This window comes from Streptomyces sp. NPDC002156, from assembly GCF_053593675.1.
Genome location: NZ_JBSFDA010000088.1, coordinates 1 through 43,324, shown reverse-complemented (window position 1 = coordinate 43,324; position 43,324 = coordinate 1). Strand labels below are relative to the sequence as shown.

General features: G+C 67.6%; 31 protein-coding genes. 11 read left to right on the top strand and 20 right to left on the bottom strand.

What is annotated here, in order from left to right; genetic code table 11:
* Nucleotides 1-261: 261 nt before the first annotated feature.
* Nucleotides 262-1,539: a helix-turn-helix domain-containing protein gene (locus ACWCRB_RS30150; protein WP_405537278.1), complete on the bottom strand. Its 1,278-nt coding sequence runs from the start codon at nucleotides 1,537-1,539 to the stop codon at nucleotides 262-264.
* A gap of 377 nt (nucleotides 1,540-1,916) precedes the next feature.
* Nucleotides 1,917-2,213: a hypothetical protein gene (locus ACWCRB_RS30145; RefSeq protein WP_405537280.1), complete on the bottom strand. Its 297-nt coding sequence runs from the start codon at nucleotides 2,211-2,213 to the stop codon at nucleotides 1,917-1,919.
* A 351-nt stretch (nucleotides 2,214-2,564) separates the two neighbouring features.
* Here ACWCRB_RS30145 and ACWCRB_RS30140 point away from each other — a divergent pair, with 351 nt between their 5' ends.
* Nucleotides 2,565-3,092 carry a universal stress protein gene (locus ACWCRB_RS30140; protein ID WP_105974383.1) on the top strand — a complete coding sequence of 176 codons (528 nt, stop codon included), beginning with the start codon at nucleotides 2,565-2,567 and terminating at the stop codon, nucleotides 3,090-3,092.
* Between the two features lie 330 nt (nucleotides 3,093-3,422).
* Here ACWCRB_RS30140 and glmS read toward each other — a convergent pair whose 3' ends face one another.
* Together glmS and ACWCRB_RS30130 are read right to left on the bottom strand one after the other, a co-directional pair.
* Complete coding sequence (glmS, locus tag ACWCRB_RS30135; RefSeq protein WP_450999049.1) at nucleotides 3,423-5,240, bottom strand: glutamine--fructose-6-phosphate transaminase (isomerizing); 1,818 nt, start codon at nucleotides 5,238-5,240, stop codon at nucleotides 3,423-3,425.
* A gap of 17 nt (nucleotides 5,241-5,257) precedes the next feature.
* Nucleotides 5,258-5,515, bottom strand: coding sequence for a hypothetical protein (locus tag ACWCRB_RS30130; RefSeq protein ID WP_164313127.1), 258 nt, complete (start codon nucleotides 5,513-5,515; stop codon nucleotides 5,258-5,260).
* A 164-nt stretch (nucleotides 5,516-5,679) separates the two neighbouring features.
* Between ACWCRB_RS30130 and ACWCRB_RS30125 the strand changes: the two genes are divergently transcribed.
* Nucleotides 5,680-7,251 carry a purple acid phosphatase family protein gene (locus ACWCRB_RS30125; RefSeq protein ID WP_450999051.1) on the top strand — a complete coding sequence of 524 codons (1,572 nt, stop codon included), beginning with the start codon at nucleotides 5,680-5,682 and terminating at the stop codon, nucleotides 7,249-7,251.
* A 107-nt stretch (nucleotides 7,252-7,358) separates the two neighbouring features.
* Here ACWCRB_RS30125 and ACWCRB_RS30120 read toward each other — a convergent pair whose 3' ends face one another.
* From ACWCRB_RS30120 to ACWCRB_RS30085, 8 genes are all read right to left on the bottom strand, one after another.
* Nucleotides 7,359-8,243 (bottom strand): DUF4429 domain-containing protein, encoded by an 885-nt coding sequence (locus ACWCRB_RS30120; protein ID WP_450999048.1) that lies wholly within the window; start codon nucleotides 8,241-8,243, stop codon nucleotides 7,359-7,361.
* 115 nt (nucleotides 8,244-8,358) lie between these two features.
* Nucleotides 8,359-10,134: an IucA/IucC family protein gene (locus tag ACWCRB_RS30115; protein ID WP_450999047.1), complete on the bottom strand. Its 1,776-nt coding sequence runs from the start codon at nucleotides 10,132-10,134 to the stop codon at nucleotides 8,359-8,361.
* Nucleotides 10,131-10,691, bottom strand: coding sequence for a GNAT family N-acetyltransferase (locus ACWCRB_RS30110; protein ID WP_450999050.1), 561 nt, complete (start codon nucleotides 10,689-10,691; stop codon nucleotides 10,131-10,133). Before ACWCRB_RS30110 ends, ACWCRB_RS30115 begins: the two co-directional genes overlap by 4 nt.
* A 5-nt stretch (nucleotides 10,692-10,696) precedes the next feature.
* Nucleotides 10,697-11,998 (bottom strand): lysine N(6)-hydroxylase/L-ornithine N(5)-oxygenase family protein, encoded by a 1,302-nt coding sequence (locus tag ACWCRB_RS30105; RefSeq protein ID WP_450999046.1) that lies wholly within the window; start codon nucleotides 11,996-11,998, stop codon nucleotides 10,697-10,699.
* 10 nt (nucleotides 11,999-12,008) lie between these two features.
* Complete coding sequence (gene desA / locus ACWCRB_RS30100; protein ID WP_450999045.1) at nucleotides 12,009-13,472, bottom strand: lysine decarboxylase DesA; 1,464 nt, start codon at nucleotides 13,470-13,472, stop codon at nucleotides 12,009-12,011.
* 149 nt (nucleotides 13,473-13,621) lie between these two features.
* Complete coding sequence (locus ACWCRB_RS30095; protein WP_450999044.1) at nucleotides 13,622-14,491, bottom strand: siderophore-interacting protein; 870 nt, start codon at nucleotides 14,489-14,491, stop codon at nucleotides 13,622-13,624.
* A 136-nt stretch (nucleotides 14,492-14,627) separates the two neighbouring features.
* Nucleotides 14,628-15,689: an ABC transporter substrate-binding protein gene (locus ACWCRB_RS30090; protein WP_450999043.1), complete on the bottom strand. Its 1,062-nt coding sequence runs from the start codon at nucleotides 15,687-15,689 to the stop codon at nucleotides 14,628-14,630.
* Nucleotides 15,690-16,055: 366 nt separating this feature from the next.
* Nucleotides 16,056-17,312 carry a glycosyl hydrolase family 28-related protein gene (locus ACWCRB_RS30085; protein ID WP_450999042.1) on the bottom strand — a complete coding sequence of 419 codons (1,257 nt, stop codon included), beginning with the start codon at nucleotides 17,310-17,312 and terminating at the stop codon, nucleotides 16,056-16,058.
* Nucleotides 17,313-17,433: 121 nt separating this feature from the next.
* On the opposite strand from ACWCRB_RS30085, the gene ACWCRB_RS30080 reads away from it, so the two are divergent.
* The 5 genes from ACWCRB_RS30080 (at nucleotide 17,434) to ACWCRB_RS30060 (ending at nucleotide 29,832) form a co-directional block, all read left to right on the top strand.
* On the top strand, nucleotides 17,434-17,781 hold the full coding sequence (locus ACWCRB_RS30080; RefSeq protein WP_450999041.1) for an SCO4225 family membrane protein: 348 nt from the start codon (nucleotides 17,434-17,436) through the stop codon (nucleotides 17,779-17,781).
* Between the two features lie 390 nt (nucleotides 17,782-18,171).
* Entirely contained in the window at nucleotides 18,172-21,819 is a 3,648-nt protein-coding gene (locus ACWCRB_RS30075) for a LamG domain-containing protein (RefSeq protein WP_450999040.1), read from the top strand.
* 174 nt (nucleotides 21,820-21,993) lie between these two features.
* Nucleotides 21,994-28,941: a polymorphic toxin-type HINT domain-containing protein gene (locus ACWCRB_RS30070; protein WP_450999039.1), complete on the top strand. Its 6,948-nt coding sequence runs from the start codon at nucleotides 21,994-21,996 to the stop codon at nucleotides 28,939-28,941.
* Entirely contained in the window at nucleotides 28,910-29,398 is a 489-nt protein-coding gene (locus ACWCRB_RS30065) for a hypothetical protein (RefSeq protein WP_450999038.1), read from the top strand. Before ACWCRB_RS30070 ends, ACWCRB_RS30065 begins: the two co-directional genes overlap by 32 nt.
* A 272-nt stretch (nucleotides 29,399-29,670) precedes the next feature.
* Complete coding sequence (locus tag ACWCRB_RS30060) at nucleotides 29,671-29,832, top strand: hypothetical protein (RefSeq protein ID WP_450999037.1); 162 nt, start codon at nucleotides 29,671-29,673, stop codon at nucleotides 29,830-29,832.
* A gap of 390 nt (nucleotides 29,833-30,222) precedes the next feature.
* On the opposite strand, the gene ACWCRB_RS30055 is transcribed toward ACWCRB_RS30060, so the two are convergent.
* Both ACWCRB_RS30055 and ACWCRB_RS30050 read right to left on the bottom strand, forming a co-directional pair.
* A complete protein-coding gene (locus ACWCRB_RS30055) occupies nucleotides 30,223-30,447 on the bottom strand; it encodes a DUF397 domain-containing protein (protein ID WP_450999036.1) in 225 nt (74 codons plus the stop codon).
* Complete coding sequence (locus ACWCRB_RS30050; protein ID WP_450999035.1) at nucleotides 30,444-31,304, bottom strand: helix-turn-helix domain-containing protein; 861 nt, start codon at nucleotides 31,302-31,304, stop codon at nucleotides 30,444-30,446. Before ACWCRB_RS30050 ends, ACWCRB_RS30055 begins: the two co-directional genes overlap by 4 nt.
* A 270-nt stretch (nucleotides 31,305-31,574) precedes the next feature.
* On the opposite strand from ACWCRB_RS30050, the gene ACWCRB_RS30045 reads away from it, so the two are divergent.
* Nucleotides 31,575-33,332 (top strand): hypothetical protein, encoded by a 1,758-nt coding sequence (locus ACWCRB_RS30045; RefSeq protein ID WP_450999034.1) that lies wholly within the window; start codon nucleotides 31,575-31,577, stop codon nucleotides 33,330-33,332.
* Between the two features lie 133 nt (nucleotides 33,333-33,465).
* On the opposite strand, the gene ACWCRB_RS30040 is transcribed toward ACWCRB_RS30045, so the two are convergent.
* Complete coding sequence (locus ACWCRB_RS30040; protein ID WP_450999033.1) at nucleotides 33,466-33,693, bottom strand: hypothetical protein; 228 nt, start codon at nucleotides 33,691-33,693, stop codon at nucleotides 33,466-33,468.
* Nucleotides 33,694-33,760: 67 nt separating this feature from the next.
* Nucleotides 33,761-34,645, bottom strand: a complete 885-nt coding sequence (locus ACWCRB_RS30035; protein WP_450999032.1) for a hypothetical protein — start codon at nucleotides 34,643-34,645, stop codon at nucleotides 33,761-33,763.
* A gap of 243 nt (nucleotides 34,646-34,888) precedes the next feature.
* Here ACWCRB_RS30035 and ACWCRB_RS30030 point away from each other — a divergent pair, with 243 nt between their 5' ends.
* Both ACWCRB_RS30030 and ACWCRB_RS30025 read left to right on the top strand, forming a co-directional pair.
* Nucleotides 34,889-36,064 (top strand): polyprenyl synthetase family protein, encoded by a 1,176-nt coding sequence (locus ACWCRB_RS30030; protein WP_450999031.1) that lies wholly within the window; start codon nucleotides 34,889-34,891, stop codon nucleotides 36,062-36,064.
* Entirely contained in the window at nucleotides 36,064-36,750 is a 687-nt protein-coding gene (locus ACWCRB_RS30025) for a biliverdin-producing heme oxygenase (RefSeq protein WP_450999030.1), read from the top strand. Before ACWCRB_RS30030 ends, ACWCRB_RS30025 begins: the two co-directional genes overlap by 1 nt.
* On the opposite strand, the gene ACWCRB_RS30020 is transcribed toward ACWCRB_RS30025, so the two are convergent.
* From ACWCRB_RS30020 to ACWCRB_RS30005, 4 genes are read right to left on the bottom strand one after another with little or no spacing between them, the layout of a single operon-like run.
* Nucleotides 36,707-37,879, bottom strand: a complete 1,173-nt coding sequence (locus tag ACWCRB_RS30020) for an acyl-CoA dehydrogenase family protein (protein ID WP_450999029.1) — start codon at nucleotides 37,877-37,879, stop codon at nucleotides 36,707-36,709. The two genes, ACWCRB_RS30025 and ACWCRB_RS30020, sit on opposite strands and share 44 nt — an antisense overlap.
* Nucleotides 37,880-37,885: 6 nt before the next feature.
* Entirely contained in the window at nucleotides 37,886-38,881 is a 996-nt protein-coding gene (locus ACWCRB_RS30015; protein WP_450999028.1) for a hydroxymethylglutaryl-CoA lyase, read from the bottom strand.
* Nucleotides 38,878-40,866 carry an acetyl/propionyl/methylcrotonyl-CoA carboxylase subunit alpha gene (locus ACWCRB_RS30010; RefSeq protein WP_450999027.1) on the bottom strand — a complete coding sequence of 663 codons (1,989 nt, stop codon included), beginning with the start codon at nucleotides 40,864-40,866 and terminating at the stop codon, nucleotides 38,878-38,880. Before ACWCRB_RS30010 ends, ACWCRB_RS30015 begins: the two co-directional genes overlap by 4 nt.
* A gap of 6 nt (nucleotides 40,867-40,872) precedes the next feature.
* Nucleotides 40,873-42,489, bottom strand: coding sequence for a carboxyl transferase domain-containing protein (locus ACWCRB_RS30005; protein ID WP_450999026.1), 1,617 nt, complete (start codon nucleotides 42,487-42,489; stop codon nucleotides 40,873-40,875).
* Between the two features lie 97 nt (nucleotides 42,490-42,586).
* Between ACWCRB_RS30005 and ACWCRB_RS30000 the strand changes: the two genes are divergently transcribed.
* The gene (locus ACWCRB_RS30000) at nucleotides 42,587-43,195 is read left to right on the top strand and encodes an SACE_7040 family transcriptional regulator (protein ID WP_450999025.1); all 609 of its coding nucleotides are present in this window, start codon (nucleotides 42,587-42,589) and stop codon (nucleotides 43,193-43,195) included.
* The last annotated feature ends 129 nt before the right edge of the window (nucleotides 43,196-43,324 follow it).

The window sequence follows — 43,324 nt, the reverse complement described above, 5'->3', positions numbered from 1 at the left end:
TCGCCCCCGCCGCCCCTACCCGTTCCCATCCCTGGGGGCTGCGCCCCCAGACCCCCGCTCCGGCCCTGAACGGGCCTTGTCCTCAAACGCCGGACGGGCTGAATACCCAAGCGCCGGCCGGCACCATCCAGCCCGTCCGGCGTTTGAGAACGAGGCCGTTCAGGCCGACAGCGGGGGTCTGGGGGCGCAGCCCCCAGGGGATGGGAAGGGCCGGGGTAGATACCCCGGCCCACCCCACGTTCACAACACGTCACGCACCCTCTACGTACCGCTCCGCTGCCCCGGCAGACTCGCCCGGCTTCCGACATACGGGTCCCGCGCATGCTCCGCCGACAGGCCGACCGCGCTGGCCGCAGCCGCCGTACGACGTGCCTGGATCGGGACCGGGCTCTCCGAGTGCGGGGCGCGGTCGTGGCCGTGACCCGGGCCGTGCCCGTGTCCCTGGCCGGCCGTGGTCGGCGTACCCATACCGCCGCCGGGGCCACCCACCGCACCGTCCGGATCCTGCACCCGCTCACCCTGCGGCCTGCGCGCCCGGTACGCCGCGCGGTACGCGGCCGGGGACGAGCCCAGCTGGCGGCGGAAGTGCCCGCGCAGAGCCACCGGCGAACGGAAGCCGCAGCGGCCCGCGACCTCGTCCACCGAGTAGTCCGACGTCTCCAGCAGGCGCTGCGCCTGGAGCACGCGCTGCGTGATCAGCCACTGCAGCGGAGCGCTCCCCGTGAGTGAGCGGAACCGGCGGTCGAACGTACGACGGCTCATGTACGCCCGCGCAGCCAGCGTCTCCACGTCGAACTGTTCGTGGAGGTGCTCCAGCGCCCAGGCGACGACCTCGGCGAGCGGGTCGGCGCCGATCTCCTCTGGTAAAGACCGATCGAGGTAGCGCTCCTGGCCGCCCGATCGGCGCGGGGGGACCACCAGTCGGCGGGCCAGTGCGCCGGCCGCCTCGTTGCCGTGGTCCGTCCGTACGATGTGCAGGCACAGGTCGATGCCTGCCGCCGTGCCGGCGCTCGTCAGTACGTCGCCGTCGTCCACGAAGAGTTCCCGTGGATCGACGTGCACGGACGGGTAGCGCTTCGCCAGCGTCGGCGCGTACATCCAGTGTGTCGTCGCCGGGCGGCCGTCCAGCAGGCCCGCCGCCGCGAGGACGAACGCGCCTGTGCACAGGCCTACGATCCGCGCACCCTCTTCGTGCGCCCGGCGCAGTGCGTCGAGCGCCTCCTCCGGTGGCGGCGCGGTGATCGAACGCCAGGCGGGCACGACGACCGTGCCTGCCCGTGCGATCGCCTCCAGGCCGTTCGGCGCGGTCAGTTCAAGCCCGCCGGTCGTCCGCAGCGGGCCCTCTTCTCCGGCGCACACCAGCAGTCGGTAGCGCGGCACTCCGGCATCCTGGCGGTCGATCCCGAACACCGAAAGTGGTATGGAACTCTCGAAGATGGGGCCGCCGCTGAACAGCAGCACCGCGACGATCTCCTTGCGGCGTCGCCCGGAAAGTTTCCGGGCCGCGGCTTCCGGCGCGGCAGTGGAGTCGTGGCTCATACTGCTAAGCCCCCCTCGGTGGTCGCGGCTCCTCGGTTGTGTCGCTCCTGCACGTTTCCCCTCGGTCCTGCACGAGTCCCCCGCCGTAGACAGTCAAGATCGAATCTACTGTGTCGCATGATGCCGAGGTGACCAGTTCGGTACCCGGCGGATTGTCGACTTGGCAACTTGGCGTAAAGCATTCGATCACGAAGCGTTGCACTCGTGGGCCGTGCAGGGAAGTGCGCCTCGTCGTAGTGGCCAATCCGCGTAGGGTGCGCGGGCCCGTCTGGACCCTTTCAGTGCAGGTGGAACAGGGGTTTGGGGGTTGTTCGGCCAAGGGATGTACGGTGGCCGGAAGTTGGCTGAAAAGCATCGGGCGCGTGCGCGAAAACAGGTCAGTCGACCGGTGTAGTTCCGCCGGAGTGGCGGCCGCCGCGCGGGGTACCTGAATGGGTTCGGCTGTGCCGCCCCCGATGCGCGGCGCTCTCCTCGGCCGGCATGCGGGCCGCGCCGCGCTCGGACTGCCGCAGCAGCACCCGGCACACCCCTGTCACGGCCGCCAGCCCCAGCGCCGTACCGGCCGCGCCGCCCAGCGAGGTGCCGTAGAGGACGAGCACCACGGGGACCAGGACGCAGCTGAAGGCGGCCCAGCGGACGAGGTCGCTCGCGGATTCCTGCGTCGGTGAGGTCATGACTGCTCTCCCTGTGACGGTGGGTCACCGGGTTCAACGCTTGTTCGAGCGGTCGGTCACTGGTCGATCGTGTCCGGAAGACGTGTGCGGACGTGATCGACGTAGGCGAGATGTACGCGAACCCTGTGGAAACAGCCTGTACGTGGCAGCAACCATTGCGTTACGGGCGCCCCCTCGTGCATGCTCCCTGGAACCCCGACCGGGGCCTGTGCGGGCTATGGGCTAAGGAGGCGTGCCGCCGTACCCTTGGGGGTATGGGGTTGGGAAGATGATTCCCGGACACAGCTCCGCCGCACCCTGTCGTCCCACATCACGTCGTCCCATCACGAGGATCAAAACGCCGAGACACCCATGGCCGGTCACGAATTCCTGGATCCCGCGGACCGCAAGCGCCCCGTCGCCGATCACACGGCGGCCGAGCCCTTGGCGGCGGAAGAATCACGTCAGTCCTGCGACCCCGCGTTCAAGCACGGTGTCGTCGTCGGTTTCGACGGCTCGACGTCGAGTGAGCGCGCCCTCGCGTACTCCATCGGTATGGCCCACCGCTCCGGTTCGGGCCTGATCATCGTGCACGTCGCCAACCGGCTGCCCACTACGGTGTGGGCCGGCTGCGAGCCACCCGTCTTCGTCGACGTCCCGGACCACCGGACCGAGGTCCTCGGGCTCGAACTGGCCTGCGCCGACTATCTGGCCGAAGTGCCCTGGATCCTGGTCGAGCGCGGCGGCGACATCTGCCACGAACTCGAAGAGGTGGGGCGGGAGTACGAGGCCGACGCGATCGTCGTCGGCTCGACCCACGGCATCGTCGGCCGCATCTTCGGGTCGGTGGCGGGGCGGTTGGCCAAGCGGGCCCAGCGCCCGGTCGTCGTCATCCCGTGACTTCCTGTCCGTAACTCCACGTTCTCCCAGGTGAGATGGGCAAATCTACTCGTGCGTAGATGTGTTCGTGCGCTTGTGAAGGGCATATACCGGTCACCGTGCGAGCTGGTCCTTCCAGGACGTGCTGCGGCCGGGGTGTGACGGCCACCGGTTTGCTGCGCAGGCTGGGGGTTTGGGCGGCCCCCGGCTATATGGCGAACCCCCCGTGGTTGGTGGCAACACGGGGGGTTCGTTCTGGTTGTTTGGCCTCTGCGGGCCGGTGGGGGCTGGTCGCGGAGTTCCCCGCGCCCCCTTGGGCTGCGCCCCAAAGGGGCGCAGCCCTCTTGCCGTCTATTCCACCGTTACCGACTTTGCGAGGTTCCTCGGCTTGTCGATGTCTCGGCCGAGGGCCAAGGCCGTGTGGTACGCCAGGAGTTGGAGGGGGATGCCCATCAGGATGGGGTCCAGTTCGTCCTCGTTCTTCGGGACGACGATCGTCTGGTCGGCCTTCTCCTGGTGCTGGTGGGCCACCGCGAGGATGGGGCCGCTGCGGGCCTTGATCTCCTCCAGGGCGGCGCGGTTCTTCTCCAGGAGGTCGTCGTTCGGGACGATCGCGACCGTGGGGAGGGCCGGCTCGATGAGGGCCAGCGGGCCGTGCTTCAACTCCGAGGCGGGGTAGGCCTCGGCGTGGATGTACGAGACCTCCTTGAGCTTCAGGGAGGCCTCGCGGGCCACCGGATAGCCCCGTACGCGGCCGATGAAGAGCATCGAGCGGGCCTCGGCGTACTGCTCGGCCAGCTTCTTGATCTCGTCCTCCTGGTCGAGGATCTCGGAGATCTGCGCGGGCAGTTTGCGCAGGCCCTCGATGATCCGCTTGCCGTCGCGGACCGAGAGGTCGCGGGTGCGGCCGAGGTGGAGGGCCAACAGGGCGAAGGCGACCGTCGTGTTCGTGAAGCACTTCGTCGAGACGACGCAGACCTCGGGGCCCGCGTGCACGTACATGCCGCCGTCCGCCTCGCGGGCGATGGCCGAACCGACCACGTTCACGATGCCCAGCACCCGAGCGCCCTTGCGCTTCAGCTCCTGCACGGCGGCCAGCACGTCGTACGTCTCACCGGACTGGGAGACGGCGACGTACAGGGTGTCGGGGTCCACGACCGCGTTGCGGTACCGGAATTCGGAGGCCGGCTCGGCGTCGGCGGGGATGCGGGCCAGCTCCTCGATCATCTGGGCACCGATCATGCCCGCGTGGTACGAGGTGCCGCAGCCGAGGATCTTCACGCGGCGGATCTGGCGCGCCTCGCGGGCGTCCAGGTTCAGGCCGCCCAGATGCACCGTCGAGAAGCGGTCGTCGATGCGGCCGCGCAGGACGCGGTCGACGGCGTCGGCCTGCTCGTGGATCTCCTTGTGCATGTAGGTGTCGTGGCCGCCCATGTCGTACGAGGCGGCCTCCCACTCCACGGTGGTCGGCTCGGCCGTGGTGCTGGTGCCCTCGGTCGTGTACGTGCGGAAGTCGTCGGCCTTGAGGGTGGCCATCTCGCCGTCGTCCAACGTCACTATCTGCCGCGTGTGGGTGACCAGCGCGGCGATGTCCGAGGCGACGAACATCTCCTTCTCGCCGATGCCCAGGACGACCGGCGAGCCGTTGCGGGCGACGACGATCCGGTCGGTGAAGTCGGCGTGCATGACGGCGATGCCGTACGTGCCCTCGACGATCCGGAGGGCCTGGCGGACCTTCTCCTCCAGGGTCTCCGCCTGGGAGCGGGCGATGAGGTGGGTGAGGACCTCGGTGTCCGTCTCGGAGAGGAACTCGACACCGTCAGCTTCGAGCTTCTTGCGCAGGTCGGAGGCGTTGTCGATGATCCCGTTGTGGACGACGGCGACCTTGTTGTCGGCCGACATGTGCGGGTGGGCGTTGTGGTCGGAGGGGGCGCCGTGGGTGGCCCAGCGGGTGTGGGCGATGCCGGTGGTGCCGGCGAAGCGCTTGGGGACCTTGGCCTCCAGGTCCCGGACCCGGCCCTTGGCCTTGACCATCTTCAGGCCCGCCGCCTTCGGCGAGGTCACGACGATGCCCGCCGAGTCGTAGCCGCGGTACTCCAGGCGCTGAAGGCCTTCGAGGAGCAGCGGCGCCACGTCACGCCTGCCGATGTATCCGACAATTCCGCACATATATAGGTACCTGGTCCCTAGCCGTAGACGATGCGGCGCAGCTGGCGGAGCGTCAGCTCCGGTGGTGCCACCGCGCGGTATTTCAGGTCCGCCTCGATCCGGTCGAAGATCGTCGCGTTCACCAGGCCCTGGCCCTGGAGTTCGCGGTGGCGGCGACGGACATAATCCTCGGTCGTCTCGTCGAAGTAGGCGAGAACGTCCTGAATCACCCGTAGCGCCTCACCCCGTGAGAGGGGTGTGGTGCGCGTCAGGTGATCAACGAGTTCGTCGTGCACCCGACGATCCTGAGGTAAAGCGCTGGCAATCGCAAGAATCCTGCCCGATTTCGGGCAACGGTCTGTTGAAACTCTTATGGGACCCTGTTCGGGGCCTGTTCATCCTGTGTCCTGCGTATCGATGGCTGCCCAGAGCACCTTTTTCAGCCATGGACACTCCTCGCATGGGCGTACCGGAGCAGCTCGCCGCGCGCATGAGCATGGCCGAGCAGCACGAGTACCTTCGCGCCAAGTTCTCGCGGCGCACGATGATCAGAAGCGGCGCCGTCACCGTGGGCGCCGTCGCGGGCGGTGCGTTCGTGCCGGGCGCCGCCCAGGCCGCGACGCGGACCTCCGCATCGACGCAGACGTACAAGCAGACCGAGAAGGTGGACGGCGCGCTCGTCGCCCCCTTCGGCCGTCACCTCGCCTGGGGCAACGACCCGCGCACGGAGATCACCGTCTCCTGGCAGGTCCCGGTCGCGGTGAAGAAGCCCTTCATCCGGATCGGTGCCACTCCTTGGGACCTCTCCCGCAAGATCGAGGCCGAGGTGCGGACGCTGTACACCCCGGCGGGTGTCGGCGCCAGCGGCGACCACACCCAGTACTACCTGCACGCCAAGCTGAGCCACCTGCGTCCGGGCAGGACGTACTACTACGGCGTCGGCCACGCGGGCTTCGACCCGGCCGAGGCACACCTGCTGGGCACGCTCGGCACCTTCACCACCGCGCCCGCGCACAAGGAGCCGTTCACCTTCACGGCCTTCGGCGACGAGGGTGTCGGCTACCACGGCCTCGCCAACAACAGCCTGCTGCTCGGCCAGAACCCGGCCTTCCATCTGCACGCCGGTGACATCTGCTACGCCGACCCGTCCGGCTCCGGCCAGACCTCGGACACCGGCTTCGACTCGCGCATCTGGGACCAGTTCCTCGCGCAGACCGAGTCGGTCGCCAAGTCCGTGCCGTGGATGCCGGCCTACGGCAACCACGACATGGAGGCCTGGTACTCGCCCAACGGCTACGGCGGCGAGGACGCCCGCTGGAACCTCCCCGACAACGGCCCGGACCCCGAGAACCTCCCGGGCGTGTACTCCTTCGTCTACGGCAACACGGCGGTCATCTCGCTGGACGCCAACGACATCTCCTTCGAGATCCCGGCCAACCTCGGTATCTCGGGCGGGACTCAGACCACATGGCTGGAGGGGCAGCTCAAGAAGTTCCGTGCCTCCAAGGACGTCGACTTCGTCGTGATCTTCTTCCACCACTGCGCGTACTGCACGTCCACCGCGCACGCCTCGGAGGGGGGCGTGCGCCAGGAGTGGGTGCCGCTGTTCGAGAAGTACACGGTCGACCTGGTCATCAACGGCCACAACCACCAGTACGAGCGCACCGACGTCATCAAGGCGGGCAAGGTCACCAAGAAGCTCCCGATCGGCGGGACTTCGTACCCCGAGACCGACGGTGTCGTCTACGTGACGGCGGGCGCGGCGGGCCGCAGCCTGTACGCGTTCAGCGCCCCGCAGTCCTACGAGGGCCACGAGAACGAGGTCGACTCGGTCGCCTCCTTCATCAACACCAAGGACGGCAAGGTCAACGAGACGGTCACCTGGTCGCGCGTGCGCTACCTCGACTACTCGTTCCTGCGCGTCGACGTCACCCCCGCCTCCCGGGGCCGCCTCGCCACGCTGACGGTGCGGGGCATCGCGGAGACGGGCGAGGAGGTCGACCGCTTCACGGTCGCCCGCCGCGTACGCTGAGCGTGCGCGTATGCCCCGAAGGCAGGGCGTACGAGTGAGCAGTGAGTAGTGAATGGCTGGTCCAACAGGCGGTTCTCCGACGCGAGTTGCGTGTCCTTCATGTGGCTCTACATGCGCCTGAGGACCGCCTGTTTGGCGAGGGCGAACTCCTCGTCCGTGAGCACGCCCGTCTGGTGCAGCTCACCGAGTTCGCGGAGCCGACGTAGTTGGGCGTCGTGGTCGTGTTCGGCGGATGGTGTGCTGTCGGCCGGTGGCGCGGCAAGTTCCTTCGGCGGTACGTTCGTTGCGGGCGCCGTCGGATGCGGCAGCCGGGCCTGGACGGCCGCCGCGACCAGTGCCATCAGCGGGTCCTTCTTGAACCCCCACAGCTCGACGGAGTTGGGGTCGTACTTCGGCGGGGCCTTGGTCGGCGCGTGCCGTACGCCGAAGCGCAGATAGCCGTTCTCCAGGCCCACCGCCGGATGCCATTCGACGGCCGCGATATCGGCGACGGCGAGGGAACGGGGGCCGGCCGCGGCCTTCGCGTCCTCCGTCTTCCAGTTCCACTCCAGCCGGACGTGCTCACCGTCGAAGGTCGCGGTGCCGTCCCCGGCCGACACGGACACCGGTACGGCGGGTCCGGGCAGCAGATAGCGGTCGACGGCGCCGGAGGGCACCTCGTCGAGCAGCAGCGCGTTGCGGACCTCGTCCACGAAGTACTCGGCGACGCCGTACCGGTCGGACTCGACGTTCAGCAGATACGGGTCGTTCGGCTCCGCCAGCTTGCCGCCGGTCGCCTGGAGCAGCGGGTCGGAGCCGTCGCGCAGCCGGAGCCTCAATCGCCCCGACTTTCTGCCCTGTTCGAAGGAGACACCGGCCAACGAGTGCAGGGGGACGGCGAGTTCGCCCAGGGTCTTGCGGAGCAGGCTGACGTTCTTGTCACGTCCAGGGGTGAGCCGGAGGGCGTCGCCGTCGAAGACCCACGTGCCGTCCTTCTGGATGATTTCCGCCATGAAGGAGATTGTTCCACCGGGATTGTGCCCCGATGCGTACGACGACGGGCACCTCGGAGGACCGTACTCCGAGGTGCCCGTCTGTATGGGGGCGGGTGCTGCGGTGTCGCTACCGCTACAGGCCCGCGATCGGGTTCTTCAGGTTGCCGACGAGCTGGAGGGCGCCGGCCGGGTCCGCGAGGTCCACCATCTGCTTGTTGTTGCGCAGTTGGAGCCGGTTGAGGCAGGACAGCGAGAACTCGGGCGCGAACATGTCGTACTGCTTGAACTTGTCGGCTAGTTCGGGGGTGGCCGCCTGGTAGTCGCGGACCGTGTCGGCGACCGTCCGCCAGAAGTCGTCCTCCTCCAGGACACCCTCGGTGGCGAGGTTCGCGGCGAGGAAGCGGAAGAAGCAGTCGAAGACGTCCGTGAAGATGGACAGGAGCTTCTTCTCCTCCGGGACGTCCACGCGCAGCCGCTCGACCGTCGGCGGCAGTACCGCGTGCGGGTCCATGACGGCGATCTCCTCGGCGATGTCCTTGTAGATCGCGCGCTGCACGGTGCCGTCCTTGAGGACGAGGATGACGTTCTCGCCGTGCGGCATGTAGACGAGGTCGTAGGCGTAGAAGCTGTGCAGGAGCGGGGTGAAGTAGGCGCGGAGGTAGCCGCGCAGCCACTCCTTCGGGCTCAGGCCCGACTGCTCGATGAGCGCGGAGGCGAAGGAGCGCCCCTCGTGGTCGACATGGACGAGGGAGGCCATTGTCGCCAGCGATTCGCCCTCGTCGAGGGACGACACCGGGCTCTCGCGCCACAGCGCGGCCAGCATTTTCCGGTACGGGGAGTAGCGGTCGGTCGCGGCCTCGTACTCCAGGTGGCGGTAGCCGACGGCCGCGCGCTCGCGGATGATCGACAGGCCCGTCGACTTCAACACCGGGTCGTTGTCGATGAGTTGGGCCAGCCAGTCGTTGATGGCCGGGGTCGCCTCCATGTACGCGGCCGAAAGCCCGCGCATGAAGCCCATGTTGAGGACCGAGAGAGCCGTTTTGACGTAGTGCTTCTCGGGGTTGGACTTGTTGAAGAAGGTCCGGATGGACTGCTGGGCGAGATACTCGTCGTCGCCCTCGCCCAGGCAGACCAGGTTCTTCTGGGCGACCTCGGCGGCGAAGGTGACGGTGAGCTTGTTCCACCACTGCCAGGGGTGCACCGGGATGAAGAGGTACTGGGCGGGATCGAGGCCCTGGTCGCTGAGCTTCGTACGGAAGCGGACGACCGTCTCCTGCCCCAACTCCTCGCGCAGGAAGGCCTCGTACTCGATACCGACACCCGCCGTGAACGCGGCGCGCGAGCGGTGCGCGGCCAGCCAGACCAGCCGGACCGGGCTCGCGGTCTCGGGTGCGTACGAGAGGTACTCGTGCACGCCGAAGCCGAGCCGTCCGTTGTTGGCGACGAAGCAGGGGTGGCCCTCGGTCATCCCGGTCTCGATCGCCTGGAAGTCGCTTTTGACGAGTTCGGCGACGGGGATCTGCGGCTTGGTGAGTTTGTAGCAGGTGCCGGAGAGGGTGGAGGAGATCTCCTCCAGATAGACGGGCAGGACCTCGTCGCTCAGGCCGAGCGATTTCTTCAGCTCGATGAAGAAGTCCAGGGCGGAGAGCGGGAGTTCGGCCCCGTCGCGGTGCCGGGTGATGGAGTCGGCGTCGACCTGCCAGTGGTCGAGGGCGTGACGTACGGCGGTGAAGCGGTAGCGGGTCAGGCCGTCGTCGCCGAGTACGGCGTAACCGTCCCCGTCCTTTTCGGGTTCGGGGGTGATGAGGCGCTCGTGCGCGAACTCGGCGAGGGCTTTGCGGATCAGGAGGCGGTTGGCCTGTGCCCAGCGCTCGGGGGACAGGTGCGCCACGGCGTCGGACAGGGTCATATCGCTACTCCTCGGGAAGCCGCTCGGGCGGCCAGGTATTGCCGGCGGGTGCAGAAGCTCAACAGGGCCCGCTTCTCGGGCTTCTGGATCTCGCGCTCGGGCACGAAGCCGACGGCCTCGTTCAGCGCGTGGACGGCCTTGTTGGTCACGTCGGGCTCGACGACGACCCGGCGGGTGCGCGGGTCGGCGAACAGCTCGTCCATCACGGCGGTGATGACGGCCCGGGTGAAGCCGTGCACGGGCGTGTCGGTCGCCGGCACCAGGAAGTGCATGCCGACATCGCCGGGCTGCGGCTCGTACAGCCCGACCAACTCGCGGTGGACGGGGTCGTACTTCTCCATCAGGAAGGCGGGTACGCCGTCCTGGAGGCCGAGGAGAGCGTGGTGGTGCTCGTCGGCGGCGACCTCCATGTAGGCGCGCTCGACGTCTTCCAGCTTGGCGTCCTGCATCATCCAGAAGGCCGCCTTGGGATGCGTCACCCAGGTGTGCAGCAGCTCGGCGTCCTTGAGGGGGTCGAGCGGCCGGAGGGAGAGATTCATTGAGGTCACGGGGGTCATGGAGGTCATACGGCGAACTCCTGGAAGGCGATGGTCTTCTCGACCGGGTAGTACTCGCTGCCGAGCAGCTCGCCGATGATGAAGCTGTTGCGGTACGCGCCCATGCCCAGGTCGGGCGAGGTGATCGAGTGGGTGTGGACACCGGCGTTCTGGAGGAAGACCCCGCATCCGGTGGTGTCGATCGCGTAGTTGCGGCCGATGTCGAAGTTGCCCTGGGTGTCGTAGCGCAGCCGGTCGCGCACCGGCTTCAGGAACTCCGGCTCGGCGTACTTGTAGCCGGTGGCCAGGATCAGGCCCTGGGTGTCCAGGGTGTACTCCTTCTCCTGCTCCTCCTGGCGCAGCCCGAGCGTGTACGTACCGCTCCCGTTCTCTTTCCCGTTCTCGTAACTCACGCTGTTGAGCGCGGAGTTGGTGAGGAGCCGGGTGGGGACGGGCCCGCCGAGGTTCTTCTGGTAGAGCAGATCGAAGATCTCGTTGATCAGCTCGCCGTCGATGCCCTTGAACAGGCCCTTCTGGTCTTGCGTGAGGCGGTAACGGGTCCGCTCGGGCAGCGCGCGGAAGTAGTCGATGTACTCCGGGGAGGTCATCTCCAGCGTCAGCTTGGTGTATTCGAGCGGGAAGAAGCGCGGCGAGCGCGTCACCCAGTTGAGCCGGTAGCCGTGGACGTCGATCTCACTGAGGAGGTCGTAGTAGATCTCGGCGGCGGACTGACCACTGCCGACGAGCGTGATCGACTCCTTGGCCTGCAACTCCCGCTTGTTCTGCATGTACTGGGAGTTGTGGATGAAGTCGCCGTCCAGATCGGCGCACGCGTCCGGGATGTACGGGGGAGTGCCGGTGCCGAGGACGAGTTTGCGGGTCCGGTACAGGTCACCGGCGACCGTACGGACGACGTACAGCTCGTCCTCGTCCTGGTAAGTCACCTCGGCGACCGTGGTGTTGAAGCGGACGCTGCGGAGTTTGGCCGCGGCCCAGCGGCAGTAGTCGTCGTACTCGACGCGCAGCGGGTAGAAGTTCTCGCGGATGTAGAACGAGTACAACCGGCCCGATTCCTTCAGGTAGTTGAGGAAGGAGTACGGGGAGGTCGGGTCGGCGAGGGTGACGAGGTCCGACATGAACGGCGTCTGGAGATGGGCGCCTTCGAGGAACATCCCCGAGTGCCACTCGAAGTCGGGCTTCGACTCCAGGAAGAGGCCGTCGAGTTCGTCGATCGGCTCGGTGAGGCAGGCGAGGCCGAGGTTGAAGGGGCCGAGACCGATGCCGATGAAGTCGTAGGTCTTGTTGCTGGCTTCAGCAGTCTTCTTCATTGCTGCGGCTTCAGGAAGCGACGGAGGCGACGGAAACGGCGCGGTCAACGGTTTCTCCCAGGTACTGCTCGGCATGGCCGGCGATCAGATCGAGTACGGCGCTGATGTCGTCCGTCGTGGTCTCGGGGTTGAGCAGGGTGAACTTGAGGTAGTGGCGCCCGCCGACCTTCGTCCCCGCGACCACGGCCGCACCGGAGGCGAACAGGGCCTTGCGGGCGTACAGGTTGGCGCGGTCGATCTCCGAGGGGTCGGTGACGGCGGCGGGGATGTAGCGGAAGACGAGGGTGGAGAGGGAGGGCTCGACGACGACGTCGTAGCGCGGGTCGGCGGCGAGCAGCTCCCAGCCCTCCTGGGCCAGGTCGCAGACCTCGTCGAAGAGTTGGCCGATGCCGTCGGCGCCCATCACACGCAGGGTCATCCACAACTTGAGGGCGTCGAAGCGGCGGGTCGTCTGGAGGGACTTGTCGACCTGGTTGGGGATGCGCTCCTGCACCATGCGGCGCGGGTTGAGGTACTCCGCGTGGTAGGTGGCGTGGCGGAGCGTGGCCGAGTCGCGGACCAGCAGGGCGCTCGAACTCACCGGCTGGAAGAAGGACTTGTGGTAGTCGACGGTCACCGAGTCGGCGCGCTCGATGCCGGTGAGGAGGTCGCGGCGCTTGACCGAGGCGAGCAGTCCACAGCCGTACGCGGCGTCGACGTGCATCCAAGTCCCGTACTGGGAGCAGAGTTCGGCGATCTCGGGCAGCGGGTCGATGGACCCGAAGTCGGTCGTGCCGGCGGTGGCGACGACGGCCATGGGGACGAGCCCGGCGCGCTTGCAGCGCTCCAGCTCGTGGGCGAGGGCGACGGTCTGCATCCGCTTGTCGTGGTCGACGGGGATGGAGACGACCGAGTCGGGGCTCAGCCCGAGCAGTTTCGCGGACTTCTTCACGCTGAAGTGGCTGACGTCGGAGGCGAAGATGCGCAGTTTGGCGAAGGAGTCGCTCTTCGCCTCCTCGCGGGCCAGCAGCAGCGCCTGGAGGTTGGACTGGCTGCCGCCGCTGGTGAAGACGCCGTCGGCGGCGGGGCCGAGGCCGATGCGCTCGTTCGTCCAGTCGATCAGTTTGCGCTCGATGAGGGTGCCGCCGGCCGACTGGTCCCAGGTGTCGAGGGAGGAGTTGACGGCGGAGAGGATCGCCTCGCCGAGCACCGCCGGTATGACGACCGGGCAGTTGAGGTGGGCGAGGTAGCGCGGGTGGTGGAAGTAGATCGCGTCGCGCAGATAGACCTCTTCGAGCTCGTCGAGGGCTGCGGCCTCGTCGAGAAGGGGCCTGTCCAGGTCGATCCGGTCGATGTGGGGGGCGAGGGCGTCGACCGTGACGCCGGTGAACGGACGGTCCGTGGTGGCGAGTTTGGCCGCCACCCGCTCGACTCCTTCGGTCACGGAGCGGCGGTACCGCTCCGCGGTCGTGTCATTGAGCAGGTGCGAGCGCATCGGGGGAGCCTCCGGGGGGACAGAGAGGGCGGGTGCAGGTTCGCCATGTCGAACAGCTCCATCGTGTGGAACTTAGGTTAGCCTAACCTAAGTTGGATTCCCGTACGATCCTGCCCCACCCGTAACAGCTGTGATCTAGGCCTCTGCCGTCATTCGGACTGCTCGCGCAGCTGCTCCTCGCTGAGCCCGCGCCGCCAGTAGCCGACGAAGGTGACGGCCCGGCGGTCGATGCCGCGCTCCCGTACGAGATGCCGGCGCAGCTCCTTCACGACGGATGACTCACCCGCGATCCAGACGTACGGCCGCTCCGCAGAGGGGAGTTGGGCGCCTCGGATCGCCTCCAGGGCCGAGGGCGCACCTGTACCTCCGCCCGCACCGCGCACGAGCCAGGTGATCTCGGCGTCGGCGGCCGTCACCAGATCCTGGATGTCCCCGGCGTGCCCGGCCTCCAGCCAGACCTGCGCCCGGGTGCCGGTGGGCAGCGATTCGAGGATCGCGGAGGCGGCCGGTACGGCGGTCTCGTCGGCCCAGATGACGACGAGATCGGTGCCGGTCGGCGGCCGGAACCGGATCGCACGGTTGTCGGCGATCGCCGGCCCGAGCAGCAGGACACGGTCACCGGCGCCGGCCCGGGAGGCCCAGAGGGAGGCCGGCCCGGCGGGGACGGCGGCACCCGGTTCGACGCCGTGCAGCACGAAGTCGATGTCGATCTCCGTCGTACGCCCCTGGGCATCGGCACGCAGCGCACGGAGCGTGTACGAGCGCATCACCGCCCGCACGTCGTCCGGCAGTTCACGCCACCCCTGCCACCATCCGTCCCCCAACTCGATGGGCACGGCGGGGGCGTCCTGCCCAGGGTGCGGAAGAAACAGGGAGAGGCTTTGATCGCACCCGTCGGAGAAGAAGGCGACCAGGTCGTCCCCGGCGAAACTGACGCGGACGAGGGACGGACCGAGGCGGGTGGTCCGTACGACGTGGAGAGCGAAGAACCGGAAAGGGGCGGTGACGGCGGTCGTCATGCGAACTCCTGATGTGATGTCAGGGGACGCGGTGACGCGCCCCGAAAGGGGCGCGGGGAACTGCGCGACCAGCCACGGCGGGCCCGCAGTTCCCCACGACTTAAGACACTCACGGCGCTGATACCGGCGCCCGCTGCTAACTGACCTTCTTCGCGTTCTCAATAGCCTCGGCAAGGCTCGTGAGAAGCGGCGTGCACTTGTCGTAAGACAGAATCGGCTCGGGATTACGAGCGATCACCTGATCCGCCTTCACCGCAGGCAACTGCTTCCACGTAGCCTCGGTGATGTCAGCGGGCTGAATCGCCGACGTCCGGTTGTCCATCATGATGATGTCGGCCTTGTACTTGTCGACGTTCTCCCAGCTCAGGTTCTCGAACCAGCCACCGCTCGCCTTGAGGACATCGGCGGCGGGCTCGACGAAGTTCACGCCGAGGGCCTTGAAGTACTCCAGGTCGGTGGAGAGGTTGGAGCCGGAGACGTAGAAGATGTCCTGCGCGGCGGAACCGGCCAGCACCTTGATGTCCGGGTTGGCCTTGGTGGCCGCGCGCAGCCGGGCGGCGGCGTCCTCGAAGGCCTTCTTCGCGGCGGTCACCTTGGCGGAGGCGGTGTCCGCGCCGAGGGTCTTGGCCAGCTCCAGCATGCGCTGCAGCGGCTGGTCGAGCTGGATGTCGTACACGGAGATACCGACGGTCGGCGCGCCGACGCCGAGGATCTTCTCCTTGGACTCCTCCGGGACGTACCAGAGGGTGCCCGCGCTGTCGAACATCGTGGTGACGAGGAGGTCCGGGGCCAGGGCCGCGTACTTCTCGATGTTGAACTGGCCCCACTCGTTGCCGAGGACGGTCACCTTGGTGACGTCCAGGTCGCCGGCCTGGACATCGGCCTTGCCGTCCTTGGTCGTGGTCGGGCCGAACACGCCCTTGACGTCGACGCCGTAGTCGTGGAGCGCGGCGGCGACACCGATGAAGGCGACGATGCTGGAGGGCACCTTGTCGGCCTTGGCGGTCATGCCGCGGTCGTCCTTGAACGTCCACGGACCGGCGGCGGGAGTCGCGGCGGCCTTCGACGCGTCCGCGTCCGAGCCACCGCTTTTCGCGTCGTCGTCCCCACAGGCGGCGAGGACGGCCCCGAGGCCGAGGGCGCCGCCTGCGGCGAGCATGCCGCGGCGGGAGAGGTGGGTGGCACGGGCGTTGGACATGAGATGGCTGCTTTCGAACAGGGCGGTTCGGCCCGCCGGACAATTCGAAAGGTAGGTTAGCCTAACCTCAGCTGTTGTCCAGAGGGCGGTTCCGGGATGTGGAACGCCCTGGGTGGCGTGCGCCTGCTTCTGTGAGATGCCTGTGGATCGAAGGTGTGCTGCTTGCTCGGGTGATTATTCATGTGCGGGGATGCTGTTCGCACCGCGAAGTGAAGGAAGTGTGGGTGGCTCGGCGTCGGGGGAGCCTGGCGGCCTTGAACGGCCGCAAGGCCCGACCCGGACGGGGTCGAGCCTTGCGGGGACATGCTGGGCCGCTGTCGGCACGGCTGTTTCCGGCCATGCCCGACATGACATGGCGGACCAGGGCTACGACAGGACGACAGTGGCCCCCTTCTGGAAGACCGTGTTGCCGCCGTCGTCGTGCCAGTCGATCTCCACGCCGTCGACGAAGCCCGAACTCACGACGGTGCAGGCCGAGTTGCCGGCGGACACCCCACGGGCCGGGGATGCCCCCAGCGAACCGTCGTCGTCGTTCCCGGCGGTGACGAGCAGACCGTCGGCGAAGACCTTGGCGGTGGTGTTCCGCACCTTCAGACCGGCGTAACCGCCCCCGCCCGTACCGCCGTTGCGGCCGTCACGGGTCAGTCGGCAGCCGCTGAGCTGGAGGATGCCCTTGCTGTCGGTGTTCTGCACGTTGATGCCGTCGTAGCCGTTGCGGTCGGTGGAGCAGCCGCTGAACTGGATGACCCCCTGCCAGGTCCGCAGTACGAAGCCCTCCTTGGCCGACCACTCGGCGCGGCAACTGGTGAACGTCGAGTTGCCGGCCCCCGCGATCCACCAGCCGGAGCCGTTCCCGCCGAGCACGTACACGTCGTGCAGGACGGAGTCCGTGGAGTTGTTGAGCGCGATGCCGTAGGTTCCCGGCCAGAGGACGGAGACCCGGTCGAAGTGCAGACAGAACGGCGCCTGCGGGCCTGTGGGCACGGCCTCGTTGTACGTGGTGTTGATGCCGTGCCCGGTGACCTTCCGCACCTGCACGTCCCGCAGTTGGAGGTGCTGGACCTGCCCGACGGCCCGGATCCCGTCGACCTCGGCACCGCCCGCGGGCAACGCGCTGCCGTCGATGGTCAGCTGCAGAATGCGCACCTCGACGGACTTGGTGGCGTATCCGCCGGTGAGCTGGTCGAGCACGAGGACGACGGCCGCGCCCGTGAACCCCGGCAAGGGCTTTAGCCCGAAGGCGGGGTCGGCCGCGCCCCATTCGTTCTCGCCGCCGCCGTGGGTGCCCTGCAGCGTGACGTACGGCGGTATCCTCACCGGCGCGCTCGTACGGTACTGACCCGCCGGCAGATACACCGTGTTGCCGGGCTCGCAGGCGTCCAGGGCGGCCTGGATGGCGAGGGTGTCGTCGGTGGCACCGTCACCGACGGCGCCGTAGCCGCGTACGTCGTGCCACCCGAGGCCGTTGACCTCGGGCACGTCCCCCTCGGCGGCGGTCGCGGTCGTAGCCCCGATCCCAGTGAGGGCGGCGGTGGTGACGCCGACCGCGGCTCCGCCGAGGAACAGTCTGCGGGTGCGGGGCGCGTCGTACCCCGCACCCAGAGTGCTCTGCGTGCTTTCCATGTGGTGAATCCCCCTGAAGCTCAGTTACGGATGAGTAGGTGTACTCATGCCGAGGCGGCCGTGCGCGGGCCATCGTGAACGCACTGCATCACACGACGCACCACACGCACCGGAGGCCATCATGAACAACAACCGCCGCAACCTGCTCACCCTGGCCACGGACAACTGGCTCTCCCGCGGCTACCTGGCCGTGGTCGTCGCGGCGACGGGCTTCTTCCTCGTCGACACCTTCTTCGTCTCCCACACCGACGCCTCGATGTCCGGCGCGGTCCCGTGGCTCCTGACGGCCCCCCTGAGCCTCCTGTACACCCTCCTGCCGGAGGGCACCCTGAACGGCACGGGCGGCGGGGCGTTCCTGGTGCTCTACCTGGTGGGGATCGCGGCGGCGGCTCTGGCGAACGCGGGCTTCATGGGGTTTGCGCTGCGGAAGATCCGTCCTGCTTCGGGGCGTGCGACTGCTGGTGCGTGAGTGCTGAAACGGGGCGTGGCGGTGGAGAAAGGGCCTCACGGGGCCCTTTTCTTGTGGTCGAGGCCATGTGAAGTGCGGGCTGAATGGCGGGAGATTTCAAGCCACTCAGGCTCGTCATTTTGCTGGGGATGGCTGACGGTTCCTTATTTGACGGGTTGGTGCGCCTGACCAAACATCGATTTTGAGCCTCAATGGGCAGTGGTGGAAGGAGTGTTGGCGGTTGGCCCGCGCGCCTGTGGCGGCGATGTATTCACTTTGAAATTGCTTGACCGTGCACGATCAGCTGTGTTGGATATGGGAGCTCATAAAGATCACGTAAAGCGGGGGTGGGGAATGGGTGGGGACTCTTTGCGTTGCCCGCAGCGCGGAAGCGTCGGACGTGCGAGACAGTTGGTCTCTGGTCTGACGGTCACGGCGTTGCTGGCGGCTCTGCCTGTGCTGGGTGTCACGACACCGGTGGCGCGGGCGGATGACGCGGAGCCGACGACGTCCGAGGCAGCGGCTGCGTCGGAGCAGGCAGCGGCCTCTGGCGAAGCGGTCGAAGTCGTCGGCGCGCGCGAGGAGTACGCCACGACCCACGCCAACCCTGACGGCTACACGTTCACCCTCACGCAGTCCGCCGTACCGGTGCGCGTCGCCCAGCCGGACGGGTCCTGGGCGGAGCCGGACGCGACGCTGGAGCGCCGGGCCGACGGCTCGATCGGGCCGATGGCATCGGTGGCCGACATCTCCCTCTCCGCCGGCGGCGACGGCGGAAGCCTGGTGAAGCTGGCCGAGGACGGCCGATCGCTGAGCCTGGGCTGGCCCGGCGGCCTGCCGGAGCCGACGCTGGACGGTGCGTCCGCCACGTACGCGGAGGTACTGCCCGGGGTCGACCTGCGGATGACCGCGACAGTGGAGGGCATCCGCCAGGTGCTGGTCGTCAAGTCCGCCGAGGCGGCTGCCAATCCGGAGCTGGAGCGGATCGAGTTCTCCCTCAAGACGCAGGGCCTGACGGTGAGCACCCGGACGGGCGGTGGCCTCGCTGCCGTGGACGAGAACGGCAACACGGTGTTCCGTTCGCCGGCCGCGCGGATGTGGGACTCGGCAGGCGACGCAGCCGGGTCGGGTGCGGCGACCATGTCGCTCGCTGCCACCGATGACGAGCCCGTAGTGGACGGCCACGGCGAGACGTCCGCCGATCCGGCCGATGGGCCCGGCAGCGGTGACGCGTCCGCCGTACTGCCGGTGGAGCTGACCGACAACGCGGTGGCCGTGGTGCCGGACGCGGGTTTGCTGGGCGGGGAGAACACGGTCTATCCGTTGTACATCGACCCGGATGTGGGTCTGGAGGAGTCCGAGCGCACGGTGCTGTCCTCGGACGGGGACAGCTTCTACAACTTCTCCGGTGGCGACGACGGCGAGGGCGTCGGCTTCTGCGACACCTACGTCACCGGGGGCTATGCGTACTACTGCGGCTCGGGCTACCGGCAGCGCATGTACTTCGAGTTCGGGTCCGCCAAGTTGGCGGGCAAGAAGGTGCTGGACGCGACCTTCCGGGTGACCGAGCGTTGGTCGATGTCGTGCGAGAAGACGGTTGTCGACCTTGTCCGTACCGGCGGTATCTCCGCCGCGACCAACTGGCCCGGGCCCACGTCGAACTGGGATCTGATGGGCGACAAGACCGTTGCCGCGGGGCGTGGGACGGCGTGTACGCCGAGTCAGCCGGACGCGCATGTCGAGTTCAACGACGACCCGGCCCAGAGCTACGAGAACCTTACGCACACAGTTCAGGTCTTCGCGGCCGGCGGGTTCGACCGACTGACCTTGATGTTGAAGGCGCACAACGAGAACGACCCCAACGGCTGGAAGCGGTTCGATGACGACGCCCTGCTGTCGGTGAAGTTCGTCGGGCTGCCCGCCGTGCCGACCAGTCCCGGTATCGCGCAGGGCAAGTACGTCAAGTGCTCGACCAAGTCCGCCGATCCGGATGTCATCGCGGATCGGAATCCGGTGCTGACCGCGCGACCGCAGACCGCTGCAGGCGGCGAGGGCGGCGCACATCTGAGGGCGCACTTCTACGTTCAGGAGAAGCAGGCGGATGGCACCTGGAGTTCGACTCCGGTGACGGAACCGGTGCGCCCGCTTGCTCCTGACACCGTGATTGACAACGAGCAGGTGAAGGCTGATACGCCGATCCTGCTGACAGAGAACAAGACATACCGGCTGGCGGTGTTCACCCGGTCGCTTTACAACGACGATGACAGCTATCTGCAGTCCGCGAGCACGGTGACGACCAAGGGCTGGTGCTATTTCAAGGTCGACCTGCATTCCCCGAAGCCTCCGGTGGTGACCTTCGGTGGTCCCTACAGCGAGTGCCCCGATGTCTGTCCGGGGGCTGGGGGGCCGGGCATCAAGGGCAGGTTCACCTTTTCTCCGGCGGCTGGGGACGTGAACAACTCCTACATTTACAGGCTGTCCAAGGACGCGGACTGGTCGGCTCCGATCACCGGGAACACGGTGGGAGTGTGGATCACACCGCGGGTGGCGGGTACGGAGATTCTTGAGGTCAAGGCAGCGGACGACATCGGCCTGGGTGACTCGCAGTTCGCGGAGTTCAAGGTCGCAGAAGGAAAACCGGCAGTCGGCCGCTGGCGCTTCGACGACTCCGTGTCGGATCCAGGAGCGCCCTCCGCGACCGACACTGCCACCGAAGGTGTGCGGCATGACCTGGTCCGGAACGGCCCGGGTGCGGGCTGGTCCGCACTGGCCCGGCGGGGCGAGGGGGACCGGTCACTGTGGCTGAACGGCGACCCCAACGACACCACACGGCAGTCGGGATATGCGGCAGCCTCGGAAGCAGTGGTCGACTCCCGGTTCTCGTTCACCGTCTCGGCGTGGGTCAAACTGAGCGACGCGTCGTCCTACCGGACGGTTCTGTCCCAGACGGGCAGCGACAACTCCAGTTTCTCGCTCTACTACTCGTCAGGCGTACAGCGCTGGGTGTTCCTGCGGAGCTGGTACGAGAACGGGGTACGGGAGTCCGAGGGCGCCAACGCGAGTGCCACCGGCGTGCCACTCGATACGTGGGTTCATGTGGCGGGCTCCTACGACGCAGAGAACCGGGCGATCCGTTTGTATGTGAACGGCCGGCCGCAGGGCGGGTCTGTGGCTCTGCCCAGTGCGTCGGACGCGAAGGTCGCTGGTGGCGCCTTCCAGGTCGGCAGGGTGTCGTTCACTTCAGGCGGCACGTACCAGAACTACATGAGCGGCCATGTGGACGAAATGGCAGTCTGGCAGCGGCTGCTGACCGAGGAGGAGGTCGCCACCGAGGCCCGGTTGCTGGACGAGAACCTCAATGCCTACACGGAGTTGGTGGCCGACTGGAACCCGGCTGGGGCGACTGCCGGCTCTGATGCGGTGGCGAACACCGTCTCTGGTTACAAGCGGCCTCTCGCCCTCTCCGGCGGAGCTTCCCTCGACGGCGAGGCGATCGTGCTCGACGGCGCGAACGACGCAGCGAAGACGGCCGGCCCTGTCGTGGACGACTCGGGGTCGTTCACGGTGAGTGCGGCTGTGGAGCTGAACGCCGAGGTCATGGCAGGCAAGAGCGAGGGCTATGTCGCCCAGGTCGTCGGCCAACGCGGCACCGATGGGTCCTCCTGGGGCCTGTGGTTCGAGAGGGCAGGAACCGAACTCGATCCGGAGACGGATACAGAACTTCCCCTGGGCACGTGGTACTTCGGTCGGCTGAACGCCGGCGGAAGTTGGACAGCCGTGCCCTCCGCAACCGTGACCGTGACGCCCAACAGCGTTACGCAGCTGACCGGAGTGTTCGACGCTCCCACAGGCACTATCAGTCTGTATCTCGGCGCCAACCAGAACGGTCCCGACCTTGCTTTCACAGCAGTGGCGGGTTCGGGTGACTTCGCCATCGGCACGGGCTTCGTGGACTCCGCGTGGGGCCACTACCTCGCTGGCCGGATCACACGTGTGCGGATCTGGGCCGGGGCCATGACCGGCCCGCAGATCAAAACCGTGGGCAGCACTGGTGCCTGACCGTTCTTTCCGCCGACCGTATTCCGGCCGGTCGTCCTCTGTTCTCCGTGATCACATGGGAGTCGTGTCATGAGTGCCGGAATACGCTCGGGAAGACGTGCGGGAAGACCGGCCGGTATCCGTGTCCGGACCCGAAGGGCCGTCTTCGGCCGACGACTCCTGCCCGCTCTGGTGATGGCACTGGTCGTGCCGACCGGCGTCGTGGGTCCCGTCCAGGCCGCAAGCAGCAGCGGCGGCCTGGGCAAGCCCAAGGAGCCGAAGCAACTGGTCTCCGAGGTCCATGAGTTCACGGGGCTGGGCGCCAAGAAGTCCCGGGCCCTGGTCGCCGAGACACGGGCGGAGAACGTTGAACAGGGCAGGCGGGCCCGGGCCGAGCAGACTGCGACCTGGCCGAAAGCGGGTTTGGCGAAGGCCAGGCTCGCGGGGAAGGGCAAGGCCGCGCGGCTGGCGGCCGGCGGTCTCCCGGTGACAGTGACCGGCACACGCGACGGAGCCTCGGGCGACGCTCGTGTCGAGGTCCGCAGCCGCAAGGCCACCGAGGCGGTCGGTATCAAGGGCGTGCTGCTTACCGCGACGGCAGCCGACCCTGGCACCGCGAAAGTCAGCGTCGACTACTCGGACTTCGCCTCCGCCTACGGCGGCGGCTGGTCCGGCCGTCTTCGGATGTTCCAGCTCCCGGCCTGCGCGGTGACAACACCGGACAAGGAAGCCTGCCGCGAGCGGACACTGCTCGACTCGCACAACGACATCTCGGGCCAGACCGTCTCGGCCGAGATATCCCTCGCTGCCCCGACGGCCGAGAAGAGTGCGGTGGCCTCCAAATCCGCTTCCGCAGCCACCACTTCGGCCTCCTCTTCGGTGACGGTCCTGGCCCTCGCGGCGACCGCGGGCGCCTCCGCCTCCGGCGCTGGCGACTACACGGCGAGCCCGCTCTCGCCTGCCTCCAGTTGGGAGGCGGGTGGCTCGTCCGGCGCCTTCACCTGGTCGTACGGCATGGCTGTGCCGCCCGCCGCGGCCGGACCGTCCCCGTCCCTGTCGCTGTCGTACGACTCCGGCAGTGTCGACGGCCGTACCGCCTCGACGAACAACCAGACCAACCCGGTCGGCGAGGGCTTCGAGATCTCCTCGTCCTCGTACATCGAGCGTTCCTACGACAGCTGCGACAAAGATGGTCAGACTGACAAGTTCGACCTGTGCTGGAAGTTCGAGAACGCCTCGATCGTCCTCAACGGCAAGTCGAGCAAGCTGGTGAAGGTAGACGCCGCTGACAAGACCGATGACGTATGGCGGCTCAGCTCCGACGACGCGTCCACCGTGGTCCGCTCCACCGGCGGCGACAACGGTGATGACGACGGCGAGTACTGGACCGTCACCACCGGCGATGGCACGAAGTACGTCTTCGGCCGGCACAAGCTCCCCGGCGCGGCCACCAGTGACCTCACCAACTCCGTGTGGACGGTGCCGGTCTACGGCAACGACTCCGGCGAGCCCGGCTATGACAAGGGCTCCGCTTTCTCCGGCCGCGCGCTCACCCAGGCCTGGCGCTGGAACCTGGACTACGTCGTGGACATCCACGGCAACGCCATGACGTACTGGTACACGCCCGAGACCAACTACTACGCCCAGAACGACGCCTCCACGGCCACGGCCACGTACACCCGCGGCGGCTACCTCACCGAGATCCGCTACGGCCAGAACAAGGACACCCTGTTCTCCGGCGTGACCTCCGACAAGGTCACCTTCTCTTACGCCGAGCGCTGCACGGTCTCCGACTGCGGCGACCTGACGGAGTCGACCGCGCCCAAGTGGCCCGACGTCCCCTTCGACTCCATCTGCGCCTCCGGAGCGGACTGTGACGTGACGGGTCCCGCTTTCTTCACACGCAAGCGCCTGACCGGCGTCGGCACCCATGCTTGGTCGGCCGCCACGAGTGCGTTCACCGCCGTCGACTCCTGGGCTCTGGCCCAGAGCTACAAGGACGGCGACGACATCGGCGATACCTCTGACCAGACCCTGGTCCTGGACTCCCTCCGGCACACTGGCAGGAACGGTACGGACATCGCGCTCGACCCGGTGACCTTCACCTACGAGATGCGGCCGAACCGGGTCGACGGCGATTCCGACAACATCCTGCCGCTCAACCGTCCCCGTATCAGGACGGTCACCTCCGAGACGGGCGCTGTCACCACGGTCACGATCTCCGGTTCGGAGTGCGTCCGCGGTTCGAACATGCCAGCTGCCGACGACGACAACTCCAAGCCCTGTTACCCGCAGTACTGGAACATCAACGGAGCCGCCGAGGCGTCCATCGACTGGTTCCACAAGTACCGTGTCCTCGCCGTTGGCACCGCCGACCCGTTCAGCCAGAACGCGGACTCCACGAGCGTCTATGCCTACGAGAACCCCGCCTGGCGCTACAACGACGACCCGCTCACTCCCGAGGCGGAGCGCACCTGGTCCGTCTGGCGCGGCTACGGCAAGGTCACCGCCACCAAGGGCATCGCGGGCGCCACCCAGTCCAAGACGGTCTCCACCTACCTGCAAGGCATGCACGGCGACAAGCTCAAGGGCACCGCGACCACTCGGTCCGCCTCGGTCGCGGGCATCGACTTCACTGGCCTGGACGTCGCCGACCAGACGGACAGCGACCCGTACGCGGGCTTCCTACGCGAGCAGATCACCTACAACGGTTCGACGCCGGTCTCCGTGACCGTCAACGACCCCTGGTACCGGACCACGGCCACTCATACGGCCTCGAACACCAAGGCGTACTACGTCCGTACGGAGAGGGCGTTCATTCACACCTATCTGACGGCGCAGTCGGCCTGGCGCACGCGCACCACAGCAACGACCGAGTGGGACGACTACGGTCAGCCGCTGAAAGTGCACGACGCGGGCGACTCCACTGTCACGGGTGACGAGACGTGCACCCGCATCTGGTACGCGGCCAACAGCACGCTCGGTATCAACTCCCTGGTCACCCGTACCCGAGTGCTCGGCAGATCCTGCACACCCGCTGAGACAGACCTGTCCCTGCCCACGTCGGCCACCAGTCGCGGCGACGTCCTGTCCGACACTGCCACCTTCTACGACGGCCCGTCCACGACTACCGCCTGGTCCGCGTCCCAGACTCCGACCCTGGGCAAGGTCACCTGGACCGGCCGCGCCTCTGCCTACCCGGCGTCGGCGACCAACGGCGAACGTCATCCGTCCGGTTGGCAGACCACCAGCAGGGTGACGTACGACGCCCTGGGCCGTACGGCAACGGCCACCGACGCAGCCGGCAACACCACCGCCACGTCCTACGTTCCCGTTGCGGTCGGCCCGCTTACCCGGACCAAGGTCACCAACGCCAAGTCGTACAACGTCTACACCTACGCCGACTACGCCAGGGGCCTGCCGACCAAGATATACGACGTCAACAACAAGATCACCGAAACGACGTACGACGCCCTCGGCCGCGCGACCGCGACCTGGCTGCCCAACCGCTCCCGCGCCGGCAACGAGACAGCCAACTACATCTACGCCTACTCCGTCTCCAACAAGGACAATCCCTGGTCCTCGACCTCGGCACTCGGGCCGTACGGCGACACATACAACACCAGCTACACCATCTACGACTCCCTGCTGAGGCCGCTCCAGACCCAGAACCCCACCCCGCAGGGCGGCCGACTGCTCACCGACACCCGCTACAACACCCGCGGGCTGGTCAGCCAGACGTTCGCCGACGCCTTCGACACCGAGAACCCATCCGGTGAATACACCGAGGTCGGGGACGGCCACGCCCCGAAGGAGACGGTGACCGTCTTCGACGGTGCGGAGCGACCTGTCACCAGCACCTTCTACGTCGGAGGCGTGACGAAGTGGAGCACCAGCAGTACCTATACGGGTGACTCCACCGCGACGACCGCTCCCGGCGGAGGCTCGGCTGCCCGTACGATCGTGGACGCCCAGGGCCGTACGACGGAAACCCGCGAGTACGAGGGCACCAGCCCGGCCGACACTGGTTTCGGTGCCACAGTGGGCGCGACCTACACGTCCACGAAGTTCACCTACACCCGCGACGGCAAGCAGTCCACGATCACCGGCCCGGACAGCGGGTGGTCGTACGCCTACGACCTCTACGGCCGCCAGACGTCCGCCATCGACCCCGACACGGGCACGACGACCGCCGGCTACACGCCCCTGGACCAGGTCTCCTGGACCAAGAACGCGGAGGGCAGGGTCGTCATCAGTGCCTACGACGTCCTGGGCCGTACCACAGGCACATGGTCCGCCGCCGCCACCGCGGACCTGACCTCCACCACGGAGGAACAGGTGGACGCGAACAAGCTCACCGCGTACACCTATGACTCGGTTACCAACGCCAAGGGGCAGCAGGACTCCGCCACCCGCTACGTCGGCGGTGTCACGGCCGCCGGTACGTACACGAAGAAGGTCACGGCCTTCGACAGCATGTACCGGGCCACCATGACAGAACTCACCCTGCCGACGACGGACCCGCTCGTCGCCAACAAGGCTGTCACGACGCCGTTGACCTTCTCCGCGGCCTACAACATCGATGGCAGCCAGCAGTCCACGACCGAGCCGGCCGTGGGAGGTCTTCCGGCCGAACCGGTCGTCTACAAGTACGACAACCTGGGCCTGAACACCCAGACCGCCGGTACCAGCGGCTACCTACTGGACGCCAGCTACACGGCCCTGGGCCAGCCCCAGGTCCTCAGCATGGGCCGCTCCCAAACCGAAGGTACGTACAACAGCTACCTCAGCAACATCTACGAGGCGGGCACCGACCGCCTCCTCACCTCGTCGTTCACCGACGACACGCACGCCTACAAGCTCCAGGAACTGAACTACTCCTACGACACCGTAGGCAACGTCACGTCCGTCTCGGACCCGATGACCCTGGGCGGCACCGCCGCGGCGGACAACCAGTGCTTCACCTACGACGGCCACCGCCGTCTGACGGAGTCCTGGACCCCGACGACGGCGGACTGCTCCACCGCCAACCGTACGACGGCGAATCTGGGCGGCGCCGCCCCGTATTGGACGTCGTACTCCTACAAGGACTCGGGCCTGCGCGCGACCGAGACCACGAAGACCGCCGCCGCGACCACGACGAAGACGTACTGCTACGACAGCACGAAGACCCACCAACTCCTGGCGACCGCGTCTTCCTGCACAGGTGCGTCGGCGACTTACACCTACGACGCCACGGGCAACACCAAGACCCGGCCGGACGGCACTGCCAGCCAGACCCTGACATGGTCGGCGGAAGGCAACCTCGACACCCTCAAGGAAGGCACCTCCACCACCGGCTACGTCTACGACGCCGACGGCAGCCTCTTGATCCGCCGTAACACCGCCGGTGAGACCGTCCTCTACCTGGGCGCCACGGAGGTCCATCTCGACGCTACGACTTCGACGCCCAAGATCTGGGCCCAGCGCTACTACATCGGAGCCGGCGCCACCATCGCGATGCGCACCACCAAGTCGGGTACCTCGGTACTGAGCTGGCTGGCCGCCGACCACCACGGCACGAGCAGCCTCGCGGTCGACGACGCAACGAAGGCCATCACCAAGCGTTACACCACCCCCTTCGGCGCCACCCGCAGCCAATCCGCCTACGGCCCCTGGCCCGACGACAAAGCATTCCTCGGCGCCACGGCTGACCCCTCGTCAGGGCTCACCCACCTCGGCGCCCGCGAGTACGACCCGACGACCGGACGTTTCATCAGCGTCGACCCCTTGCTCAATGTGGCCGAGCACCAGTCGCTCAACGGCTATGCCTACGGCAACAACAACCCCGTCACGCTCTCCGATCCCGCGGGCCTTGACCCGTGCGGTGGCCTCAAGTGCGGTCATGAAGGGGACAAGTGCAGCGACGCCGGGATCTACTGCTACAGCTCCAAGTCGGACGGCACGGCCGACACGTCGGGTGTAGTCCCCTCCGGGGGCGGCACAGCGAGTACCAGCAGCAGTGGAACAGTCAGCGGAAATAACAATGCTGTTGAGGACAGGCTCCTCAAACTCGGACCGCAGACCAATGACGCAGATGACCTGACCAGGTACTGGTACACCTATGCCACCGGGGCGAATGGCGATTACTGGGATACGCCGGTAGGCGAAGGTCGCAATCTCTCGATGGCCTGCTACGGAAGAGCCGGATGTCAAGCCGCGTACAACTACCTTCTCAAGACTCACGATGTTCCTGGAGCCAAGAAACTCGCCGCCACGTACTGCCTCCAACACGCCGAGCAGTGTGCAAGTGACGCGCGGATTGAGACCATAGTCAATGAAACTATGCAAGAGTCACTGGAACTCATTGCCCTAGGACTCGGCGGAGGAAAATACGGCTGCAAATGTTTCCTGGCCGGTACAGACGTCCTCATGGCTGACGGAAAGACCAAAGACATCGAGGACGTCGAGGTCGGCGATAAAGTCGTGGCCACAGATCCCGAAACCGGTAAGACCGGGCCGCGTGAGGTCACCCACCTGATCGTCACCGAAAGTGACAAGTACTTCAACGAACTCTCCATCGCTTCTAAAGACGGTGTGGAACACCTGACGGCGACCCATGAACATCCCTTCTGGTCGCCGTCTGAGCGCAAGTGGATGCAGGCTGGGGCGCTCACCCCAGGTATGACCCTCCTCACCAACGACGGCAGCACCGTCATCGTCATAGGTAACCGGGCCTACGCGAAGCACGCCCGCACCTACAACCTGACTGTCGACGATCTGCACACGTACTATGTGCTGGCGGGACAGACGCCGGTGCTCGTTCACAACAGCGACTGTGATCTTCCTGAGGGGTACACCTCTTCCCCGGCACTCAAGGGTGATCCCTATCATCCGGACTCAGTAGCCGCGCGGAGTGCGCAGAACCGAGAGTTGTACGCCGGAACTGTAGGTGACAGGGCGGGAGCCCTTGGGTACAGGACGAGAATCCCTGCACAAAAGGCTCCGTTCAATTCGCACGGCCAGGTGGTCTTCTCGAACGGGAAGAACTACATAACGCCGGATGTTGATGGGCATAATGTGTCGGGCGGCTGGAAGATGTTCAACCGCAAGGGCCAACGGATCGGTACTTATGACCCAGACCTCAACTATCTCAAGGAATAATCGTTTTGCGATCGAAGTGATCGGTGATCCCTCCTCGGAGGACGGCGTCTCGTCGCCTTCCGAGGCCACCGGCAGGGTCACAGTCGGGGACTTCTCAGAATCATTCCCGATGGACCTGAGCTTCTGGACGGTGGGTGACTACTATCGAAGTTGGGAGAGAGCCCTGAGGGAGCTTGAGACGAGGAAGAATTCAACCTCGTGTCTCATCTCTTCGATCACGGACCCGGAGGTCGCTAACTTCATCTTCTGCTGGCCTATTTACCGGGAAGGGGAAGATGTCTACGTGCAAAACTCGATTATCTTCCTGGATGACCTCGAAGATCGCTTCAATCCGCAAGAGCCTTGGCGGTATGTGGAGGCGCGAAGTTTGATCGACGAGGACGGAAACCAAATTTCCGAGTGGTCGACGACCATCTCTCGGGTGCGGCGGTTCCGCGAGTCCATCGGGTGGCAGTAGCCAACGTGCACATGCAAATCTGAAGCCCCGTCAGGACGTGCCTGGCAGGGCTTCAGTGTGGTGTGACGGCAGTAGTTGACGGCAACGTCAGCGGACGGAGGTTGTGCAGAACGGCGGTTCGATGATAGTCAGATCTGGATCAGGCTCAACGGTGAAGTGCAGGGGGTCGGTCCCTCAATTGATTCTGGCCCCAATCAAAAGAACTACCGGCAGAGATGTGGCCCAGATGGAAAAGTCACCCAGGACCATTCGACTGGTGAGATGGTGATCCGGTGAGCTCGCTTCAGAAGTTTATCGAAGTCGCTCAAGGTTGCCAGGGGTATTTTCTGGATCGCCTCTCGCTCGAGCGCATCGACGACATCGATGCGTTGGAGATGGGTCTCCGCTGGGGGCCCGAGAAGCCGGATATGACGCTCGCATTTCGGGACGTCTAATTTTGCTCGATTGAGCGCCCCCCGGGTACTGGTGACGAGCCGCTGGATCAGGTAACGGCAACACTTCTGGAGCCGAGCGATTCGCCTTGGCCTGACGGGCTGGCACTCGAACTGATCCGCTCATCTTCGCTCCCGGCGTTGATCTGGTTCCGGGCGGAAGGGCCAGTTCAAGTCAGTGTGCTTGCTGCGATCGCAAGCGTGTCGCTTGAGGTCATGTAAGTGACTGCGGACCGGATGCCCCACCCGGCACCGCCGGGTGGGGCATCCGGTCCGCCGAGAGCGAGCAGAACGTCATGTGACACGAGCTTGCCGAGGTTGACCAAAAGGACGGCGGGAGTCTTGGGAGGATTCCCGCGAGTTGGCGTTGCGGACACACCCTGTGATGAGGCGCTACCCGCCTGAAGAGTGCGTGATCGATCCGTCCCTGACAGCGGTGACGAAGGCTGACCATCCAGTGTTTCGGATGATGACAGCGGGGCCTCCGTGGAACTTGCTGTCGCGCACAGGGACGATGCCGGGGAAGCCGTCGGCTACTTCCACGCAACTGCCCCCCTGGCCATCGCTGTAGGACGACTTCCGCCAGGCTGCCGCGCTCAGGTCGTGTCGGGTGCTCATGTTGTTGAGTAGTCCTCCGCCGCCGATGCGATCAGGTCCAGGGATGCCGCTGGCGACAGTGCGGCTGCCCTGACCCGATCGTATGACCTTTGGTACTGCTCAACCAGTGCCGGTTCCTCGATGAGTTGGCCGCTCCCGGCTCCTTCCGCGTAGACAGCGGGCGGAGCGTCGTGGAAGGTGAAGTGAGACGTCATGCCGTTGATGAACGCCTCGGCCGAGGCGGCAAACGGAAGTACCTGGACTACCACGCGCCGGCTCATCCCCGCTTCGACCAGGTGCTGCAGCTGTTCCGACATGACGACGGGTCCGCCCATCGGCACCCGAAGAACGGTCTCGTGGAGAACTGCCCACAACAGAGGCCTCGTTGTCCTCGCCAGGATGCTCTGCCGCTCCAGCCGGATCTGCACGTACTCCTCGATCTCATGCGGCTCCGCATACGGCAAGGTGACGCGGGTGATCGCCCGCGCATACTCTTCCGTCTGCAACAACCCCGGCACCAGCATCGGCGCGTACTCGCTGATCGTCTTCGCGAGCTTCTCCAGCTCCGCCGCGTCCGCGAAGTAGTCCGCGTGTTTGGACTTCCGGGCCAGGCCGCACAGCCGCTCGAAGTGCTGACCCGTACCGAAGATCTGGTCGAAGAGGCGGGACAGGTCCGGCTGCGGGCGACGCATCGCCGACTCGAACTGGCCGATGTATGTGCCCGAGCAGAAGACCTTCTCCCCCAACTGCTCCTGGGAGAAGCCCGCGGCTTCCCGCTCTCGGCGCAGCTCGCACCCGTAGAACGCCCTCGGCGACGCGTACGGGTCAAGCCCTTCGCCCGTACCCCGGCCCTGTTGCCTGCCCCTGCTGTCCTGCATCGCCACCGGTCCTCACGCCCCTCGCGCTGTTGATCGCCGCATCCCGAGTCCCTGCCTGTGTGCAAGGTTGGCCTGAGCCACTTCGTGCACATAGCGGCGCGCTTGAGAAACGAACATGCACCGAGGGTAGTTGAGTGAGTTCATAACGTGAGAAGAATGGGGGGATTGGTCACCTTGCGGCCTCGTCAGTGCGGTGTCTGACCCCGCCAGCAGCCCCGCCCCTCAAAAACAACTCCGCCCGCCCGGCCCCCATACGAGATCATCCACCCCATGCCCACCACCTCCCGCCGACACCTCCTGGCCGCCATCGCAGCCTCAGCCGCCTCCGTTCCCCTCAGTACCCTGGCCGCCGCCCCCGCACGCGCCGCCGCCTCAGCAGCAACCGTCCCGCCCTTCCCGACCTCGAACGGCCTTGTCACCGGCGCCCGTTCCGCAGTGACCCTCCCCCCACTCGACGCCTCCTACTTCGCCCCCCTCACCCTCACCACCACCCTCACCGCGACCGTGCTCCCAGGCACCCCGACCCGCACCGAGGTCACCTCCGGCGGAAAGCGCGTCGCGCTGCTGACGCACGGTGCGCGGACCGTCGTACTGCCGGGGCCGCAGCGGACGTTCGTCGAGAACAAGCGGCTCTTCGTGGACGACCTCAAGCGCACCCTGCCGGATCTGTCGCTGCCCGAGGAGGACCGGGCGTACTGGGGTACCTCGCCCGGTGGCGGGAGTTGGGCCACTCTCGGGGGCGGGGACACCGACTACTCGGTTGTGCCGGGGGCCGGGAGGATCGCCCTGACCACGGACGGCGTCAGTCGGCACGCCAGCTTGCGCGACGGTGAGATCACCGACGTCGATGTGCGTGCGGTGGCCTCCATCGACAAGGTGCCCACGGGGGAGGCGTGTTCGTACGCGCTGACCTTCGGGTATCAGAGCCCGCACAGCAACTACCGGGCCCGGCTGTCCTTTCTCACCACGGGCGCTGTCCAACTCCGTGTCGAGAAGGAAGTCGCCGACGTCGTCAGTCAGTTGGTGCCCGCCGTGACCCTTGCCAATGGAGTCGCGGCCGGTACCGAGTGGACCATCCGGGTGCGGCGGGAAGGGACGGCCATCCGGGTCAAGGCGTGGGCCTCCGCCTCGGCCGAGCCGGCCGCTTGGGCCGTCGAGACCAGTGATCCCACCTTCGCCAAGGGGCGGGTCGGGCTTCGTGCGCTGGCCAATTCCGGGTGCACCAATCTGCCGGTCACCCTCTCCGTCAGCCGGTTCCAGGTCGACGCCGCCAACTGGGAGGTGCCGCCGAGCGTCACCCACGGCGACTGGGTGCGGGTGCTGCCCCAGCCCTTCGACGGGACGTGGACCGAGGGGACCGCGGCCGTCGTACGCGGGTGGGTCGGGTCCACCGCTCCTGATGTGCTCGCGTACGCGGCCATGTTCCTCGGCGGTGCGCCCGCGGTGACCGCCGGAGCCGGGCTGGCCCAGGGCAAGCAGGTGCTCGGCGAGGCCGGTTACGGGTACCTCGACCCCCAGGGCTACCGCTACGAGGGCGCCGACTTCCACGAGTACATGAACATCGGCTGGACCTTCGACGACGGCACCCACACCGGGCCCTCCGCCAAACAGGTCGGCAATCTCGACTGCTCGGGGTACGTGCGCATGGTGTACGGCTACCACCTGGGAGTTCCGCTGGCCGCCGGCGAGGACACCACCGGGCTCCGCATCCCGCGCAAGTCCCGGCACATGGCCGACCACACCCCGGGTGTACGGATCGACCGTACCGACGGCACCAACCCGCCCGTCGCCGCGCTGCTCCAACCCGGCGACCTGGTCCTCTTCAACGCCGACTCCGGCGACGACAACGCGACGGTCACCGTCGATCACGTCGGCATCCATCTGGGCGTCGACGCGGGTGGCAAGCGCCGGTTCCTTTCCAGCCGCAAGACCGTCGACGGGCCCACGATGGCCGACCTCGGCGGCGCCTCGCTGCTGGATGGGGCGGGGACGTATGCCAGCACTCTCCACACGGTCCACCGCGTCTGAGCCGAGCCGGGCCGGGCCGGGCTTCGTCCGGGTTCCGCCTGGGGCAGAAGGGCGGAAGCGGCCATGCGTAGGAGAAAGGGCCGCCCCACCGGCGAACTCCGGTGTCGCGGCCCTTGTCGGCGAGGTTCTGGGGTTAAGCCTCTCGGAACAGTTCCTCGGTGCTGGTGACTGTGAGGGTCCGGTCGATCCAGATGTTGAGGGTCTCCAGGGGGGTGTGCTGGGTGATGCGTTCGCGGGCGGCTTCGGAGACGTCGATGCCGCGGAGTTCGAGGATACGGAGGATGTCCTCGGAGCGGGCCGAGATGCGGACCTGCTCAACGATGGTGCCGCGGCCGGGGAAGCGGCTGGTACGCATGGCCATCAGGTTTCTCCAGTGTGGGGGGCGCTGGGTGTTGTCTGGGAACCGAACCTGTTGGTGGGTTCCCTACCTATGCCTCTTGGAACAGTTCCTCGGTGCTGGCGGCTGCGATGGCCCGGTCGAACCAGGTGCCGAGGGTGTCCAGGTCGGTGCAGTTGGTGATGCGTTCGCGGGCGGCTTCGGGGACGTCGATGCCGCGGAGTTCGAGGACGCGGAGGATGTCCTTGGCGCGGCTCTCGGCGTGGGCCTTGATGCGGGTTTCCTCGATGATGGTGCCGCGGCCGGGGAAGCGGCTGGTACGCATCGCCATCAGTTTCCTCCAGTGTGCGCGGGCCTGGGTGTTGTCCAGGCCGATTTCAGCGAATTCCACCCAGTCCGCCGCGACATTGTCGCCGACGATGTCCACCGCCGCCGCCAGTGTTTCCAGTATCGCAGGGAGGGCCGGGTCCTTGGCGTGGGCGAGTGCGGAGAACACGGCCAGGGGGAGATCCGCTGCCGCCTCGTCCGGGTCGAGGATCGCGGGAACGTTGTCGGGACCCAGGACCAGTGGGAAGACCATCATGCTGGTGTGGACCGGCAGTCCGATGCGGATCGGGTTCGCTGCCCAGGAGGCGGTGTTCTTGTCCTGGCACACCACCAGCAGCACCGGGGGCAACTTGCGTTCGGCGTGGATGTGCGCCAAGTAGTACGCCCAACTGCTGAACTTGTCCGGGTCCGGTTTGCCCTGGGACTCCACGAGCAGCAGATAGCCTCCGCCGTCCGCCGTGTCGACCTCGACTTCCAACAGCGTGTCCACGCGGCGCACCAGGGGCTTGATCTCGGTGAGATCGGTGTCCACGAGTCGGGTGGCCGTCGGTTCGGGGAAGGCGATGCCGGCCTTCGGGAGGACTCGGGCGACCAGGCCCGGATCCTCCCGGAAGATCTGGTGCATCGCCTCATGCGCTGAGCTGACCATGTGACGGAACGTAGTTGAGTGAGTGCGCTCTCGTAGGCCATGTGGGTCGACTTCAGCCGTACGAGTGAATGTGCCTATAATCATTGCCGATTGAATATGCCAAACTTGCCAAGAGGCTGAATTTCGCCATATCGGCCTCCGCCCTGGCCTCGAACTCCCTTGCGAAGAACGCCGGTTGCGATCACGCTTCTGCGTGTCGACGGGGGTCGGGGGCGGGAGCCGGAAGCGGAGGCTGAGGCGGGAATGGGTGCCACGGAGAAGGTCGCTGACGCGGCAGCGCAGGCAAGGGAAGCGGTGGCGGCCGTCGTGCGGGGCGATGCGGCTCTGCTGGAGGACGATCTGGCCGAGTTTCTCGGCTCTCTGACCGCCCCCGCGGCGGTCTCCTCGCAGTCCGTGTACGAGGCCGCCCTGCGGCGCTCCCTCTACGAGCCCGTCGCCGATGCCGTCGGGTCCAAGGTGGGCCAGGAGGCGCTGCCCCCGACCGCCGGGGCACCCGGCGGCAACCGGGCCCCGCTGCGGCCGTCGATGGTGTACTGGGCATACCGCAACTACCGGGGCTTCCCCCACGAAACCGGGAACGAGGCATTCTCGGCGGACTTGGCGGTCGTCCGGCGAGCGGCGGTGGCCGTACGGGTCATGCTCAAGGCCTTCGTCGCCATCGACGACATCCAGGACGGCAGTGATGTCCGGTACGGCGAACCCGCGCTTCACGTCACCCATGGCGTACCGCTCGCCCTCAACACCGGTTCCTGGCTGATCGCGGCCGTCCTGCGGCACGCGGAGGATCCCGCTGTCGTGGACAGTCTGGTGCGCGCGGTGGAGAGCGGCTTCACCGGGCAGGCCGTCGACCTCTCCACCCGTACGGCCGAGACCCGCGCCGAACTCATCGCCGCGCCCCTCGAAGAGCGCGTCGCCTACTGGGAGTCCCTCGCCGCCCTCAAGACCGGCACGCTGTTCCGGATGCCGCTCGACTCGGCACTCGCCGCTCTCCGCGTCGTCGAGGACGAGCAGGACATCCTGGACGTCGCCATGCGCCAACTCGGCCTGGCCAGCCAGCTGTTCAACGACCTCACCGACTTCGTACCCGAGTTCGGCGGGGGCAGGATCCATGAGGACTACGACGGGCTCAGCAACCGGGTCTTCCTCGAACTGCTCGACGAATCGACAGATCCCGAGTCGCCCCGATCGTCCCTCTCTGGCGAGCGGCTCAAGGCCTACGTTCTCGGGCATCCCAAACTGGAATCGACCCTCCTCGAACTCGCCGCCGAAGCCGTCCGGCTGAAGCTCGACGCCAAGGAGAGCGTGTACCGCGTGTGCCGGTCCGACCTCAGCGCCGCCTACTTCGACCTCACCATCGAACGCAAGGGCCACCTCATCGACCGTCTCCACGAGACGCTCCAGCAGCGGAGCGGTACGTGATGGCCGCCCCGGTTCCGGTCCCGGCCACGGTGGTTGAGCGGCTGCGTGCCAGCACCCGCGACTGGCACGACGCCCTGGAAGCCACCCCCTTCGCGAGCGCGATGATCGCCGGGACACTTCCCGTCGAGCGGTACGTCGGCCAACTCGCCGCCTACCGGGTGGTGTTGGAGGCTCTTGAGGGCGAACTCGGTCGTGTCACGGGTTCCTCGGACTCCTCCGTCGGCCCCGTGTGGTCGCCGGACCTCGTCAAACTCCCCCTCGTCGAGCGCGACTTGGCCTACTTCGCCGGCCTCGGTACCGTCCCCGGCCCCTGGGCCGCTGAGGAAGCCGACGCCTTCGCCGCCGACATACGGCAGCGCGCCGCCGAGTCCGACCTCCCCGCCCTCCTCGGATACCTCTACGTCATGGAGGGCTCGACGCTCGGCGCCCTCTTCCTCCACTCGTACGTCACCGCCGCCTATCAGCTCCCCGGCATCGACGGCGTCGCCTACTACACCAGCGGCGACCGTGACCGCTGGGCCGGCCTCACCGCCCGGATGAACCAGGCCCTCGCCGGCCCCGAGGCCCAGGACCGGGTGATCGCGGGGGCTCACAGCGCCTACCGGCACGCCGCCGCGATCACCGGGGCCCTGTCCGTGGGGCTCAGCCCGCCATCTCCATCCCCAGCCCCAACTCCCGTGCGATGAGCATCCGTTGCACCTCGCTGGTGCCCTCACCGATCTCCAGGATCTTCGAGTCGCGCCACATTCGGGCCACCGGGTACTCGTTCATGAAGCCGTAGCCGCCGTGGATCTGCGTCGCGTCGCGGGCGTTGTCCACGGCGATCGTGGACGAGTACAGCTTCGCCAGAGCCGCTTCCTTCTTGAAGGGCTCGCCCGATACGAGGCGGGAGGCCGCGTCGCGCCAGGCCAGCCGGGACGTGTGGGCCTTCATCTCCATGTCCGCGATCTTGAACTGGATCGCCTGGTTCGCGCCGATCGGCCGCCCGAACGCCTGCCGTTCCTTGGCGTACTTCACCGACTCGTCCACACAGCCCTGGGCGAGCCCGGTCGCCAGCGCCGCGATCGCGATCCGCCCCTCGTCGAGGATGCGCAGGAACTGGGCGTACCCGCGCCCCTCCTCGCCGACCAGGTTCGCCGCCGGGACCCGTACGTCCGCGAAGGACAGCTCCCGGGTGTCCGACGCGTTCCAGCCGACCTTCGAGTACGGCGCCGCCACCGTGAACCCGGCCGTGCCCGACGGCACGAGGATCGCGGAGATGTGCGGCCTGCCGTCCGGCTTGCGGCCCGTCACCGCCGTCACTGTCACGAAGCCCGTGATGTCCGTACCCGAGTTGGTGATGAAGCACTTCGTGCCGTTGATCACCCACTCGTCGGTGTCGGGGTCGAGGCGGGCCGTCGTACGGGTCGCGCCCGCGTCCGAGCCGCCGTCCGGCTCCGTCAGGCCGAACGCGCCCAGGATCTCCCCGGCGCACAGCCGCGGCAGCCACTCCCGCTTCTGCTCCTCCGTGCCGAACAGATGGATGGGCATCGCGCCCAGCGAGACCCCCGCCTCCAGGGTGATCGCCACCGACGAGTCCACCCGCGCCAGTTCCTCCAGCGCGATGCCCAGCGCCAGATAGTCGCCGCCCATCCCGCCGTACTCCTCGGGGAACGGCAGCCCGAACAGGCCCATCCGGCCCATCTCACGGACGATCTCGTACGGGAACTCGTGCCGCTCGTAGAAGTCGCCGATCTTCGGAGCGACGACATCGTGCGCGAACTGCTCGACCGTACGGCGGAGTTCTTCCAGTTCGGGGGAGAGCTTGTGGTCCATGGTCGTTCACTGCTCCTGGGATTCCGTGGGTTCCGTAGGTTCCGTGGGTTGCAGGGATTCCGTGGATTCCTCGGGATCCTTGTGGGACAGGGCTCGTACGGTGCGGGACGGGCTCGGGCGGCCCAACTGGTCGGCCATCCAGGTGCTCGTGGCGACGAGGCCGGCGAGGTCGACCCCGGTCTCGATGCCGAGGCCCTGGAGCATCCACACCAGGTCCTCGGTGGCGAGGTTGCCGGTCGCCGACTTGGCGAACGGGCAGCCGCCGAGGCCGCCCGCGGAGGCGTCCACGGTCGTGACGCCGTGCTGGAGCGCGGCCAGGGTGTTGGCGAGCGCCTGCCCGTAGGTGTCGTGGAAGTGCACGCCGAGCACGTTCGTCGGCACGCGCTGTTCGTTGAGGGAGGAGAGCAGCTCCAGGACATGGCCGGGGGTGGCGACGCCGATCGTGTCGCCGAGGCTCAGCTCGTCGCAGCCCATGTCCAGCAGCGCCCTGCACACCCGTACGACCTGGTGGAGCGGGACCGCCCCCTCCCAGGGGTCGCCGAAGCACATCGACACATAGCCGCGTACGTGCGCGCCCTCGTCCTTCGCCCGCCGCACCACCGGCTCGAACACCGCGAGCGACTCGTCGAGCGTGCGGTTGAGGTTGGCCTTGGCGAAGGATTCGGTCGCGCTGGCGAAGACGGCTACCTGCCGTGCGCCGAGCGCCAGGGCGCGGTCCAGGCCGCGTCCGTTCGGGACGAGCACCGGCAGCCGTACGGGGAGATCGCTGACGAGCGGGAACAGCTGTTCCGCGTCGGCGAGTTGGGGCACCCACTTCGGGTGGACGAAGCTCGTCGCCTCGATCGTCGTCAGGCCCACGTCGGCCAGCCGGCGGATGAACTCCGCCTTCACCGCCGTCGGCACGGTCGCCTTCTCGTTCTGCAGCCCGTCACGCGCGCCGACCTCGTGGATCCTGACCCGCGCGGGCAGATCCGGGGCCGGTACGACCATGGGGAGCGTCATTTCTCCTCCTCTGCCGAGGCCTGCTCTGCCGAGGGCTCTGCTGCCAGGGACTCCGCGGGGGTGATCACGGCGAGCACCTGGTCCATGGCGACCGTCGTCCCCGGAATGACGTCCAGCTCGGCGACCGTGCCCGCGTGCGGGGCGGCGATGACGTGCTCCATCTTCATCGCCTCCACGACCAGCAGGCTCTGACCTGCGGCCACTTCATCTCCCACGGCCACTTTCACGACGGTGACCGTTCCGGGCATGGGCGCCGTGAGCGAGTCCGCGCCGGAGTGCGCGGAGCCGGTCAGGGCGGCGGCCACGGGATCGTGGTCGCGCACCTGCCAGGCGTCGCCGTCCCGGCCAAGCCAGTCGCCGGCGCGATGGAATGTGTGCCGGATGCCGTCCAGGACCACGGACACCTGATCGTCGGTGACGGTGTGGGTGCCATGTCCCACATGAGTGACGGGTTCAAGTCCCGGCACGCGCAGGGAGAAGCCGACCGGCTTGGGCGTGCCTCCCAGCCGCCAACCGCTGGGCACGGAGAAGGGGTCCGTCCAGCCGCCCGCCTCCGCCCCTGCCTTCGGCCGCAGCGCCTCCAGCCGTACGGCCGCCGCCGCCTCGTACACCTCCTCCGGCACCCCGTCCGGTACGAGGGAGTCCACCTCGCGCTCGACCAGCCCCGTGTCCAACTCGCCCGCCACGACCGCCGGATGGGCAAGGAGCCGGCGCAGGAAACCGGCGTTCGTCGGCACGCCCAGCGTTACCGTCTCCGCGAGGGCGGCCCGGAGTTTCCGGAGCGCGGTAGGACGATCCGGGCCGTACGCGATCACCTTGGACAGCATCGGGTCGTACAGCGAACCGACCTCCGTGCCCTCGGTCAGCCCCGAGTCGGTGCGTACGCCGTCACCGGAGGGTTCGCGCAGGGCGAGCACCGTGCCGCCGGACGGCAGGAAGCCGCGGGAGGGGTCCTCCGCGCAGACACGGGCCTCCACGGCGTGCCCGGTCAGCCGTACGTCCTCCTGTCCGAAGGACAGTGGCTCGCCCGCCGCGACCCGCAGCTGCCACTCCACCAGGTCGAGGCCCGTGACGAGTTCCGTCACCGGGTGCTCCACCTGGAGGCGGGTGTTCATCTCCATGAAGTAGTACGAGGCGGGGTCGCTGCCGGGGACGATGAACTCGACCGTCCCCGCGCCGACGTAGCCGCAGGAGCGGGCCGCTTGGACGGCCGCCTCGCCCATGGACGCGCGCGTGCCCTCGTCGAGGAGGACGGAGGGCGCCTCCTCGATGATCTTCTGGTGCCGCCGCTGGAGCGAACACTCGCGCTCGCCCAGGTGTACGACGTTTCCATGGCCGTCGGCCAGGACCTGGATCTCGATGTGCCGGGGCCGGTCGACCCACCGTTCGACGAGGAGCGTGTCGTCGCCGAAGGAGGCGCGGGCCTCGCGGCGGGCGGCGGCGATCTCCTCCGCCAGCGCGCCGGCCTCCCGCACCAGCCGCATGCCCTTGCCGCCCCCGCCCGCACTGGGCTTGAGGAGTACCGGCATGCCGATCTCCCGTGCCGCGTCGGCCAGTTCGGCGTCGGTGAGGCCGCTGCCGCTCGACCCGGGGACCACCGGGACCCCGGCCGCGCGGACCGTCTCCTTGGCGCTGATCTTGTCGCCCATCAGGGAGATCGCGTCGGCGGGCGGCCCGATGAAGACGAGCCCGGCGTCGACGCACGCGCGCGCGAAGACCGCGTTCTCCGCGAGGAAGCCGTACCCCGGGTGCACGGCCTGGGCGCCGGTGCGGGCGGCGGCTTCGAGGATGCGCGGGACGGACAGATAGCTCGCCGCCGCTGCCGCAGGTCCGATCCGTACCGCCGTGTCGGCCTCCCGGACGTGCCGTGCGTCGGCGTCCGCGTCGGAGAAGACGGCCACCGAACGCACGCCCAGCGCACGGAGGGTGCGGACGACCCGGACCGCGATCTCACCCCGGTTGGCGACCAGAACTGTGTCAAACATGGGTCCTCACATCCGGAAGACGCCGAACTGGGGGTCGCCCAGTGGCGCGTTGGCGCAGGCGGTGAGCGCGAGCCCCAGTACCTGGCGGGTTTCGAGGGGGTCGATGACGCCGTCGTCCCAGAGCCGGGCCGTCGCGTAGTAGGCGTTGCCCTGGCGCTCGTACTGCGCGCGGATCGGGTCCTTGAAGGCGTCCTCGTCCGCCGCCGCCCAGGACTCCCCACGGGACTCCAGCTGGTCCCGCTTGACGGTCGCGAGGACGGACGCGGCCTGCTCGCCGCCCATGACCGAGATCTTGGCGCCGGGCCACATCCACAGGAAGCGCGGTGAATACGCCCGGCCGCACATCGAGTAGTTCCCGGCGCCGTACGACCCGCCGACCACCACCGTCAGCTTGGGCACGCGCGTGCAGGCCACCGCCGTGACCATCTTGGCGCCGTGCTTGGCGATGCCCCCCGCCTCGTAGTCCCGGCCCACCATGAACCCGGAGATGTTCTGCAGGAAGAGGAGCGGGATGCCGCGCTGGTCGCAGAGTTCGATGAAGTGGGCGCCCTTCTGGGCGGATTCGGAGAACAGGATGCCGTTGTTGGCGATCACCCCGACCGGGTGCCCGTGGATGTGCGCGAACCCGGTGACCAGGGTCTGCCCGAACTCGGCCTTGAACTCCGAGAACCGGGAACCGTCGACCACGCGCGCGATGATCTCCCGTACGTCATAGGGGGTGCGGGAGTCGACGGGCACGGCGCCGTAGAGCCCGTGGGGGTCGGCCTTCGGCTCGATGGACGGTCGGACGTCCCAGGGGAGCGGCCCGCGCGCGGGGAGGGTCGCGGCGATGTTCCGGACGATGCGCAGGGCGTGCGCGTCGTCCTCGGCGAGATGGTCGGTGACGCCCGACACGCGCGCGTGGACGTCCCCTCCGCCCAGCTCCTCGGCGGTGACGACCTCACCGGTGGCGGCCTTCACCAATGGGGGCCCGCCCAGGAAGATGGTCCCCTGATTGCGGACGATGACGGCCTCGTCGCTCATGGCCGGGACGTAGGCCCCACCGGCCGTGCAGGACCCGAGCACGGCGGCGATCTGTGGAATCCCGGCGCCGGACATCCGGGCCTGGTTGAAGAAGATCCGCCCGAAGTGGTCACGGTCGGGGAAGACCTCGTCCTGCATGGGCAGGAAGGCCCCGCCGGAGTCCACCAGGTAGATGCACGGAAGCCGGTTGTCGAGGGCGACCTCCTGCGCGCGGAGATGCTTCTTGACGGTCATCGGGTAGTACGTGCCGCCCTTGACGGTGGCGTCATTGGCGACGATCACGCACTCACGCCCGCTGACCCGCCCGATTCCGGCGATGACACCGGCGGCCGGTGCCTGCCCCTCGTACATCCCGTCGGCGGCGAGGGGAGCCAGCTCAAGGAAGGGCGATCCGGGATCAAGGAGCTGGTCCACCCGCTCCCGGGGAAGCAGCTTCCCGCGCGCGGTGTGCCGGGCCCGGGCCTTCTCGCCCCCGCCCAGCCGGGCCACGGCCAGCTTGCCGTGCAGCTCCTCGACCAGCGCGCGGTGAGCCGCCTCGTTGGCCCGCCAGGCCTCCGACGCGGGGTCCGCCGCGCTGTGCAGCTCCGGTGCCTCCTGCATCCTGCGGTCCCCTCACCCTGTGGTCGACAAGTTAATGAGCGTTAACGCATTTCCTCCAGGTTAACGACCGCTAACCTCCGTGTCTAGAATCATTTGCATGGCCACCAGAACCGACGCCCCGACCCGTCGCGAGCAGATCCTCAAGGAGGCTGCCCGGCTCTTCGCCGAGCGCGGTTTCCATGGTGTGGGCGTGGACGAGATAGGGGCCGCGGTGGGCATCAGCGGCCCCGGCCTCTACCGCCACTTCCCGGGCAAGGACGCGATGCTCGCCGAGCTGCTGGTGGGCATCAGCGGCCAGCTCCTGACGGGCGGCAAGCGGCGGGTCGCGGAGTCCGACGGGGACCCCGAGACCCTCCTCGACTCCCTCATCGAGGGCCATATCGACTTCGCCCTGGACGACCGCCCCCTGATCACCCTCCACGACCGCGAACTGGACCGCCTGCGCGACAGTGACCGCAAGCTGGTGCGCCAGCTCCAGCGGCAGTACGTCGAACTGTGGGTGGAGGTCGTGCGCGAGGTCTACCCGGAGCTGACCGAACCGACGGCCCGCTCGGCGGTCCACTCGGTCTTCGGCCTCCTGAACTCGACCCCGCACCTGGGTCGCCCGGGCGGACTCCCGGGCCGGGGCGTCACGGCCGCGCTGTTGCACCGGATGGCCAGGGGGGCGTTCGCGGCGGCGGAGGTGCCGGGCTCGGCGGGGGAGTGATGAGCGTTACGGCCCGACTCCTCTGGACGGGGCTTCGTACTCGCCGGTACGGTTGATCTGAGCAAGCGCTTAGGCAAGTCGAATCGAGGAGGCGGCGGTGCGCCGTACTGTGTTCAATGAGGACCACGA

Coding starts and splice junctions, on each gene's coding strand:
- desA (WP_450999045.1), bottom strand. CDS start 13,472: ATGCGCTCGCACCTGCTCAATGACACGACCGCGGAGCGGTACCGCCGC.
- ACWCRB_RS30095 (WP_450999044.1), bottom strand. CDS start 14,491: ATGACGACCGCCGTCACCGCCCCTTTCCGGTTCTTCGCTCTCCACGTC.
- ACWCRB_RS30090 (WP_450999043.1), bottom strand. CDS start 15,689: ATGTCCAACGCCCGTGCCACCCACCTCTCCCGCCGCGGCATGCTCGCC.
- ACWCRB_RS30005 (WP_450999026.1), bottom strand. CDS start 42,489: ATGCAGGAGGCACCGGAGCTGCACAGCGCGGCGGACCCCGCGTCGGAG.
- ACWCRB_RS30140 (WP_105974383.1), top strand. CDS start 2,565: ATGGCCGGTCACGAATTCCTGGATCCCGCGGACCGCAAGCGCCCCGTC.
- ACWCRB_RS30145 (WP_405537280.1), bottom strand. CDS start 2,213: ATGACCTCACCGACGCAGGAATCCGCGAGCGACCTCGTCCGCTGGGCC.
- ACWCRB_RS30080 (WP_450999041.1), top strand. CDS start 17,434: ATGAACAACAACCGCCGCAACCTGCTCACCCTGGCCACGGACAACTGG.
- ACWCRB_RS30020 (WP_450999029.1), bottom strand. CDS start 37,879: ATGGACCACAAGCTCTCCCCCGAACTGGAAGAACTCCGCCGTACGGTC.
- ACWCRB_RS30115 (WP_450999047.1), bottom strand. CDS start 10,134: ATGACCCTGTCCGACGCCGTGGCGCACCTGTCCCCCGAGCGCTGGGCA.
- ACWCRB_RS30065 (WP_450999038.1), top strand. CDS start 28,910: ATGACCCAGACCTCAACTATCTCAAGGAATAATCGTTTTGCGATCGAA.
- ACWCRB_RS30105 (WP_450999046.1), bottom strand. CDS start 11,998: ATGAAGAAGACTGCTGAAGCCAGCAACAAGACCTACGACTTCATCGGC.
- ACWCRB_RS30110 (WP_450999050.1), bottom strand. CDS start 10,691: ATGACCCCCGTGACCTCAATGAATCTCTCCCTCCGGCCGCTCGACCCC.
- ACWCRB_RS30125 (WP_450999051.1), top strand. CDS start 5,680: ATGGGCGTACCGGAGCAGCTCGCCGCGCGCATGAGCATGGCCGAGCAG.
- ACWCRB_RS30050 (WP_450999035.1), bottom strand. CDS start 31,304: ATGCAGGACAGCAGGGGCAGGCAACAGGGCCGGGGTACGGGCGAAGGG.
- ACWCRB_RS30015 (WP_450999028.1), bottom strand. CDS start 38,881: ATGACGCTCCCCATGGTCGTACCGGCCCCGGATCTGCCCGCGCGGGTC.
- ACWCRB_RS30055 (WP_450999036.1), bottom strand. CDS start 30,447: ATGAGCACCCGACACGACCTGAGCGCGGCAGCCTGGCGGAAGTCGTCC.
- ACWCRB_RS30040 (WP_450999033.1), bottom strand. CDS start 33,693: ATGGCCATGCGTACCAGCCGCTTCCCCGGCCGCGGCACCATCGTTGAG.
- ACWCRB_RS30035 (WP_450999032.1), bottom strand. CDS start 34,645: ATGGTCAGCTCAGCGCATGAGGCGATGCACCAGATCTTCCGGGAGGAT.
- ACWCRB_RS30030 (WP_450999031.1), top strand. CDS start 34,889: ATGGGTGCCACGGAGAAGGTCGCTGACGCGGCAGCGCAGGCAAGGGAA.
- ACWCRB_RS30120 (WP_450999048.1), bottom strand. CDS start 8,243: ATGGCGGAAATCATCCAGAAGGACGGCACGTGGGTCTTCGACGGCGAC.
- ACWCRB_RS30045 (WP_450999034.1), top strand. CDS start 31,575: ATGCCCACCACCTCCCGCCGACACCTCCTGGCCGCCATCGCAGCCTCA.
- ACWCRB_RS30150 (WP_405537278.1), bottom strand. CDS start 1,539: ATGAGCCACGACTCCACTGCCGCGCCGGAAGCCGCGGCCCGGAAACTT.
- ACWCRB_RS30025 (WP_450999030.1), top strand. CDS start 36,064: ATGGCCGCCCCGGTTCCGGTCCCGGCCACGGTGGTTGAGCGGCTGCGT.
- ACWCRB_RS30070 (WP_450999039.1), top strand. CDS start 21,994: ATGGCACTGGTCGTGCCGACCGGCGTCGTGGGTCCCGTCCAGGCCGCA.
- ACWCRB_RS30000 (WP_450999025.1), top strand. CDS start 42,587: ATGGCCACCAGAACCGACGCCCCGACCCGTCGCGAGCAGATCCTCAAG.
- ACWCRB_RS30010 (WP_450999027.1), bottom strand. CDS start 40,866: ATGTTTGACACAGTTCTGGTCGCCAACCGGGGTGAGATCGCGGTCCGG.
- glmS (WP_450999049.1), bottom strand. CDS start 5,240: ATGTGCGGAATTGTCGGATACATCGGCAGGCGTGACGTGGCGCCGCTG.
- ACWCRB_RS30085 (WP_450999042.1), bottom strand. CDS start 17,312: ATGGAAAGCACGCAGAGCACTCTGGGTGCGGGGTACGACGCGCCCCGC.